This is a genomic window from Pirellulales bacterium, assembly GCA_019636335.1.
Lineage (GTDB): Bacteria > Planctomycetota > Planctomycetia > Pirellulales > JAEUIK01 > JAHBXR01.
This window is the reverse complement of the sequence record JAHBXR010000019.1, coordinates 1-57,671: the sequence shown is the minus strand read 5'-3', so window position 1 is coordinate 57,671 and position 57,671 is coordinate 1. Positions and strand designations below refer to the sequence as shown.

Here is a 57,671-nt window from a genome sequence, read left to right as displayed (position 1 = left end):
GTCGGGCTCTCGGAGCGCATGGACCACTATCCGCGGCAGCTCTCGGGGGGCCAGGAGCAACGGGTGGCGATTGCTCGAGCCATCGCCACCGATCCCTTGTTGCTGCTCGCCGACGAGCCGACGGGAAATCTCGACGCCACGGCCGCGCACGACATTCTCAACCTGTTGTGCCAACTTAACGAAGAGTTCGGCAAGACGATCATCATGGTGACGCACGATCCGCGGGCCGCGCGGCGGGCTCATCGCATCCTGGTGCTCGAAAAGGGGCAGTTCGTCCATACGCATGCCGACGCGCTGGAGGTGACAGGATGAAATTCCTGCCCTACGTGCTACGCAACGTGCTGCGCAACAAATTGCGCACGCTGTTCACCTGCATGTCGATCGCCGTCAGCCTGTTTCTGCTGGCGCTGCTCTACGCTTACATCGAAGTGCAAGACGAGCTAGGGGCGAAGAGCGTCAACTACCATCGGATCGGCGTCGTGCATGCCAATGGGCTGACGTTCAACTTGCCCATCTCGCACGTCGACAAGGTACGTTCGTTGCCCGGGGTGAAAGCGGTCATTCCGCTGGCCTGGTTCGGCGGCGTCTACAAGGACGACAAGCTCCCCTTTGCCCAGTTCGCCACCGATCCGCAGTACGTCATGCAGGTTTTCGACGAGTTGACGCTGCCCGACGATCAATTGCGCGCCTGGCAGGGAGATCGCGCGGCGTGCGTCGTCGGTTCGCGGCTCGCCGAAAAGAAAGGCTGGAAGCTCGGCGATCGAATTCCGCTCAAGGGCGCGATCTACGCCGTGGATCTGAACCTGACGCTGGCCGGGATCTACGACGGTCCCGATTCGAGCGATCGCGAGATGCTCTGGTTCCACTGGACCTATCTCGACGAGTTGCTCAAGCAAAGCCGCAGCCAGAACGCCGGCGCCGCGGGAACCATCTGGATCAAAGGCGATTCGGCCGAGGTGTTGCCCGAGGTGATGCGTCGCATCGATGAGCGTTTTGCCAGTTCCGACGCTCCGACGCGTTCGATGACCGAGCAGGCCTTTCAGCAGATGTTCGCCGAGATGGTGGGCAACGTGCAGGCGTTCATTCGCAACACGGCGCTCGCCGTCGTCTTCTCGCTCGTCTGCGTCGCGGCCAACGCCATGGCCATGTCGCTGCGCGAGCGCACGCGCGAGGTGGCCGTGCTGCGGGCGATTGGTTTCAGCCGGCAGTTGGTCATGTCGCTCGTGTTGAGCGAAGCGGTGACGATCGCCTTTCTCGGGGGGGTGCTCGGCGTGCTGGGGGCAAAGGTGCTCTTCGGCATCGAGTCCGTCACCTCGACCTTGCTGCCGATCATGCCGGTGTTTTACATTCCCTGGAGCACGACCATCTTCCTGCTCGTCGTCTCGGCCGCGATCGGGCTCGTGAGCGGCATGGTGCCGGCCTGGCGCGCGGCGCAACTTTCGGTCGTCGATGGCCTGCGGAAAGTCGTCTGACGCCGCGCAACGCAGAAACCCACAAGCCACCGCATGATTCCCGTCAAATACAACCTTCGCAGCCTGCGTGCCCGCTGGGTCGCTTCGCTGATGACCATCATCGGCACCGCACTCGTGGTGTGGGCTTCGGTCCTGGCCTTCGGACTGGCCGCCGGACTCGAATACACGCTGAACGTATCGGGCGAGCCGCTCGATATGATCCTACTGCGCAAGGGGGCCACGGCCGAAACCGGCAGTTCGGTCGATGAGGCCACCGCGCGCCGCGTGACGGCCCTCTCGAACCTGGCCACCGACGACGAAGGCAAGACGCTCGTCTCCCCCGAGCTCGTCGTCATCGACAATACCGCCCGCCGCGGCGACGGAGGCAACGCCAACGTCATCATCCGCGGCGTCACGCCGATTGCCCGCAAACTCCGCTCGGAGTTCAAGCTGGTCGAAGGGCGCGACATGAAGCCGGGCGTTCGCGAGGCCATCACCAGTCGCTCGATGGCCCAGCGTTTCGAAGGAGCCGGCCTGGGCGAGGAACTCGACCTGTTCGGGCAAAAATTCAAGATCGTCGGCTTGTTCGAGGCCGGCGGTGGCGCGGCGGAATCCGAGGTCTGGACCGACGTCGAGGTCCTCTCGCAGACGAGCAAGCGCGAAGGGGGCTTCTCGTCGGTGCAATTGCGCACCACGAGCGAAGAGAACATGACCGCCCTGGTCGATCTGCTCGAGAATGACGAGCAGTTCGCCTTGAAGGCCATTTCCGAGCGCCAGTACTTCGCCGAGCAATCGAGCGCCGGCATCGCCATCAAGATCGTGGGACGCGTGATCTCGGTCTTTCTGACGATCGGTGCGATGTTCGCCGTGGCCAACACCATGTACGGCGCCGTCGCGTCGCGAGCGCGAGAGATCGGCACGCTGCGGGCACTCGGCTTTGCCCGGCGGACGATCGTCGGCTGCTTCCTGCTCGAATCGATCTTGCTGTGCCTGGCAGGAGGACTACTGGGCTGCCTGGGCACGCTCCCCTTCAATGGCCTGTCGACGGGCACCGCCAACTGGGACACGTTCAGCGAGATTACGTTCTCGTTCCGCTTCGGCCCCGACGTTTTGCTGCAGGGGGCCTTGCTGGCCATGTTGATGGGCGTCGTCGGTGGCATGGCGCCGGCCATCCGCGCGGTGCGCATTCCGATCGTCAGCGCCCTGCGAGAAATCTAAGGCCGCGCCCAATCCATACCACTCACACCGCGGTGGGGCCGCTGCCCTCTTCTTCGGTCGCTAGATCTTCTCGCACGGGAGCCTCATCGCCCGCGTTCCCGGGCTGGGGCGATTTGGGCGCCTCTTCTGTGGCCGGCGGCGTGATGCGATGCACCAAAAGCCGGTCGATGCGTTTGCCGTCGAGGTCGATCACCTCGATGCGCAACCCCTCCCACTCGACGCTTTCGCCCACATTGGGAATCCGTTCGAGCTCGGCCAGGACCAGGCCCGCCATGGTCGTGTAGCCGCGTGTCTTCGAAGTCTCGGCTGGCTTGATCTTCAGGATCTCGAGCACGTCGTCGACATTGGCCCCGCCGTCGACGAGCCAGGAACCATCCTCGCGCTCGACGATCTGATCGTGGATGTCGTCGTCGCCGTGCTCCTCGCGAATCTCGCCGACGAGCTCTTCCAGCAGATTTTCGAGCGTTACCATGCCCTCGGTGCCGCCGAACTCGTCGAGCACGATCGCCAACTGGCTCTTCTGCTCCTGGAACATGACGAGCATGCGATCCAAGGGCAACGTCTCGGGCACGAAGAGCACTGGATTGACCAACCGGCGCAGATCGATCCGCATCTGCAAGTAAGTGCAGCGCAACACGTCCTTCATGTGGACGAAGCCGACAATGTGATCGAGGTCTCCCTCGTAGACCGGCAGACGCGAAAAGCCCGCCATGGCCATCGCTCCCAGCACTTCTTCGGCGGGGGTATGCACGTCGAGGGCATCGATATCGAGCCGCGGTCGCATGATGTCGCGGGCAGAGCGTTCGCCCAGATGCAGGGCCTCGATGGCCAGTCGTTCCTCGGTCGGTTCGAGCAGCCCGCTCTCCGTGCCCGAGCGAATCATGTGGGCGATGTCGTCGATCGAGACCTGCGGCCCCGTATCCTCGCGGCTTCCCAAGACGCGCAGCACGAGATCGGTGGCGCGCCCCATGAGCCAGACAATAGGGCGCCCTAAGGTCGCCAGCAAGTTCATGGGGACCGCGGCCTGCCGAGCAAGGCTGGTCGAGTGGAGCAGGGCGAACCGCTTGGGGACCAACTCGCCCAGCAACACTGAGAAGAACGTGATGAGCACCGTGACGGCGCCCAGCGCAAAGGCCTGCGGATGCTGGGCCACGAACGCCAGGCGAGACGTCATGAACCAATCGGCCAGGTGGTCCCCCAACGTCGCACCGCTGAAGGCGGCCGCGAGGGTGCCGATCAGCGTAATGCCGATCTGCACCGTGGGGAGAAACCGATTGGGATCCTGGGCCAGATCGAGTGCCAGGCGCGAGCGGCGGTCACCGGCTTCCGCTTGCTCTTTGAGCCGGCCGCGCTGGGCGGCAATGATGGCGATCTCAGAACCAGCGAAGAATCCGTTCGCCAGGATGAGCACCAGGATCGCCAGTGTCTCCCAGACGTACGCAGGTATCGCGCTGAACATTTCCTTGGTCTGAGTTCCACCGCCCGAATCTGCCCGTCTCGGGGGTCGGCACCAACGCCAACCGCCGCCAACGGGCCACCATGCCTGGGGGCTAAGTCTAACCGAACGCCGGGCGAGACGTTAGGTCTGGACGAAAACTGCGGCAGCCTACCATTCGCCCGTCGATTCCTTACCGGAGCGGGTCGAAATGGCCTGCCAGATGGCCGGATCGATGTTGTCCGCCGCGAAGCGGGCCGAGCCATCGGTCATGGTCACATTGACACCGCCAGGGTGGCGGCTGCGGGCAGACCGCCAGCCGTAGACCGAATATCGTCTGTCGGCCGCGCCGATCACCTGATTGGCCACACAGTCGATTTGCGGTGTGTTGGGGGTGCGGTAGTGGTTGTACAGGGCGCAGCGGTATTCGCCGTTCGCCCAAGCGAACCCTTTGCGATTCGAGACGTTCCACTGAAACGGGTTGGCGCAGGCCGCCTCGGTCAAGGGAGCCGTGAACACGAAAGCATAATCGGTTTCCAAGTCGATGAGATCGCGCCGGCTGGTCCCCTCGGGACCAGTACCGAGCAAACTCTCGGAGAAAGCCACTGTATGGCTGGTTCCGTCGCCGATGTCGCGAAAGCGGGTGCGAGAATTGACGTAGAAGACCCCGTCGGTGTCGTGCGACGTGCCCCCCCCCGCCCCCGACCCGGCACAGGCGGCGTAGTTGGTCGCCCCAAACCCGGCCGCCACCGGCGTGCGCAGATCGCTGGGGCAGAGAAACAGCGGCACATCGAGTGCCACGCCTCGCTCGTTCTGCGTGGTCACCTTGTAGTTGGTGTCGTACAGCGGCACGGACAGATCAAGGGAGTTGTAGGCCGCTGTCTGTTCGAGGTAGGGCGTCAGGTGTGCGAGCGACGACCAGCGGTAGAACGTGTGGGGATGAGCCGGCTTGGCCGGGTAAGGCTTGGCCTCGGCCCCGACGGGAAAGTGCCCCCAGTCCTGCTCGAAGTTGTGCAGCGCGATCGTCAGTTGCCGCAGGTTATTCAGACACTGCGAACGGCGTCCGCTCTCGCGCGCCGCCTGGACCGCAGGCAGGAGCAACGCGATCAGAATGCCGATGATCGCAACGACCACCAGCAATTCGACCAGAGTGAACGCACGCCGCATCGCTAAATCCAAGAGGTGCGGTTCTGCCAACCAGTAGGGGCCGGCGTCGTCGGTTTCGATCGGCCGGCAGTATGTCTGCAACGGTACGGGTACAGCCAGGGAGCCGTACCCGTACCGCCGTCCAAGACACAATTCTAAGCCGAGCGACGGCGGCGACGCCAGACGCCCACCCCCGTCAGAGCGGTACCCATGAGGGCCAGAGCCACCGAGGAAGGTTCCGGCACCGCCGCAAAGGTCATCGCGGCCGGACCGTTCAAAAAGCCTTGAGCATAGATACCGACGAAAGCGCCCGTGTCGATGTCGTACTCGAGAATCTGTCCGGCCTGAGTCGGGTCGCTGAAGTCGTTGCCCAAGCTCGCCACGAGCAAATTGCCGTTCGGGGCGATGGCCATATCGCCTGGGAATGCCAGGTGGACACCGCCGACATCCGTGATGAAGGCCGTCGACAAGCTGGGATCGGTAATGTCGTATCGCATGATCACATGGCTGGCCGAGGCGGGAGGTGCTTGCGAAGCATTCGAGGCGTACAGGTAACCATCGTGATAGAGCAGACCTGCTCCCCAGGCGCCATCCAAGACCTGTGCCACCCAAGGCTCAGTACCGATCTGGGCACCTGTCGTGGCGTTGTACCGGTAGATCTGGTTACCGAAAAACGTGGAGACGAACAGATCGTTGCTGGGACCAAGAGCGATGGCGACGGCCCCCATCGGAAATGGCAACTGAGCAAAGGTGCCCGTCGGCGTGCCATCGGCCTCGAACTTCACGACATTGTCGTGGAAGGCATCGAACAGATTCGAAAAGTTCGAGACCAGTGCATTGCCACTCGCATCGAAGACCAGATCGGACGAATTGTTGAGATCGTCGGTGGCATAGGACCCGACGAAGGCCCCCGTCTTCAGATCGTATTGCAAAACGCTGCTCACACCGGTCGAAAAGCCCGTCTGCGTAATTCCGGAACTGACCACATAGAGGTGATCGTCGTCCCCCGGCTTGGTCGCAATCCCGATCGGCCCGACCAGTCCGCCATTCATAGCGGTATTGTTCGCCGCATTGGTGGGATCGCCCTGAATGAGAACTCCAATGAACTGGCCGGAGTCGGTGAAGCGCACGACGCTATTGCTCTCGCGGCTCGTCACGAGTAGATCGGCTTGAGCCGGCATGACCTGGTTCAGTACGACGGCGAGCACGATCAGGGGGGCAAAGAAATTTACGAATCGTGAAAGGACGTGGTGTTGTTTCATCGTGGCACCAAAGGAAGGTGTTTGTGCGAGATTGTAAGGTGGGAGACGTCCATGCCCGTCAAATCGGGTCCTGCTCGCATGCAAGGGCCTGGAGAGATCGCCTGCAATGCGAAATGCGAGACGGAACGGTGACGTCGAGACAAACGTGCGGATTCGACGCGCGTCTGAGAACTGGAGAAAGAGCCGAGATCACTCAGCTCGAGCGCCGCAGCAAGCGGTCGCTACGATCCAATGCCCGGGAACGCAAATCCGTCACCATGTGATGCCTTTGGTTGAAGGCATCGCGTTTGGCGCCAGTAGCGTTCCTCCCAGTTAACGTTCGTGCTTGTTGGATCGCAAAATAAGGGGCGGCCCCGCTAGGGTTCGCCGCCAACCCACGACACTCTAACGTTTGTCAGAATGAAATGCAAACTTTACCTTCGCGAATTCTAGCCGCTCGACCGAACCGTGCCAGAGATTCGGATCAAGCGAAAAGGCATTCGCGGCTTACCTTTAGCACGCTATCCTGCGCTACGATGGCTCGCCATAATCGCCCCATGGCTCGGCCCTCAAAAAGTACAAGCAGTGTTGCCCCTCTCGCCGAAGCGGATTTCCTCTTCGTCACCTGCCAGGTGGGGGCCGAGGCAGCCGTCAAAGGGGAACTGGCCCGGCTGTGGCCCGACTTTCGCTTCGCCTATTCCAGGCCCGGGTTTCTCACGTTCAAGCTGCCGGCCGGCCATCGGCTCAACGAAGACTTCGCACTCGGCTCGGTCTTTGCCCGGGCGTGGGGCTTTTCGCTCGGCAAGGCCACGGGCGATACGGACGACGAGCGTGCCGCCCAGGCCTGGCAACTACTCGCCTCGCGTGACGTTGCCGCCGTACACGTCTGGCCCCGCGACCGGTTTGCCGCCGGATCGCGCGGCTATACGCCCGGTCTAAGCGATGCCTCGCAGGCCGCGGTGCAAACCATCCTGCAGGGGGCGCCTGCCACGTTTCGGCCCAACCGCGAGTTGAGCGCCGGCGATCGCGTGCTCGACGTCGTGCTCGTCGACGAGGGGGTCTGGTGGATCGGCTTTCATCGCGTGCAGGGCATCGAAACCACCTGGCCAGGCGGCTTCTCCCCCCTCGAGCTACCGGCGGACGCCGTCTCGCGGGCCTATCTCAAGCTCGAAGAAGGCTTGCTCTGGTCCGGTCTCCCCTTGAAGGCGGGCGAACGCTGCGCCGAGATCGGCGCAGCGCCAGGGGGGGCATCGCAAGCGCTGCTCGCGCGCGGGCTGCACGTCTTGGGAATCGATCCCGCCGAGATCGATCCACGCGTCGCCGAGCATCCACACTTCACGCACGTTCGCAAGCGCGGCGCCGATGTCCGCCGCCGCGAGTTCCGCAAGACGCGCTGGTTGCTGGCCGACATGAACGTCGCACCGCAGTACACGCTCGACACCATCGAGGCGATCGTGCTGCATCCGGAAATCGACGTGCGCGGGCTGCTCCTCACGCTGAAACTGCTCGAATGGTCGCTCGCGGACGAGGTGCCCGACTATCTCGAGCGGATCAGGGTCTGGGACTTTGAAGTCCGTGCCCGGCAGTTGCAGCACAACCGCCAGGAGATCTGCGTGGCCGCACTACGTTCGGGCGGCCGTCGACCAGGCTAAGCGGGCGCCAAAGAGCACCCGAAATCTCTCCCTCGCCGCGGCAGAAGCTCATCGCCTGCTTGCATCGCGCGCCGCACGCTTTACGATGGGTCGCGTACCCGTGAGGTAGTTCATTCGGTTGGGAGCTTCGATTCGATGGCCAAATTGTTCTACGCGTTGATGCTGGTGTGCGGGCTTGCCTGCGGCGGTCTCGCCACCGCCGGGGACTTTCGTGCCACCGCTCAGGAGAAGATTGTGCCGCAGGGGGCGCAGCTCGAGTTGCTGTGGGGCGAAGGGGAGTTCACCGAAGGCCCCGCCGCCGCGGCGGACGGCGCCATTCTCTTCTCGGACATCGGCAATCGCATCCTGCGTTACGATCCGCGCTCGCACAAGACCACCGTATTTCGCGAACCAAGCGGCCGGGCGAACGGTCTGTTCTTCGACACCCAGGGACGACTCGTCGCTTGCGAAGGAGCCAACACAGGGGGCACGCGACGTATCTCGATCACCGACACGAAAGGGAACGTGCGCACGCTCGCCGAGCGCTACGATGGCAAACGCTTCAACAGCCCGAACGATCTGGCCGTCGACGAGCATGACCGCGTCTATTTCACCGACCCGCGCTACGTGGGCGACGAACCGCGCGAGCTCGATTTCCAGGCGGTGTTTCTCATCGAACCGGACGGCGCCGTGAGGATCGCCACGCGCGACGTCGAGCAGCCGAACGGTATTCTCGTCTCCCCCGATGGCAAGCACGTCTACGTGGCGGACAACAGTGGCCGCCCCGAAGGGAATCACCACCTGCTGTCGTTCGTCGTGCAGCAGGATGGCACGCTCGCCGAGAAGAAAGTGCTGTTCGACTTCGGGCCGAATCGGCGCGGTATCGACGGCATGACCCTCGACGCCGAGGGTAACCTCTACGCGACGGCGGGAGACGGAGCCGAGGCCGGCATTTACGTCTTCGATCCCCAGGGCACGCCGCTGGCTTTTATCGCCACTCCAGGCGGTCCGACGAACTGCGTCTTCGGCGTCGGAACGGAGACGCGCGTGCTCTACGTCACCGCCCCCGTCGCCAAGCAATCCGACGACGACACGGCGAAATACGGGCTCTACCGCATCACGCTCGAAAAGCCGGGCTATCACCTGTTTCCGACGAGCGCAAAGTAACGCAGATGCGGCACTGCTGAATCTTGTAGGTCAGGTACCCCGTACCTGACAACATGACTCAATAAGCATCGTCGAGTAGGGGGTCGTCGATCGAACGTTGCCACTCGGTCAATCGCTGCTGCAATTCGGCGAGCCTGGCCTGGATCGCTGTCGCCTCGCCTCCACGGCGGTCGAGCAGGTTGTGCTTCTCGTCCGGATCATGGCGCAGATCGTAAAGCTCGTCCATGAAGCGCGTGTGGAAGTGCCGTACGTACTTGTAGTCGCGCGTGCGAATCATCCGCAAGTAGGCCAGCCCGCCGTTGTGCAAATCGTACTGACCGAAGAGGGCGTCGCGCTCGGGCAAGTCCTCGCCGCGCAGCAGCGGTGAATAGTCGATGCCAGCTGCCTGGCAGTCGGCAGGCACCGCCACGCCAAGTCCCCCGAGCACCGTGCGGTACATATCGATATTCGACACCGGAGCGTCGATCGTCGTGCCGGGTTCGATCACCGCGGGCCAGCGCATCAGCAGCGGCACGCAAATCGACGTTTCCCACATGTTGGGAACCTTCGGTCCGGCCATACCCCCGATGATCCACTGGGCGTTCCCCTTGGTGTCGACGCCGTGCCGGCCCTCGTTGTAGCCGTGGTCGCTGGTGAAGACGACCCAGGTGTTCTCGGTCAATTCGAGTTCATCGAGCGCGTCGAGCAACCGCCCGACGTTGCGATCGACCGAGGAAATGCTGGCGTAGTAGTTGCGCGTCGAGCGTTTGACCTGCTGGACGTCGAGCCCGCGCACGTCGGGAATCTGTGGATCGAGCGACTCGTAATGCGCGGCATCCTCCGCCGGCACCGGACCATAAGGTCGGTGCGGCGCGCGGAAGTGCAGCGAGAGGGCAAAAGGCCGCTCGCGGTTGTCGCGCAGAAACTGCAGCGCGTCGTCGACCAGAAGATCGGGCAAGGAACCTTTGAGCTTGCGAACCTCTCCGGCGACTTCGAGCGTGGGATCCATCGGCGTGTTGCCGCCGCCAAGAAAGCCCATGAAATGGTCGAAGCCCAGCCGGGTGGGATGAAACGGCGGCTGTGTTCCGAGGTGCCATTTGCCGATCAGCCCGGTGCGATAGCCGGCCTGCTGCAGCGAGGCGGGCCAGAGGGACGCCCGAATGCCCGCCCCGGCGTCGGTTTCCTCGACGGCGAAATAGTCGGTGATGCCGACCTGGGTAGGCCATCGCCCCGAGAAGTAGATCGCCCGGCTCGGCGAGCAGACCGGTGTGGCGGTGATGGCATTGGTAAAGATCGCCCCTTCGCGCGCGAGGCGATCGAGATGAGGCGTATGGATGTCTCGATTACCGTACGCCCCGCATGCCCAACGACCTTGATCGTCGGTAACGATGGCGATCAGGTTGGGGCGCGAAACGTCTGCCGCATCGGCAAAACCTGTCTTGACCGACGGCAGGAACAAAGCAACCAGGGCGAGAAACAGAAGACGCATACGATGCTCACTCGCCCTGGCTGCTTCTGATCCAGAAACAGGGAGACCGCCCTTATCGGGCAGCCATCGAATTGATGCGATGCAACTCGGCGCCCATCCGGCCGGTGAGCATCAGGAACCACATCTTCCAATCGCCGATGAACGACCAGACGGGATACTTGAACGTGGCGGGCCGGTTCTTTTCGATGCCAAAATGTCCGACCCAGGCAAAACCGTAGCCCACAAACGGCAGGGCCAACAGCCACCAGGGTGAGATGACGGCGGTGACGATCAGCGCCAGCATCACGAGCACCAACGTCGAACCGATGAAGTGCAGAGCGCGGCAGCCGGGATGGCTATGCTCGCGGGCGTAATAAGGCCAGAATTCGGCAAACGATTGATAACGCTGCTCGGACATGGTTCGCTTCCTCCAGAGAGGCGTTCGAAGTGAATGGCAGCAGGCAAGTGCAAGGCGCCAGCGAACGCTGGCCCGTGCTTCGGCTCCCCCACCCTATTATACCTGCTGGCGGGGCGCGGCGAACCTGGCCACATGGCTTCAGCGTTGGCGTTTGGGCTTGGCCATCATTCTTCCTACCATCCACGTGACGAGGCCACGCGGGGCAATCCGCACCGATTGCCGCATCAGTCGATTCATCAGGCCGGGGATGACGATCCGTTTGCCGCGCATCGCTCCGCGATAGCCCACGCGCGCCACGCGCTCGGCCGACATGATCGGTCCTCGCAGAATGCGTGCTCCCTCCAGGTGCGAACGCTCGGCGAAGCTCGACACCGTGACGCCGGGACAAAGTGCCGTGGCGGTTACCCGGGTCCCGTGCAGCTCCTCGGCCAGGGCCTCGGTAAAACTCAACACATAGGCCTTGCTGGCGTAGTAGGTGTTCAACCAGGGACCAGGCTGAAAAGCACCCGTCGAGGCAACATTCACGATGCGTCCGTGCCGTCGGGCGATCATCCCCGGCAGGAACAACTTGGTCAGCATCGTCAGTGCGAAGACGTTCACCGCAAGCAGTTCGCGGTCCTCACTGGCGGGCGTCTCCGCAAACTTGCCATAAACGCCAAAGCCTGCGTTGTTGATCAACACGTCGACGACGTGCCCTGCCGCGGCAATGGCGTCGAACAGTTCTTGCGGAGCCTCGCTGCGCACCAGGTCCGCCGGAAAGACGTGGGCATGCACGCCGTGCGTGCGCCGGATCAACGCCGCGAGGTCGTTCAACTCGGCTTCGTTGCGGGCCGTCAGAAGAAGATCGTGTCCCCGTACCGCAAACTCGAGCGCCAAGGCTCGACCGATGCCGCGCGATGCACCAGTCACGAGCACGTTCTCGCGCAGACGAGCGGATTCGGCAGACGACATCGAACCTTCCTCTCATGAAACGAGACGCACATTCTGACCGGGGAGGAGGGCCGAAACAATCGATCCGTCACCAAGCGCACTATTCGACCAACTCGACCTGAAGCGGGAACACCAATCCGGAATATCGCGATCGTGTGGATTAGTGTTCCCTCGCCACGGCGGCCAAGCCATTTGGGTGGTTCGTTCCCGGCGACGTCCTCGAACGGTGCGCAGTAACCTTTTACGAGCGGAACCGCTTTCGAGGGTCGCTCCGCACAACATTTTTCTCGCCACCGTGGGACGAATTATATGCTATACGCTCTCTAGGGATTGCACGAATGTGCAAGCCACTGCCCTACGGCTACGCGCCCGGTGCCAGTTTCACGCGCCATTTCGGCTGAATGGTGCGCGAGTCATGTTTCCCCTCGAGCTTCATTGATGCCACACCCTGAATCGAACATGACGAACCAGGCGTCTCCCGAGACTGCACGGTTGAAATCGGCCGAGGCACGCATTGCCGAGCTCGAACACGAGCTTGCCAACCGATCGCGTCTGGAAGAGCTGTACGCTTTCATGCAGGCGAGCATCGATCATGCGCCCGATATGGTTCTGTGGACCGGTCGCGATGGGCGAATCATCTGGGCCAACCAGACGGCGGCGCAAGGCCTGGGATTCAGCCGGCCACAACTCGTGGCACGCTTGCTCAGCGAGGTGGCCCCCGAGTTTCCGGCCAGCTTGTGGAACGGCTTCTGGGACGAGAGGTCCCCCGGCGAAGCGATCGCCACCGAGACGCGCGTGCGGCGTCAGGACGGGGTCCTCGTACCGGTCGAGGCGCGCGTCACGCGTATGGTCGTCCACCAGACCCATTACTGCTGTCTCATTGCGCGCGATGTCAGCTCGCGCAAGCATGCGGAAGCGGAACTGAGCGAATATACGGCCGAGCTCTACGAGGCCCGGGCCCGGCTCGAGCAGCAGACGATCGAACTGGAGATGCAGGCCTGGGATCTCCGCGAGGCCCGCGTCCACGCCGAACAGGCCAGCCAGGCGAAGAGCGAATTCCTGGCCAACATGAGCCACGAGATTCGCACGCCGATGACCGCCATTCTCGGCTTTACGAATGTCCTGCTCGAAGACAACTGGGACCTGGCCACGGTCGAATCGCTGCGCACGATCAAACGCAATGGCGAATATCTGCTCGAGCTGATCAACGACATTCTCGACTTGTCGAAAATCGAGGCGGGCAAGCTCTCGGTCGAGCACCTCCGCTGCTCACCGCTGCAGATCATCTCTGAAGTACAAGCTCTGATGCAGGTGCGTGCGGATGCGGCCAACCTGCCGCTACGGATCGAGTATGACGGCGAGATCCCGCAGACGATCATCACCGATCCGACCCGGCTCCGACAGGTTCTCATCAACCTGGTGGCCAATGCGATCAAGTTCACCAAGCGTGGCCAGATCCGTCTCGTGACGCGGCTGGTGCAATCGGAGCAGGGGCGGCCGAGGCTCGAATTCGAGGTGATCGATACCGGCATCGGCATGAGCGAAGCGCAGCTCGCCAAGCTGTTCCGGCCCTTCACCCAGGCCGATATGTCCACCTCGCGAAAATTCGGCGGCACGGGACTGGGCCTGACCATCAGCAAGCGACTCATGGAGATGCTCGGTGGCAGTCTCACCGTGAACAGCCGATTGGGCTCTGGCAGCACCTTTCGCATCCGCATTCCGACCGGCAAGCTGACTGACGTCACGATGGTCAAGCCCCCCACCGAAACGCGCACCGGACGGGGCGGGGCGGTCGACACGCTGCTCGCGCCATCCGAGGTTCGCTCCGTGGCACAACGCCTCGACGGCGTACGCATCCTGTTGGCCGAGGATGGCATCGACAATCAGCGATTGATCACGCACGTGTTGTGCAAAGCGGGAGCGCAGGTTGAAGTCGTCGAGAATGGAAAGCTCGCGACCGAACTGGTGCTGGCAACGATGCCGATCGCGGCCAAAGGCGCCGCGACTTTACCCCCCGCCTTCGACGTCGTGCTCATGGACATTCAGATGCCGGAGATGGACGGCTACGCGGCCACGCAACTGCTGCGCGATGCCGGCTATGAAGCGCCGATCATCGCCCTGACGGCCCACGCCATGGCCAGCGACCGCGAGAAATGCTTGTCCGCGGGCTTCGATGACTACGCGACGAAGCCGATCGATCGAGATCGCCTGCTGCAGACGATTGCCGAACACGCACAAGGACGCGCCGGCATCATGCTCTCCCCCCTCGCGGCCGACACGACGGCCGTGCATTCGGCCGGCGCCAACCACTAGCTGCCCAGACGATTGGTCTGGCGCGCCGCAGGCGGTATGCTCGAAGCGCACGAACATCCAGTTGCGTGCATCGAGTCCTTGGCGTCATTCCTGCGGCGGCCCCATGCAAAGCCTGCGCGATAAACGTGTCTTGATAACTGGTGCGGCCGGAGGCATTGGCAGCGCCATCGCCAAATGCCTGGCACGCGCCGGGGCCAGCCTGCTGCTGGCCGATCTGCAAGAGGAGCGTCTGGCGGCGCTCGCCGACGAGATTCGCACCGCGGGCGCAGATTGCCGGACCTTTGCACTCGACGTCACGCGGCACGAATCGATCGTCGCCTTGCGCGAACGCGTGCTCGCCGAAGGTGGGCCGATCGACGTGCTGGTGAACAACGCCGGCGTCGTTTTTGGCGGCGCCTTTCAAGACGTGCCACTCGATCGGCACCTGCTGACGTATCAGGTCAACACGCTGGGGGTGGTGGCGGTAGCTCACGTCTTTTTGCCCGATCTGATCTCGCGTTCGGAATCGCACCTCGTGAATATCGCCAGCGCCAGCGGCTTCATCGGCCTGCCTTTTGGCGCAACCTATGCCTCGAGCAAATGGGCCGTCATCGGGTTTAGCGATTCTTTACGTCTCGAGCTCGCCGAGCTCGGGCATCGCCAGGTGGGCGTTACGGCGGTCTGTCCGAGCTATGTCGACACCGGCATGTTTGCCGGCGTAAAGCCCCCGCGCACGACGAAAATGCTGCGTCCCGAACGCCTGGCCGCCCTGATCGAAGCGGCCGTCCGGCATCGTCGCGCCTATGTGGTGGCGCCGCGGGTAGCGTACCTCTCCCCCGCACTTAAAGGCCTGCTGCCGACCGGCCTCTTCGATCGCGTCGGCGAATGGTTCGGTGTGAACGACAGCATGCGAAAATGGCGCGGCCACGGACGGTAGTTGGCACAGACGTGTCGTTCGCGCGATCAGGGCTTCTGGCGATCGTTCGACGATGGATGTGCCGAACGTAGGCGCAACAGAGAAACAAACGCCCAAAGGACGAAGACGCCGAGCAAGCCCAGCAGCACCGCCCACGTCGCACGCATCGCAGGATTATCGGGAGTGGGGGGAGCAGCATCGACCGACGGGCGCACATCCCACGCCAGCGCCACTTCCACGGGTGCGTCGGTCGATAACTCGACGGCATAGCGCCCCGGCGGGACATCGGCCAGATAGATGTGTTCGATGTTGTCCTCGTCGGCCGCCGATACGCCGCGATCGTCCGTCCCCGCGCCAAACACCTTGAGCAGCACGAAGTTTCGATCGGCGTCGTACAGCTTCAGATCGACGTTGGCAAGTCGCGCTTCGAGCGACCGTGGATCGATCTCGCGATTCCAGGTGGCAATGATCGACAAGTCCTGATCTTCGTCGCGGCGAGCGATGTCGAAGTAATAACGCGGGCGATCGTCGGGCACGAGCGGACGCAAGTCCCAGCCTGTCGACGGCACGGTCGTCGTGCGCCCGGGCTCATACCTGCCGGCCGAGTAGATGCGATGCGCATGGTCGATCTGCAACTCGCCGGCGCCGAAGACGGGGCTCAACGGTTCCGCTGCGGTGCGTTGCCAGGGCGTGTCCCCCCCGGTGAATTCGATCTCGTGCTTGGTCGCGCCTGCCAGGATCGCGGCGCGAATCACCTCGATGCGTTGCGCCGCCTGCATCATGTCGGGCACGCCTTGCCACTGCTGGCTGATCTCGATGAGCATCGCTGCCGTGGCACTGACCCAGGTAGTCGCCACGCTGGGAGAAGTGGCCGGGGCGACGAGATCGGGCCGTGCCGCACCGCTGAGCGATCGCCCGACCGCCAGGCAATTCATGGCCCGCCCGAGTAGCGGCTGCGCCGTATCGTGCGTGATGCCCACCGCGGCGAGCACATTATCGCGTGCCAGCAAGAGGTCGAACCGGGCCAGAATCTCGGGATCAAAGTTGCGGTAGGTGTCTCCCGCGCCGACTTCCACCGAGCCGATCCAACTGTGGTTCTGCACGCGGTTGCGTTCGATCAGCGGCGGCTCTTCGCTGCCGGTGCGCAATACGCTGCGAAACATCCACTGACCCGAAAAGAAGCAGTCGATGTGCGTGATGCCCGGGGCCAGCCCCTTGTCGCCATAGAAATTGAGCCCCATGTTCGTGGCATGATCGGAGACGGCCCCCGGGGGATTCGAGACCAGGCTGCGGTCGACGATTCGTTTCGCCTGAAAATCGCGCAAGGTTCCGTCCGGCAGGTAGCGAATCTCGGGCGCGCCCGCCACGTTCGGCTGGCGGTGCGGAGCGATCCAGTTCGTTTCGACCTGCGTCACGGGAACGTCGCGTCCCGTGGGAATAAGAATGCCGGCGGCCGACAGTCGCTGCTGCAGGGTCGTATAACCGAGATCGTTGCGTTCGGCGAGAGTAGGAGGAGAGGCGCTCGCCGAAGCGGTCAGCGTCGCCGCCGTCAGCCCGACGAAGAACGCCCGGGTGCCACGCTGGGCGAATTCCATGACCGTCCGTGGGTGAAAGCTCGCCTGCATGAAGGTGGCACGCCTGGTGCCGTTCCCTGGATAACGCATCCTATCTACCGCGGTAGACAACGGTATCAAGCAGGGGGCGGCTTGCCTATGCCTGCTTGCCACGTGCTCGTCTGCCGCGAATCGGGCAGGATTGCTATGATACGTGCGGTCCGCGGCGGACAGCGGCCCGAATGCCCCACGTGTTGCCCATTGCCCATGCTCCCCGAACAGCTAGCGGATTGGCCCGATTCGGTCGATCGTGCCGCGGTGCTGCTCTTTCTGGCTTTGGCCTTCGGGCTGCCGTTGGCCGGGTATGCGTTTTTTGCACTCGATGTCCGGTCCTACCTGCGTTCGTTGCGTCGGCAATTGATTCGGTTGTCTGGGGCGGCTCCGCTCCCCGATTGGGCGGCCCCCAAGGTTCCCCGCTGTTTCGAGGCGTTCGGACTGAGCCCCCCCTGCACCGAGGAAGAACTGAAGGCGGCCTACCGCGAGCGTGTCAAGCAGATGCATCCCGATCTGGGGGGTGACCGGACACGTTTTCTCAAGCTGCAAAAGCACTTCGAGGAATCGCTGGCGATTCTGCACGAAACAAATCCGCCCCGCGAACGCTCGGAGAAGAAGCCCACCACAAAGTCGCCGGCAGATCCGTCGCGAAGTTGATCGCAACGGTCCTGCCCTGTCCCGCTGCCCTTGCACGAAAGACAGTACTTTGAGCAAGTTGAAACCGTTCTACAAAGACGTTCAAGCGCACTACGATCTCTCGGACGATTTCTATCGATTGTTTCTCGACCCGACGCTGACCTATAGCTGCGCCTACTTCGAGCGGGACGACATGACGCTCGAAGAGGCCCAACTCGCCAAGGTCGATCTTTCGCTCGGCAAGTGCGAATTGCGGCCGGGCATGCGATTGCTCGACGTCGGGTGCGGGTGGGGCACGACGGCGATCCGCGCCGCCGAGAAATACGGCGCGCGGGTCGTGGGGCTCACGCTCAGCAAGAATCAGCACGCCACGGCGAGCGAGCGCGTCGCGGATCGCGACGACATCGAATTCCGCCTGCGGGGCTGGGAAGAATTCAACGAACCGGTCGACCGCATCGTCAGCATCGGCGCGCTCGAGCACTTTCGCGTGGAACGTTTTGCCTCGTTCTTCGCGCGCTGCCGCGAGGTGCTGCCGGCCGACGGCAAGATGATGATCCATTCGATCGTCCACGGCGATCCGTCGACGATCGAGCCCGGCCATCCCGAGTGGGACGAAGACTTTCTCTTCTACACCCGCTTCATGCGGCGCGAGATCTTTCCGAACGGCCAGGTGCCGGCCCGCGGCATGGTACAAATGCACGCCGAGGCCGCCGGTTTCAAACTGACGAAGACCCAGTCGCTGCGCTTGCACTACGCACGGACGCTGCAATGCTGGTCGGATAATCTCGCCCGCGAGAAGGACCGCGCGATCGCGCTGACCTCGCAGGAGATTTACGACAAGTATCAGTTCTATCTCACGCGCTCGTCGCACTACTTCCGCACCGGTCATATCGACGTGGTGCAGTTCAGCTTCGCGGTGAAGTAGTCGTCGCCTCGAACTATCCGCTGGTGGCATTCGCCGCCGGCCTGGCGGATGGCGCCTGGACGAAGGGTCTACCCGCACGATAGAGCGACAGGCGACTCAGAATCGCCTGGCGCAAGGCGGTTTCGCGACGTTGTTCGGCCAGACGTTGAGCCCGTTCGGCGGTGGAGATCGCCCTCGGATAATCGCCGTTGGCTGCCTGGGCCGCTGCCAGGATGTCCAGCACCGAGGCCTGCTCGTCGGACAGGCCTTGCAATGCCTGTTGCGCGTAGCCCAGGGCGCGCCCGGGATTTCGCAGCGTGGCATCACCATCGGTCGCCAAAAGCCAGGCGATCCCCTGCAAGGCATCGCTGCGCTGCGGGTTGAGCTCGAGGGCGCGTTCGTACCACTGCAAGGCTCCGCGCGAGTCCCCCGCCGCGTTCAAGGCGAGCGCATACTTGGTGGCTACTTCGGGGTTTGCCAGAAACGTTTGCGAGACAAGTTGTAATAGCGGCAGTGCTTCGGCAACTCGTCCTTGCGCCAGGTACAACTGGGCCAGATGGTAAGCGGGTTCGTGGTACTCGGGCGCCACCCGGAGCGACTCTTTCAATTTACGCTCGGCTTCGAGCAGATTGCCTTGCCTGGCGTAGGTGACCCCCAGGTGCGCCAGCGCCAGCGGCAAGTCGGGCGCTAGTCGCAATGCGTCCTGCATCGCAGCGATGGCCACCTCCGTCTCGCCGTGTCCCAGGGCCAGCTCGCCCAAATCGCGCATCATCAACGCTTCGGTCAGCGACGAGGGTTGATGAAACTCATCGCGTGGGAAGAGATCGAAATTGCTCGCCATCGCTTCCGCCGAAATCGATTGAGGCGCCGCCGGCGAAATGGTCTCCAGCGTGCGCAGCGAGTATTGCACGATCCGATCTCCCAGATACTCGGCGACCTCCGGTTGCGTAAGATGCTGGCGCCACTGCGGCATGTCGATCGGCAGCGGCTCGTTGCTGCCGATCAACTGCACCGTTCCGAGTGCCAGGACATGGGGAAACACGCGACAAAACGTGGCGTAGACCCGCGGCGTCGGGCTCCAGGTTACCATCAGGCCCCCCGGCTTCAGGCGTGCGGAGCACTCGCGGAAGAACTCTTCGGAAAAGAGGTTTCCGCCGTAGGCCGAATCGGGACGCGAGGCGTCGGCCTCGATGATGTCGTACCGCTCTTCGCCGGAACGGAGCGCGTTGCGACCGTCGGCCGGAATGACGCGAATGCGGCTGTCGGCCAGCAAGCGACGCAATTGCGGCAAGGCGACCGTCTCGTTGAGCTGTTCGAGCAAATCCTGCTCGGGCGCGCAGATCTCGAACACATCGACACGTTTCGTTTCCGGCCGGCACGCCACGGCCCAAGGGGTATCGCCCGAGCCCAGCCCGATGATCGCCACATCGGCCGGAGAAGGATGAATAACCGCGGGCAAGGTTCCCAGATTCGAGTGGAGCGCACCGTACGGCAAGACGGAATGCCCTTTGCCATTCACACTGACGCGCCAATCAGCGTACCCGCCGAGCTCCGGGGTGATGGCAGCCAACCCCGAGGCGTCTTCGCCGAACCAGGCCGGCTCATCGCGGAGCCCATGCAATCGCCGCCAGAGCCGGTCCTGATCGGGGAGCATGGCCAGCAGGATCACGAGTGCTACGCCGCCAAGCACAAATGGCAGGCGCACGCGCCCGAACAGTCCGACGATCGCGAATACCAGTGCCATGCCCACGAGCAGGCGTAGGGTGCCGGCCGAGCCCCACAACTCGATCGCGATCAGACCCACAAAGAGACTGCCCAGCACCCCCCCGACGATATTCGCCGCTTGCAGCAGCCCAACTTTGCGACCGGTGGTCTGCGGATCGTCGTGTACGGCACGCTGCACCAGCGTAAACGACAATCCCATCAGAGTGGTGGGAACGAACAGCAGAAAGACAGGCAGGACGACATAGAGCAGCACCGGCAAGTAATAACCCGCATGCCGCGCCGCTATGGTACGAGGCGTGTACGGTTCGTAGTTCCGCCAGTAATCGAACAAGGTCGAAAAGATTGGCGTCTCCGTCGGCAGCCACACGAGCGTCAATACCACGAGCGCCGTATAGCCGGCGATCAACATCTGCACGATCAGAAAAAGTTGCCGGGGGCGCTGCCAGCGCGACTCGAAGCGGGCCCCCACAAAGCTGCCCAGAGATAACCCCGTGAGAAAAATGAACAACACCGTGCCGAACGTGAAGGCGGTCGACTTGACCCCCACGTCGATGAGGCGGAACCAGACCATCTCGAGTCCCAAGGCACAAAAACCGCTCGTGGCGTACAGCAGGGCCCAGGTGGCGAGCGAGGCGGGGGGCTCGGCCATGGAGGCACGGGCTTGCCCCGCTTCGGCGGCAAAACCTTGGACGATTTTCTTGGAACTGCCGGCTGCTTGGATCGTCTGGCGCGCGAAGAGGTAGTAGACGACAAAAGCCCCTAGCCCCGCGGCGAGATTGAGCATCACCGCGGCATAGATGGCTCCGGCGATGCCCCACCGGGGGATGAGCACCCAGGGGGTGAGGAGCGCGCCGACGGCGGCCCCCAGGCCGTTCACCGCGTACAGATAGCCGATCGTCCGGCAGGCGTGCGCCGAGTCGAGCACCATCGCCCGCACCAGCATCGGCAGCGACATCCCCATCAGGCCCGTCGGCAGCAGCAAGGCCCCAAAGTGGCAAACCCCCGCCAGCCAAGGACGCTCGTACAGCCAGCCGAAACGCTCGTACAGCACGTCGTAGTACAGCCAGGGGCTCAGCAACGCGAAGCCACCGATCGAAAGCTCGATCAACGCGAAGCCCCACAACGCCCCGCTCGGACCGAAACGCTGGCTCAGGCGCCCACCCAACTCGCTTCCGATACCCAGCCCCGCCATGAACGCGGCCACGATCATCGCCACCGAGTAGATGCCCACCCCGCTGTGCAACGCCAGGATCCGCTGCCACGTGATCTGGTACACCAGCGCAGGAACGCCGCTCGTGAAGAAAATCAACGCCGCAAAAAGAAACAAAAGGCGCGCCGTCCCACCCCGCGAAGAATCCGCGACAAACTCGGCTTCCGAGATACGTGCTCGCCCGCGCTTGGACACCAGCTACTTCAACCAACGAGGAGACTGAACACTGAAACACCCGGACGGCGTTTCAAATAATCCAGGATAACCTCACGCGGTGGAGAAGCCAACTTTACGCAGGCGGTGCATCGCGATCCCGGCAGCGAGATCGTCGCCCGAGTACGGCGACTTGCGCGGGTCGACACTGCCGAGTTCAGCTAACCTGCCGCCGGCTTCTCTCGAGCGGGCTGCACGAAGGATTTTTCGGCACGGTAGAGTTCCAGTCGAGCCGGAATGTCCTCGACGAGCGTCTGTTCGCGCTGCTGCTTCGCGCGGTTCAGGGCTCGCTCGGCCAGGTCGGCCGCGGAAGCGAAATCGCCAGTGGCGGCATAGGCGGCCGCCAGCGTATCGAGGGCCAGTGCCTCGCGCTCTCGACTATCGCGCACGGCCTGCTGGGCCAGGGCGAGCGCTGCCTGGGGATCGCGTGCGTTCGGATCGGCATCGGTGGCCAACAGCCAGGCCAACTCTTGCGCCGTCTCCCAGCGGTTGGGATCGCGTTCGAGAGACGTGCGATACCACTCGATCGCGCCGCGTGCATCACCCATGCGAGACAGCGCCTGCGCAAGGTAAGCGGCCATTGCGGCGTTGGTCGATTGATGCTCCGCCGCGCGTCGCAAGAGCGGCACCGCCGCCTGCGCCGCGCCTCGCGTCAGTAGCAGCCGACCCAGGTAATACGCCGGCTCGGTATTGTCCGGCGCCAACCGCAGGGCTTCGTTCAACTCGACCTGCGCGGGTCCGTCGAATCCTGGCCGGAGATAGCAGAACGCCAATTGCGTGTGAGCCAGCGATAACTCGGGCGCAAGACGAATCGCCTCTTGCAACCACTGGATGGCCTCGGCGACCTGGCCACGTCGCAGATAAATCTCGCCGATCGCCTGCACCTGCAGCGCCCGATTCACGCGCGAGTCATGATGGAATTCGTCGCGGGGAAATAAATCGTGGTTGCTGGCCAGTTCGTCGGCAAGCACCGTGGCGGGCACCGCCGGCGCCAGATACTGGCAATCTTGTGCCACCTGCTCGGCAAGCTCCTGGCCCAGGTATTCCGCCACCCGGGCATCGTTCAGTCGCGCACGCAACGTAGGCATGTCGACCTCGAGTGGCGTATGGCTACCGATCAACAGATCGCTGCCCGTCCACAGATTCGTTCCCCCATCGAGCACATAGGGGAATACTCGACAGAAGGTAGCATACGTGCGCGGCGTGGGGCACCAAGTACACATCAGGCCGCCGGGCTTCAGACGTGCGGAGCACTCGCGGAAGAACTCTTCTGAATAGAGATTGCCACCATAGGCCGAATCGGGGCGTGAGGCGTCGGCCTCGATGACATCGTAAAGCTGGTCGCTGGCGCGGAGCGATATTCTTCCATCGGCATGGTGGAGATGCACTCGTTCGTCTTGAAGTAGTCGCTGCAACTGTGGCAACGACTCGTGGCGATCGAGTTGCTCGAGCACATTCCGCTCAGGCGCGCAGATCTCGAAGACATCCACGCGTTGCGTTTCCGGACGACAGGCCGCGGCCCAGGCCGTGTCGCCCGACCCCAGCCCGATAATCGCCACATCGATCGGCACCGGATGCACAATCGCCGACAACACCCCCAGCCCCGTGTGCAGGTGCCCATACGGCAACAGGCTATGCCCTTTTCCATTGACGCTGATGCGCCAGTAGTCGGGCTGGGTGTTGTCCTTCGCGATAGCTACGACCCCCGAGGCATCTTCGCCAAACCAGGCGGAGGTCTCGCGCAAACCGTGCAGTCGCCGCCAGAGTCGATCCTGGCCGGGCAGCACGAACATCATCGCCACCAGCAGGAGTCCGCCGATCACGAACGGACGACGCTGCTGCTCGAACAGCCCCAGGATGGTAAACGCCAAACCCAGACCGACGAGCAGGCGCAGCGTTCCTGCCGTGCCCAGCCACTCGATGGCCACCAGACCGATGACCAAACTGCCCAAGACACCGCCCGCGATGTTGGCCGCTTGCAGCAGCCCGACCTTGCGTCCCGCGGTCCGCGGCTCATCGTGGACGGCGCGTTGCAAGACGGCAAACGACAGCCCCATCAACACCGTGGGTACGAACAACAACGCGGCCGGAAAGACGAGATAGAGTGCCCACAGTCGCGGCTTCTCGAACTGCTGCGACGTCAGCGCGCGTGGCGTGAAGGGGTCGTATTGCTGCCAGTACTCGAAGTACGAGGAAACGATCGGCGTGCCTTCCGGCAACCACACGAGCAGCCCGATCGAAAGCGCCGCGTAGCAAGCGATCAGCATCTGCAGCAAGAGAAACAGCCGGCGCGGTTGTTGCCAACGTTGTTCCCAATGGGCCCCCACCGCACTGCCGAAGGCGAGTCCGGTCAGAAAGATCGCCAACACCGTGCCGAACGTGAAGGCGGTCGACTTAACCCCCACGTCGATCAGACGGAACCAGACGATCTCGAGCCCCAAGGCACAAAAACCGCTCGTGGCGTAGAGCAGGGCCCAGACACCTAAACGGCTCTTCGCCGGGGCAAGTCCTTCGGGGAGTGGAGCTGCCTCGACCGGGGAGACGGGGAGCGCCGACGTCGGTTCGACGACCGCTCTGCCGCGCGAGAAGAGAGCCAGCACAAGCGTGGCGCAGCCCGCGGCGAGATTGAGCATCACCGCGGCATAGATGGCTCCGGCGATGCCCCACCGGGGGATGAGCACCCAGGGGGTGAGGAGCGCGCCGACGGCGGCCCCCAGGCCGTTCACCGCGTACAGATAGCCGATCGTCCGGCAGGCGTGCGCCGAGTCGAGCACCATCGCCCGCACCAGCATCGGCAGCGACATCCCCATCAGGCCCGTCGGCAGCAGCAAGGCCCCAAAGTGGCAAACCCCCGCCAGCCAAGGACGCTCGTACAGCCAGCCGAAACGCTCGTACAGCACGTCGTAGTACAGCCAGGGGCTCAGCAACGCGAAGCCACCGATCGAAAGCTCGATCAACGCGAAGCCCCACAACGCCCCGCTCGGACCGAAACGCTGGCTCAGGCGCCCACCCAACTCGCTTCCGATACCCAGCCCCGCCATGAACGCGGCCACGATCATCGCCACCGAGTAGATGCCCACCCCGCTGTGCAACGCCAGGATCCGCTGCCACGTGATCTGGTACACCAGCGCAGGAACGCCGCTCGTGAAGAAAATCAACGCCGCAAAAAGAAACAAAAGGCGCGCCGTCCCACCCCGCGAAGAATCCGCGACAAACTCGGCTTCCGAGATACGTGCTCGCCCGCGCTTGGACACCAGCTACTTCAACCAACGAGGAGACTGAACACTGAAACACCCGGACGGCGTTTCAAATAATCCAGGATAACCTCGTCCGACGGGCAGGCAAAATCCTGGCTCCGGGATGGGAACCTGGATACCGCAAGACTATTCGGTCACTTCGCGCCGCATCGCCTCGTGCAACATGCGCAGGTGGCGTTCGACGTTCGGCAAAGCTTCTTCTGGGCAGCCCTCGTTGCAGATGGGTTCCACGACCGGAACCGCGTGGCGACGGGCATGCACGACGCGGCCACCCGACTTCAAACGCCGCGCATCGTGCCGCAGGGCCTGAGCCAGAGCCCGAACCTGATCGGCACGCTCGTACAGCTCGAGCGCTTCGAGTTGCGAGGCCGCGTCGTCCAAGGCCATGCTCGATTCGCGCAGCGCATCCACCGTATCGGCCGGCGACGATTCTGCCGGCGTAGTCATCTCACTGACGACGATCGGCTGGTCGCTGATATTCACGGTCGCGGAAGTTTCCCGCACCCCGGCAGTGCGTTCAGACTCGAGAGCGCGAATGTACTTGACAAGTGCCGCGCGAATATCGGCCGGCTCGGTCAGGGGAGAAGGCAATTCCTCGGGAGTCGGCGTGGCTGTCGGCTCGAACTCGGTGCCGGCGATGACGCTGTGCCCCAAGGTGTCCATGATCTCGAGCACCGCCCGCGCGGTCTCACTGGCAGGATCGCGCGGCGACGCCGTCGACTTGTTCCGCTCGAACGATAAGGGGCAGTTCCCGTCCTTACAGCGTTTGCATTCCTTGTGGGCCAGCTTCTTATGCTTCACGCATTCGCCGCCGGCTTTACACTCGCCGGCAGGACAGCCCGCACACTCGTCCGTCTTGCGAGCGCAGGATTTTTCGCAGCAAGAATCATTCTCGCAGCAGGGGTACACCGATTCGCCGTGCGCCACGGGCGCGACGAAGACGTCGTTGATCAGGATGCCGTGGTGCGGATTTCCGCTCGGTCGCGCGATCCGCTTGGGCCAGCCGTTGACCAAACTCTGATCGAGGCGTTGGAATCCGCCCGTGATGTCACTTTGGGCGACAGCCCCTTCGGTCAGTGGCCCCACCAACAGCAAGGTAGCAATGAGGGGGACGACAGTGATCTTCCTGATCATGGAGTATCCTCCGGGCAGATGAGCGGGTTCGCATGGCAGGGGCGAGGCAGTGCTTCCCCCTTGAGGGCAAGGTGAGGTCGTACGACCGATGGCGGTCGCTTCGCCTGGCCTGGGCTCGTTCCGTCGAGCGGGGCGGCATTATAGGGATGGGCCGTCGGACGATCCTAGGCCAGTCGCGCCACTCGGCGCGTCTCTGGCCGCCCCTGTTGCTGCCAACGCTGTCGTGCTAGTGCAGCATTCCGCTAGCAGGTGTGGTTGGCCGGCAGCCAGGTGCTAGCGTGCGGCGCGCACTTCAATTGACGGTGAAGCCGGAGATCGCCATAATCCCGCCCCATTTCTGCACCTAGCGCGATTCCGCGTAGCGGCCGAGTTCGAGATCCGCACCCTTTGGTCTGGCCGACCGTGTCGTCGCCAAGTCGGGCGAAGTGGACTAGCGCGCTCGCGCATGAACGACGAGAGCGACGCTCGAAACGCAAGACGACTCCTCCAGGTCAGGGCCGGTGAATGCGCACATGAAGCACGAGCGCCGAATCTGGTGTTCGCTCGCACGCCGCGCGGCGTGGATGCTCGCGTTTGCGCCTTGCTTCGCATTATGCGTTCCGGCTGCCGCGCACGCGGAAGAATCTGCCACGGCATCGCTCGCCGAGCGGTTCATCGCCAACGCGTCGGGACACGCGAGTCGTCCAGCGACCACGCCATCCGCGCAGCAAGCCGCGGTATCGAGCCCAGCCCCCCGCGCTCCGGCGCCCGCGGGTGGCTCGTTTTTCAACGGCACCTCGACTTACGACGGCGCGGGTTGCGCACACTGTGGCGGGGCCCATTCCGCCGACCTGCATGGGCCAACCTACGGACCAGCGGGGCCAGAAGAATACGAATCGCTCGTCGCGCCGGGCACGGGATTCATGGACCAGGGTGCGGCCGGTGGCACGTATCACTTTCTGCCGCGCGACTGGAACGAGCTGGTCAACGGCTCGGTGCGCCACAAGGGACTCGGCGTGCCGCTCCTGCGCGAAAGCTGGAACTACCGTCCCTGGCACGTCGACTGGTTTGTCGGCGTCATGTGGGGCGACGACATGGGGAAGTATCAGGCCGAGCGAGGGGGGGGCGCCATCGGCGGATTCCGTCTCGGCGAAGACTGGGGCAACTATCTCGGCTGGGAGACACGTCTCGCCTTCGCCAGTCTCGACATGAATAATTTCGGGAGCGACTACTGGCTCGACGACACCGAGGATTTTTATTGGGACACCAGCGTGGTGTATTACCCGTGGGGCGATTCACTCTGGCGTCCCTACTTCTCGATCGGGCTGGGACTCGCGAGATTCCAGTTCTACAAGAACGAAGGCGCCCGCGCCGACGAAACTTCATTCAGCCTTCCGCTGGGGATGGGGCTCAAGTATCGCTATTCGAGCTGGCTCGCGTTTCGACTCGACTTTACGGACAACGCCAGCTTCGCCGGCGGTCTCCCCTGGATGAACAGCTACTCGTTGACCGCCGGCATGGAATTCCACTTCGGCGGTCGGCGGCGCAGCTATCAGGCCTGGAACCCGGGCCGGCACCATTGGTGAGCGTTGCCGCTAAGGCAGCTACCTCTTGAGCTTGACGGGCAACTGATCGATCTTGGCGGCCAAAATAAAATCGTTCTCCGAGAGGCCGCCGATGGCGTGGGTCCAGATCTCGATCCAGACGTTGCGATACCCTTCGAGGTGCAGATCGGGGTGATGCTGCTCGGCCTCGGCCACTTCGGACACGGCCTGAAAGAACTCCATGCCGGCGACGAAGTTCTTCACGACCCAATCCTTGCGGATGCGCTGGCCCTCGTGCGTCAGGCGCCAACCGGCGAGCCTTTCGAGTTGTGACCTGGCCTGCGGCAGACTACACGCCTCGACGCCCCCTTCGCACGGCACGCACTTCTTCGTGGCGAGTTGTTCACTGGTCATGGCTTGCATGGCGTGGCTCCTTGATCAGAGATTCAGATTTGTCTGTTAGGCATACTACTCAGTTTTCCGGTTCTTTCTCTGGCTTGTGCTGCATTAGTGCGCGAGCTAGAAGATCGCGGCCTTTTTGCAAGTATCCGACGACGGTTTCATCGCGGCTCTCCGCCGATTCTTCTCGAAATTGAAAGTCGGCCACCTGCTTGGCAAGTCCCGGTCCCGGACGAAGCTGTTCAAAAAATTTGTCCCATTCCGCGCGCTGTTCGGCATTCAGCACGGTATACCACTCGACGTACTGAGCCAGTTGATCGTCGGCCAGAATCACCGCGCCGAAGAGTCGCGATTGCACTTCTTCGTTGGGCACGGCCCACTGCGCGTAGACCAGGGTCGGCACGCCTTTGTCACCTGCAATCCCCAGATCCCAATTCGCCGTCTTCTTTGTTTCATTCCAAGTCGCATTCGTAAGAAACGGACGCACGGGTGTGTGCAGCGTCAGGTTCAGGTGGTCGCTGCGCCCGAACAACTCAAAGCCGACCAACTCGGAAACCAGGTTCATCAGTGGCTCTTGTGGGTCAGGAGCGGAAAGTTCCGGATCCGATTGCTTCGCGATTTCCCAGGCGTCCAATTGCGCGCGGAAACTGGGAGTCGTTTGCATATAGCGCGCCCAGGATTCTTTCGTCCGCTTGCCGCCGCGAAGAAAGTCGAGCCGCGGATCCTCCGCGTGAGAGTCGAGCAACCCAGACTTGCACAACACGGCACGCCCGGCCAACTCTTCGAAGCCCAGGTTCATGCTGCGTTGCATGGCGGGCAACTCATCGGGCGTCAGATAGCCTCGCTCGATGAAATACTGCACAGCGCCTACAAAGAAGGTCTCAACGCCATTCGTTTCTTCCTTGGAAGACCAATGGCCAGGGACCGACATCGACGCCCAGGTGTAGGTACCAAAATTCTTCAGGTCGTGCCGAAGATCGACATCGACGATCTTGATGGCACTGGCAAACTCGGGCTCATTCCCCAGTTCGGCGGTAAACCATCCCTTGAGCAAGTCGGCAAGCTGGTCGGCCGAAGCCGCACGCTCCTCGAGTTGCACGACCAGGTCGTCTCGCCCACGAAAGCGTTCCGTGTACCAGAAGGAATCGCCCAGCGGCGATTGGAAACGCCGAAACCAGCCAGCGCCGCCGATGTCCTGTGGAGTCGTACCGCCGAAGGCGCCTTCGAAGACGTATTTGCGCTGCAACGGCTGGGCGATTTCGGACTGATAGATCTCGGTGATCGCCTTGAGTTCGTCGGCAGGAAAGTCTTCTCGCGCCGAGTCTTTGTCCCCGGCCGTGGTCTTCCAGCAGGTGAGGCGGCGGACCATCTGGTCGCCGTCCGGGCATAGTTCAAGCTCGTAGTGGAAATAGCTGCAACCGGAAACGACCAACAAGAGTGTGGCGACCGGCCACGGTAACCAGGAACGCATGGCTCCCCCCTTGCTCAAAAGAGAACGTCCCGGCGGTTTGTCGCCCCAAGTGTTAGATTAGCGGACTTCATACCCCTTGGCGAATTCTCGACCTGCGAAGGAGTAACATGCCTGACGAATCGAAGTTGCACGAGCGGGTTACGAAACTCGAGATGGTCTTCATGCACCTCGAAGAGACGGTCCATGCGCTCGATGAAGTCGTGCGTGCTCAGCAAAAAGCACTCGATGCGATCGATGCACGCTTGGCGCGTCTTGCTTGCTGGAGGGATGCGGACAACAACTCGCCACATTCTCCAGGGGAGGAGAGCTTCGAGGGGGGGTAATCACCCCAGTTTCTGCCATGCTGCACATCGGTCGCGCTGGATCGCGGGAAACCTACCCGGGCGCACGATCGTACTGCGGCGATCTGCGACCATGCTCGGCGGTGTCGTTAGCAGGCAGTCGTGGCGCGGCCGCCGATCAGGTGCGGCATCCACAGCGCCTTCTCGACCAGGTCGATCAGCACTTCGGGATCGAACGGCTTGCGCACGTAATATGTTCCTCCCACGGCGTGCGCCCGGCGAATCACGTCGGGAATCGGCGCGCCCGAGAGAAAGATCACCGGCACGTCGTGCAGCATGGCGTGCTCTTTGAGCTCTTCGCACAATTCGAGGCCGTTCTGCTCGCCGAGATTGATGTCGGAGAGGATCAAATCGGGCACCGTGCGCAGGGCCGTGGACAGGGCCGCATCGGCCGAATCGCACCCGCAGAAGCCGTAGCCGGCCGGCCGGAGCGTCCGCTCCAATTCATCGAGGATCGAGTGCTCGTCGTCGATGGCGAGAATCATCGCGCGAATGTCAGAGATACCATCCATCGTGCGCTCCTTGGTCGGCAGGCGTGGCCATTCGGCAACAGGGGCCGAAGTTCCTCACTGCAAACCTAGGTTGCACCATGAATTGCGGCGTGCGATCCGGGCACCGATCACTCCCGCCCCCCGCCCGAGGCTGCAACGCATCGTTACAACCGTCAAAACCAGAAGCACACAACACGACGGCCCCCTGACCCCTGACCACTGACCACTACCTTACCGCCAGGCGAAATCGCCCGCGTTCAGGCTCGGCAGCATTGTCGCGCCCATCAGATAGCGATCGACGGCGCGTGCCGCCTCGCGACCTTCATGAATGGCCCAGACTACGAGCGACTGCCCACGTCGGGCATCGCCGGCGGCGAAGACCCCTTCGACGCTCGACATGTAATTTTCGTCGCACTTGATGTTACCGCGGGGATCGAGCTCGAGCCCCAGCTCGTCGACCGCACCACGTTTCTCGGGGCCAAGGAAGCCCATCGCCAACAGCACCAACTGGCAGGGCCATTCCTGTCGCGTCTCGGGCAACTCGCGAAACTGATGCCGGCCTTGTTCGTCCGTGTACCACTCGATGGTCACCGTCACCAGGCTGCGAACGTGGCCCTGGTCGTCGGAGAGGAATTCCTTGGTGAGAATGCTCCAGTGGCGATCGCACCCTTCTTCGTGCGACGAGCTCGTGCGGAGCATCATCGTCCAATAGGGCCAAGGCGATTGCGCGGGGCGCTGCACGGCGCGGGGATACTTGCCCAGATCGGGAGGTTGCGGCAGCAACTCGAACTGCGTGACGCTCTTCGCTCCCTGGCGATTCGACGTGCCGGTGCAGTCGCTGCCAGTGTCGCCGCCGCCGATGATGATCACATCCTTGCCCGTGGCCGAAAGGGCCACGTCGCTCGGAATCTCATCCCCCTGGTTGCGCTTGTTCTGCTGCGGCAGGAAATCCATCGCAAAATGGACTCCCTGGAACTCGCGACCCGGGATCGGCAGATCGCGCGGATGGGTCGAACCGGCGCAGATCACGATGGCGTCGAAGTCCTCGCGCAATTGGGCGGCCGAGATGTCGACGCCGATATTCGTATTGCAGCGGAACTCGATCCCCTCGGCCTTCATCTGCTCGACGCGGCGCCAGACGCGGCTCTTTTCGAGCTTGAAGTCGGGAATGCCATACATGAGCAGACCGCCGGGGCGATCGGCGCGCTCGAAGACCGTCACGCGGTGCCCGGCCCGATTGAGCTGTTGCGCGGCGGCGAGCCCCGCCGGACCGCTGCCGATGACCGCCACGTGCTTGCCGGTGCGCTTGGCCGGGGGCTCGGCGGCGATCCAACCCTCGTCGAAGCCGCGATCGGCGATCGTCATTTCGATCTGCTTGATCGTGACCGGATCTTCATTGATGCCCAGCACGCAGGCCGTTTCGCACGGCGCGGGACAGACGCGCCCCGTAAACTCGGGAAAGTTGTTCGTCGCGTGCAGACGATCGAGCGCCTCGCGCCACTGGCCGCGATACACGAGATCGTTCCAGTCGGGAATGATGTTCCCCAGCGGGCAGCCCGTGTGGCAAAACGGCACGCCACAGTCCATGCAGCGTGCCCCCTGCGTGGTCACCTCTTCGGGCGAGAGCACCTTGAGGAACTCGTTGTAGTGCCGCACGCGATCTTCGGCCGGTTCGTTGCCGTAGATCTTGCGGCCGTACTTGATGAATCCACGTACATCACCCATGAGTAACCTCTTCGAGCATACCTGCGCTGGCGGTGGTGGTTTTCTGCTCCTTGGCGAGCTCGGCCAAGGCACGCTTGTAATCGATCGGCATCACCTTGACGAACTTGCCACGAAGCTCGTCCCAGTTGTCGAGCACATATTGCCCGCGGGTGCTGCCGGTGTATTCGACGTGCCGCTTGACGAGCTGCAGCACGCACTGCTGGTCGTCGAGATCCGTAAGATCCTCGAGCTCGACCATTTCCATGTTCACATGGTTGGGGAAGCTGCCATCCTCGTCGAGCACGTAGGCGATGCCCCCGCTCATGCCGGCGGCGAAGTTGCGCCCGGTTTGGCCGAGAATCACGGCGCGGCCGCCGGTCATGTATTCGCAACCGTGGTCCCCTACTCCTTCGACGACGGCCGAGGCGCCGCTGTTGCGCACGCAGAAGCGCTCGCCGGCGATGCCGCGGAGATACAACTCGCCCGAGGTGGCGCCGTACAGGCAGACGTTGCCGGCGATGACGTTGTCTTCCGGCACGAAGCTACTCTCGCGCGGCGGGTAGACGATCATCTTGCCCCCGGAGAGCCCCTTGCCGCAGTAGTCGTTCACATCTCCCTCGACGCGGAAGGTCACGCCCGGCACGCCAAAAGCGAGTATGCTCTGTCCGGCCGTGCCGCGGAAGTTGAGCTGGATCGTGTCCTCGGGCAAGCCGCGCTTGCCGTAGCGGCGCGTCACCTCGCTCGAGAGGATCGTGCCCACCGTGCGGTTGATATTGCGGATGCGCACGTCCGCCTTGACCTTTTCGCCACGTTCGAGCGCGGGCCGGCAGAGCTCGAGCAGCGTGGTCACGTCGAGCGAGCTGTCGAGGCCATGATCCTGCGACTGGCTGCAATACGTGCCGACGTGTGCCGGCGCCTGCGGCTTGTGCAGAATCGTCGAGAAGTCGAGTCCCTTGGCCTTCCAATGGGCGATCGCCTGGGCGGTGTCGAGCATGTCGACCCGGCCGACCATCTCGTTGATCGTGCGGAAGCCGAGCGAGGCCATGATCTCGCGCAGCCCCTCGGCCAGTAGGAAAAAGTAGTTCACCACGTGCTCCGGCTCGCCGGAGAACTTCTTGCGCAACGCCTGATCCTGCGTCGCGATGCCGACAGGGCAGGTGTTGAGATGACACTTCCGCATCATGATGCAGCCGATGACCACGAGCGACGCCGTGGCGATGCCCCACTCTTCGGCGCCGAGCATCGTGGCAATCGCCACGTCGCGCGGGGTGCGCAACTGGCCGTCGGTCTGGACGATGATGCGGCTACGCAGGTCGTTCATCACCAGCACCTGGTGGGTCTCGGCCAGGCCGAGCTCCCAGGGAATGCCGGCGTGCTTGATCGAGGTCTGCGGGCTGGCGCCGGTGCCACCGTCATAACCACTGATGAGAACGACGTCCGACTTCCCCTTCGAGACGCCCGCCGCCACGGTGCCGACCCCCACCTCCGCCACGAGCTTCACGCTGATGCGGGCAGCGCGGTTCGAGTTCTTCAGATCGTGGATCAACTGGGCGAGATCCTCGATCGAGTAGATATCGTGGTGCGGCGGGGGAGAAATGAGCCCCACGCCCGGCGTGCTGTGACGAATGCGGCCGATTTCCTGGTCGACTTTATGGCCGGGTAGCTGGCCCCCTTCGCCCGGCTTGGCGCCTTGCGCCATCTTGATCTGCAATTCCTTGGCGCTGACGAGATACTCGCTCGTCACGCCGAAACGGCCGCTGGCCACCTGCTTGATGGCGCTCGACCGGCTGTCGCCATTCGGATCGGGCGTATAGCGGGCCGGATCCTCGCCTCCTTCGCCCGTGTTGCTCTTGGCGCCCAGGCGATTCATGGCAATGGCCAGCGTCTCGTGCGCTTCGCGCGAGATCGAACCATACGACATGGCGCCCGTCGCAAAGCGCTTGACGATCTCGGTCGCCGGCTCGACCTCTTCGAGCGGCACCGGCTTGGCGGCCTGCTTCAAGTCGATCAATCCACGGAGCGTCAGCAGGCGTTTCTCCTGCTTGTCGATCAGCTCGCAGAACTTCTTGAACTCGCCCTTGCTGTTGATCCGCGTGCTGTGCTGCAGCCGCGCGATGACATCGGGATTGAAGAGGTGCGCCTCACCCTTGCGACGCCACTGGTATTGGCCGCCTACGTCGAGTTGCAACACCTCGGGCACTTCGGCCGTCGGATAGGCATGCTCGTGTCGGCGAATTGACTCTTCGGCAATGTCTTCGATGCCGATCCCCTGGATGCGGCTGGCCGTCCACGAGAAATACTCGTCGATGAACGGGCGATTCAAGCCGATCGCCTCGAAGATCTGCGCGCCGCGGTAGCTTTGCTGCGTGGAGATGCCCATCTTCGACATCACCTTCAACACGCCCTTGGCCACCGCCTTGATGAACTTCTTCTCGAGCACCTCGGGCTGGTAGTCGACCGGAAGGTACCCGTCGACCTGCATCTGGTGAATCGTGGCGAAGGCCAGGTACGGGTTGACGGCGCCGGCGCCATAGCCCGTGAGCAGGGCGAAGTGTTGTACCTCGCGGGCTTCGCCCGTCTCGACCACCAGGCCGCAGCGCGTGCGGGTTTCTTCGCGGATCAGGTGGTGATGGATGCCGCTCGTGGCGAGCAGAGCCGGAATCGGCACCCAATCGGCGTTCACGCCCCGATCGGACAGGATGAGAATGGTAGCCCCCTTGGCGATCGCCTGCGAGGCCTCGCGACGTAATTCTTCCAGGCGCTTGGCCAGGCCCGCCACTCCTTCGCTGCGGCGGAAGAGGATCGACAGCGTATGGCTGCGCAGCCGGCCACTGTTGAGCGACTTGATCTTTTCCAACTCGTGATTCGTGAGAAACGGCTGTTCCAGGCGCAACAGCCCGCATTGCTCGGGCGTTTCGTCGATCAGGTTCCCTTCCGAACCGATCGTGGTGATCATCGAGGTGATGATCTCCTCGCGGATCGCGTCGAGCGGCGGATTCGTCACCTGGGCGAAGAGCTGCTTGAAGTAGTTGTAAAGCAACTGCGGACGATCGGAGAGTACCGCCAGCGGCGCGTCGTTCCCCATCGAGCCGATCGGCTCGAGACCGTCGGTCGCCATGGGAGCCAGGATGATGCGCAGATCTTCGAGCGTGTAGCCGAAGGTGCGTTGCAACTTGAGCAGCGGTTCGTGCATCTCGCCATTGGTGGACGTGGGCTCGGGGATCGTATCGAGCGTGCGCTGGTTCTGACGCAGCCAGTCCCGATAGGGATGCTTCGACGCGAGCTCGTGCTTGATCTCGTCGTCGGCAATGATCCGCTTCTGCGCGGTATCGACCAGGAACATGCGTCCCGGTCGCAGGCGTCCCTTGAACTCGACCTCTTCGGGCGGAATGTCGAGCACGCCCGCCTCGGAAGCCATGATGACCATACCTTGCTTGGTGACCCAGTAGCGGCTGGGGCGCAGGCCGTTGCGGTCGAGCAGGGCCCCCATCAGGGTGCCGTCGGTAAACGCCATCGAGGCGGGACCGTCCCACGGTTCCATGAGACAGGCCTGGTACTCGTAGTAGGCCTTCTTTTCGTCCGACATACTCTCGTGGCCTGCCCAGGGCTCGGGAATGAGCATCGACATTGCCTCGGGCAACGAGCGGCCGGTCATCACCAGCAGCTCGAGCGCGTTGTCGAAGATGGCCGAATCGCTGGCGTTCGGCGTACAGATCGGCAAGATCTTGCGCAGGTCGTCGCCATATTCCTGGCTGGCCAGCATGCTCTGCCGGGCATGCATCCAGTTCACGTTGCCGCGCAACGTGTTGATCTCGCCGTTGTGCGCCATGTAGCGGAACGGCTGGGCCAAGTCCCACGTCGGAAAGGTGTTCGTGCTGTAGCGTTGATGCACGAGCGCCAGGGCCGAGACGAAGCGTTCGTCCGCCAGGTCGGCATAAAAACCCTCGACCTGCTCGGCCAGCATGAGCCCCTTGTAAATCACGACGCGCGACGACAGGCTCGGCAGATAGAAGTACTTCACCTGTTCGAGCTGGCTCTCGCGAATTTCGTTCTCGATGCGCTTGCGAATGACATAGAGCTTCCACTCCAGACGCTCGCGCGGAGTCTCGCTGCCGCGAGCGATGAAGATCTGTCGAATGACGGGCTCGACGTCGCGGGCCGTCTGCCCGATCAGGCGGTTGTCGATCGGCACGTCGCGCCAACCCAGCACGCGTTGCCCTTCTTCGACGACGATCTCTTCCAGCCGGTTGGAGCAGAAGTCGCGCTCGCGGTCCTCGCTGGGCAGAAACACGATGCCGATGCCGTAGTCGCCGGCGGCGGGCAGCCTGGCCCCCACTTCTCCCGCCTTGGCGGCGAAGAAGTCGTGCGGAATCTGCGTGAGAATGCCCGCCCCGTCACCTGTCAACGGATCGCAACCGCACGCGCCGCGGTGCGTCAGGTTCACGAGAATCTCGAGACCGCGCCGCACGATCTGATGCGTGCGCTCGCCGTGGATGTTCACCACGAAGCCGACACCGCACGCATCGTGCTCGTTCGCCGGATCGTAAAGACCCTGGGCCTGGGGAAGTCCTTGGTTCCGTTGCAATTCTGACATGGGTCCTACCGTGTGCTGGCGGTGTGGGCGGTGGCCGATTCTGTCGCTCGGCCGTTGGCTTTCACAGCTCTCGTGGGGGCGGGCGCCGGGCGTGTGGCCGCGGCGCCATGGCCATTCGTCGGGGAGGGGGAATGCGCGCGTCCCACGTGCGACGCCGCGTGACCGTTGCGCAAAGGCACGTCGGCCTGCTCGCGCAATAATTCGAGGAAGCGGCCGATCGTGCCGTCGAGCTCGCGACCGCGCCGAAAGATGATGCCCAGCGGACGAACCAACTCGTCCGTGTCGAGCGGCACGGCCACCAGCGTGCCGGCCGTCACCTCGGGCTGTACCGTCGGCTCGGGCAACAGCGCTACGCCGGCGTCGATCTCGACGGCACGTTTGATCGTTTCGATGTTGTCGAACTCCATCGCCACGTCGACCATCACGCCATCGAGCGAGAGCACGCGATCGATCTCGCGACGGATCGTCAGGTCGCGGTCGAAGCTCACCAGCTTCTCGCCCGCCAGTTCGATCAGGGCGATGCGCGGACGCGACGCCAGTCGATGCCCGGGGGCACAGACCAGCACCATCGGCTCCTCGCGCCAGGGGATGGCCTGGATCGTGCGCGACGACTTGGGATAGCTGACCAATCCCAGGTCGGCCTTGTCGTGCTCGATGCTCTGATAGACGCGGTGCGGGTGGAGGTACTCGAGCCGCACATTGGCCTTGGGATAACGACTCAGGAAGTCCTGAATCGAACGGCTCATGTGGTGCAGCCCGACCGAGTAGATCGAGGCCACGCGCACGCGGCCGACGACCTCCTGGTGCAACGTGCGGACTTTGTCTTCCAGCGCGAAGTAGCGCTCGACGATGCCGCGGCAGCCGTCGTAGTAGACCTCCCCCTCGGCCGTGAGCACAAAGGGACGCTTCGAGCGATCGATGAGCTTGACGCCCAGGCGATCCTCGAGCTGATGCACGACCTGGCTGGCCCCCGACTGGGAAATGCCATTCTCGCGAGCCGCACGCGAAAAGCTGCGTTGGCGCACGACATCGCAGAAGATTTTCAGGGACTTGACGTGCATCGATGAGAAAGACGTGACGGGCCGCGATTAGCGTTTCAGATAGAAAGCGCTTCCAGCATTCTTAGTGAACATATCAAACTAGGGAGTGCGACACCCCGCGTCAAGCAAATTCTCAGACATGGTCCCTCCCGCTTACCGCTGCTAGCATCAGGAAAGCCAACGACCACAACAAAGACCATAAATCAATGTAATAAAATAACTTACATCGAAACGCCAGGTGATCCCTATCATCACAAGCCTGAATAGAGAGGGATCTGATCTGCAGAAAGTTCGCTTCTGGCGGAACTCTCCTGGCCAACTCCGCCCCAGGAACCGGCGGACAAGTCAGTATCACCTTGCCCAGATCTCCAGCGGCATTGCCACGATCAGCCGGGTAAACGCCGAGCCGATGCAGTATTACGCGGCAGCGAATACCCGAGGAACGAGATTCTCGGCAGGGCTGCCTGGAACGCTTCACTCCCGCTCGAACGTGCAAACAGGAAGAGATACTGAAATGCCTTGTCCAGCGCGAGCATTCTCGAAAGGACGATCCACGCGCGTTGCAGGCGTACGCGCGTAAAAAGACCCGGTCGCCTGCGGGCCAGGTGACCGGGTTCTGTGGTTTCCATCGTTCGTCCGCTGGAGTTAATCGGCCTTCTTCTGCGGCGTGTAATCGTGATCGCGTTTGCGCAGCACGGTGGCCGAAAGAATCTTGTCCGGTTCGCCGACGGGACGCTGAGGATCGCGTTCGTGCAACTTCGGCAGCACGTCCATCCCTTCGATCACGCGACCGAACGCCGTGTGGCGACCGTCGAGATGGGTCGTTGGCCGGAACGTGATGAAGAATTGCGAGCCGCCGGTGTCCTTGCCGGCGTGAGCCATGCTCAAGGTTCCGCGGAAGTGCTCGCGATGATTGTCGGTGTAGCACTCGCAGGGAATCGTGTAACCGGGTCCACCCGTGCCATCCCCCTTCGGATCGCCTCCTTGCGCCATGAAGCCGTGCAAGACGCGGTGAAACGAAAGCCCGTCGTAGAACTTTCGCTCGACGAGATTGATGAAGTTGGCCACGGTGTTCGGGGCTTCGTTCTCGAATAACTCGATGACGATGTCGCCTTGATTCGTCTTCATCAGCACGCGCGGCAGATCGTCGGCGGCCGCTTCTTTCTCACGAATTGCCTGCTCTTTTTCCCATGCTTCACGATGCTTGTCGAACTGCGACAGGGTCAGTTGCCCCTGATCGTCGAGCATGTTGTTTTCTTGCGCGAGCTTGAGGTACTTCGCGGCGTTGTCGTAGTCCCCCATGGCCCAGGCCGACATGCCGGCCCACAACATCGGCTGCTTGTACTTGAATTCGGTATCGCTGAGCAGCTTCGAAATGCGATAGGCATTCTCGTAATCGTCGTTCGTGTAATTGTCGCGGGCGTCGACGAGCAGCAGGTTATTGACGTCGTCCTTGCCATGCTCGCCGGCGACGTACTCGGCCTCGGCCGCCGCGATCATCGCCCGGTACTGCTTGTCCCCCTCGGAAATCAGTTGCTTGAACTGCTCCTCCATGGCCGGCCGTTCTTCGGGCTTGACCAGCTTGAAGTTGAGCTGCATCTCCTTGATCTTGGCCAAGGTATCGCGGAAGACCGCCACGGCCTTTTCAAAATCACCCTCGGCCGCGGAGGCCGCCGGTTCAGTGGCGGCGGGCTCTTCCGGCTTCGATTCAGGTTCGGGGGCATCTTGCGCCACGGCTACCAGGGGAGACACGAGCAAGAGAGGCAAGCAGAGCGCGCGGCGAGCGTATCGCAACATGACGAGTTTCCTGTCCGCAAAACGTGTGCTTCAATAGGGTTCGCGCAGACTACTCGCGCCGCGCTGGCCCAGATTTTTCAAGGTCGTAGCCTACCATAGAGCGCTCGCTGCCGCCTAGTATGACAGCGACTTCGTGTAGCCCGACTTCGTTACGTGAGCCGTTTGACGGGAGTTCAACTTGGCACGCCGTGGCAAACCGACCGCACGCTCCGTTCGTCCCACCCCCTCTGATCCGGTGGCGGCGCCGTTGCGGATCGTGGGGGGAAACCTGCGTGGACGGAAGCTGCTTTACTCGGGCGATCCACGCACCCGGCCCATGAAAGACCGCGTGCGCGAGGCGGTTTTCAACCTCGTGGGACCGAGCGTCGTGGGGGCACAGGTCTTCGATCTGTTCGCCGGCACGGGCGCCATGGGCCTCGAGGCGGTCAGCCGGGGCGCTGCCCAGGCGACGCTCGTCGAGCGGCACTTTCCCACCGCCAAACTGATCGAACAGACCGTCGCCGACCTGGGCATCGAAGCTCAGGCGCAGGTCGCCGCGGGAGACGTCTTCCATTGGGTACGTCACCTTCCCGAGCCCGCCACCGGCCAGCGCTGGGCCGTCTTCATTTGCCCACCTTATCGCCTGTTTCAGGAACAAAGGGACGAAATGCTCCAACTCGTGGATCGGGTCATCGCCGCGGCGCCCCTGGACAGCATCGTCTTGGTCGAGGCCGACGCGAACTTCGACTTTGCCACGCTGCCCGACGCCGATCGCTGGAATGTCCGCGCGTATTTACCGGCGGTCATCGGCACCTGGCGACCACAAAGCGTAACGAACAACTAGCTCAACCCTTGTCCCTGCGGGGTCGGAGACCATTCCACGATGGATGTGCGTCATATCGATGAAGTGTCTGCCTTCACGACGAAAGACGGCTCGGAGATTCGCGAGTTGCTGGCCTATCGCAACTCGGTGATCCGCCAGCAAAGCCTTGCCGAGGCGCGTCTCGCTCCCGGCGCTAAGACCCAGGCGCACTACCATCCCCAAACCGAGGAGATTTACTACATCCTCGTCGGCCAGGCCCGGATGCGTCTGGGTGACGAGGTGCGCGAAGTAGGGCCGGGCGATTCGATCGCCATCCCGCCGGGCGAACCCCACCAGATCACGAACATCGGCGACGTGCCGCTCAAGTTTCTCTGCTGCTGTGCCCCAGCCTACGAGCACGAGGACACCGTCATAATCGAGGGCTGGGACTAATACATCACCTGCTGTCGCTTGACATAGCAGCCATGCAGGCAAACGCACTTTGCGTTGCAACTCGTGACGAGTCTTCGAGATAGCCTTGGTGGCCTCAGGCCCGGCACACTTTTCTCACAAACCCCTGTTTATCCAGACGGTGTATTTTACCGATCTCACTTAGGCGCGGAGTGCGCGAGCGCGCCAAACGTGCGCTACATCGGTGTCAGGCACGGAGCCGGGAGATCGTTTCCATGCGTCATCAAGGCGGTGGGCTCAATGCCCCCTTCCTGGGGCTTCTGGTTTGTTTGTTCGTGTTGAGCCTCTTGGCCCCGCGCAGTTGGGAGCGCGTCGCCAGGCGACAACCGGTTGAGAAAGCCGCCGCTGCGCCCGTTCGCCCCGCGCCCGAGTCGTACGCATCGCGACAGCAGGCAATCCGCGTGTTCAGTGCCCAGCGGGGCGAACCGACGCTGGCCAGGCCCCGCGTTCATGGTCCCCAGCTTTCGTGTGCGTGGAATGCCGAGCGCGACACGCTCGAACTGGTGCCCGCCCAGCAAGCCGTGACCGAACTGCGCAATCCACGGCTCGCTGCCCAGATCGACGCCGCAGAGCTCGCCCCGTCCGACGCACTGGTTGTGGATGAGACGCCCGTGGAGCTCGGACCGAGCTTGTCGGTCGCCTCGCGTCCGTCCCCCGTTGCCGACGAGGACCATCTTCGCTTCGACGGCAGCTTCGGCGAGCTCGAAGCAGCCTGGGAACTGCCCGCCACCACGGCCAAACGTCGCGCCGGCTTGGCAGGACCGGAGTCACTTTACGTGCAACTCTGGCGGTTGTCGGCCCGGCCTGGCTGTGACTTCTGGTCGCTGCGCACGGCGGCGCTGGTGCGGATGCTGCACGAGCCGGCGACGCTGAGCAGCTTCGCGCGGCAACAGACGGTGCTCGAGCAACTGGCGGTCGCCTCGCGCGACGCGGACGAGTTGGCTCGCCTGGTCGGAGAGGGGACCGGCGCGACGGAGGTGCGTCGCGCGCAACATGCGCTCGACCGGCGTCTGAAGTTGTGGCAGTCGGCCGCCACGGTCCGCCGCACGACGCCCTCGCTGGTGATCATGCCCCGCCTCCAGAACGACCGCCTGGGCAGGCGAGTCAGCGAAGTCGCGGCCTTGACGCATGGCGCGCTGCATGGCGCCGAGTGGCGCGAGTTCCTGCTGCTCGACTCGCTGGCGGTGGCCGAGTCGGGCGTTACCGAGACGGCCGACGAGCGCGAAGTGGCTCGCCGCATTTTGCAACGCCTGACCGAGTCGCGTCTGACGCGCTCGCAACGTTCGTTCGTTTCGCAAGGGCCCGTGGCGGCATTGACCGAAAGCCTGCGCGGTCGCGCCGCCGAGCCCGTCGATCTCGAACGAACACTCGCGCGCCTGGAACAGTATGAGAGGAGCGGCCTGTCCCAGGATGCGCAGTTGGTGGCCGCGGACCGCCGGCAATTGGAATGGATGAACACGGACGAAGCACGGCAATTGGCCGACCTGATCGACACGCACTATCGGAACTGTAATCTGCGTGTCGCGGTCGCCCGAGAGTTGATCGAGCGGTTGCTGCCCGCCCGCGATCCTCAGCACGAAGCCGTCCGCGAAACCATTCTCGGCGTGCCGGTCCGCGGCCAGGGTACCACGACGACGAACCTGTCGGTCCGTCTGGTTCCTGATGACGCCCGTCTGCGGATGGCGATCGAGGCCGCGGGCCTGATCGATTCGCGCACCACGTCGCGTAGCGGCCCGGCCCGTTTCTGGAACGACGGGCATGGGCAGTATTTCGTCCGTGCCCTGCTCAACATCACGCCCGAGGGCATCCAACTGGGTGACATCGACGGCCACGCGACGGTCGCCTCGCGGCTGCGCAACTTCGAAACCGACTACGACGGCATCCCGCTCGTCGGTTCGCTCGTGCGAGGAGTGGTCGAGCGCGAATACAGCGAGCGCCGGGGGGCCGCGCGACGCGAAAGCGAACGTAAGGTGACCCATCGCGTCGAACAGCGCATCGCCGCCGAGGCTGGCAAGATGGTGGCCAACGCCAACCGCCAGCTCGACGAACGCGTCGGCAGTCTCTTGCGCGAGTTGGGCTTCGACACGCCGGCCAGCGTCCTGCAAACGACCGACCAGCGGCTCATCGCCCGGCTGCGTCTGGCCACCGAAGAACAACTCGGTGCGCACACGCCCCGGCCGCGAGCCCCCTCCGACAGCGTGCTGAGCCTGCAAGTTCACGAATCGGCCCTGAACAACCTGGTCGAGCAGCTCGATCTCGATGGTCGCCAGTTCAGCGTGCCCGATCTGCACCAGTGGCTCGCCACGAAGCTGCACCTCAAGAACTCTCCCGCCGTCGATCCGAGCCGCGAAGAGGTCTTCGTCACGTTCGCCGAGAACGACGCCGTGCGCGTCCGTTGCCGCGAGGATCGCATCGAGGTGACTTTGTCGCTGGCCGACGTCGAAAACCCGGAGAATCACTGGCGCAACTTCCAGGTGAAGGTGTTCTATCGTCCGCAGGTCGAGGGCTTGAGCGCGCAGCTCGTGCGCGACGGAACAATACAGCTCATCGGCCAACGACTCGGCGCCAAGGGCCAGGTTGGCCTGCGTGGCGTCTTCAGCCGCATCTTCTCGCGCGAGAAACCGCTCCTGCTGCTGCCCGAGCAACTGGTGACCGACCAGCGATTGGAAAACCTCGCCGTGACACAGATGGTGATCGACGACGGCTGGATCGGCCTGGCCGTGGGCCCGCAACGCAGCAGCGTGACGCTGCCCGTGGCGCTGGCGCCGCAGCATCAGCAGTAAACACCCCCATTAGGAACGTACGACGCGCGCCGTCACGCAGACGTCGCCGTCGATGTCGCACACCACGGGATCGACCAATGCCAGCGACTGCGAAATTGCCGCGATCCCCAGCCCGCCGATGGCGTCCGGTGCATCCGCGCCCCCGATGATCTTCGGCGCGATGTAGACCTGTACCTCGTCGAGCAAACGTTCGTCGACGAGCGTGCCCAAAACCTGAGTTCCCCCTTCGACGAGGACATTCGTCATCTCGCGGCGTCCCAACTCGCCGAGCAATGCATGCAGGCGCTCGGCAGGTGACTCGCCCGGGCAACGGAACACTTCACAACCTTGCGCAGTCAGCCGTTCGATGTCCGCGGCCGGGGCATCGTGCGCTGCGGCAACGAGCACGGGCAGCTCGCGCGCGGTACGCACGAGCTGCGAACCGCTCGCCAACTGCGCGCGGCTATCGAGCACGACGCGCGTGGCAATCCTTGGGCCTGCCGGGCGCGCCGTGAGGAGAGGATCGTCGGCCGTGGCGGTGCCGCGCCCGACGATAATCGCATCGACGCGGCCGCGCAGCTCGTGGACCAGCCGGCGCGACGATTCGTTCGAGATCCAGCGGCTGTCGCCCGTTCGCGTGGCCAGTTTGCCATCGAGCGACATGGCCCACTTGGCAATGACCCAGGGCAGGCCCGTTTCCACTCGCTTCAAGTAGGGGGCGTTCAGAGCGCGCGCCGCTTCCTCGCCCGTGCCTACGACCACTTCGATGCCGGCAGCGATTAATTCTTGCAGCCCGCCGCCGGCCACTTGGGGAAAGGGATCGCTCATGGCCATGACGACGCGTCGTACTCCCGCGGCAATCACGGCGCGGCTGCACGGGGGGGTTTTCCCCTGGTGGCAGCAAGGCTCCAGCGTGACGTAGAGTGTCGCGCCGGCGGCACGCGCACCGGCGAGCGAAAGGGCTTCGATCTCGGCATGGGGACCACCAAAGCGGCGGTGCCAACCTTCGCCCACGATTTCGGCCCCGTGCGCAACCACGCAACCGACCAGCGGATTCGGCTCGACGCGTCCCTGACCTTGTCGTGCCAACTCGATCGCGCGGGCCATGTGCCAGGCATCGAGAGCAGACTGTTGCATGGGACGTGCGTCGGCGATTAGCAGGGGGAAGTGGAGTTGCGAACCGTTTAATCCATGCCGGGCAGCCATAAGCCCGACTTGCTCGACTGTTGCGCCTCGGCACCTGGGGTCCAGATACCTTCTTCGGCGGGTGCAGCCGCGGGAGGCGCGCCGGCGACGGCCATCTCCTGCGTGGGACGGCCATCGGGGCCAATCAACCCCAGCGAATACATGATCCGCATCAGCGCCTCGCGCACGCCCGGTTCCGCGGCATGCTTGGTTGTCAGCACGCGGATCAGATGCTCGAACTGGGCGGCGTCCCCGCGCATGAGTCGCAGCGGAACTTCGGCCAGATAATACTGCGCCGGCGACGTGCCCATGCGAATCGCTTCTTGCGCCGCCTGGCCGTAGTACTCGAGCGCCTCGTCGGGCGTCGCGGCGTTGTCGGCCAGCACGCCGTAGGCTTCGGCCTTGTCGATCTTGCCGTCGAGCGAAACGCGCCCGACCACCTCGCGCGTCGCCTGCGGCAAGGCGGGACGATACCGCGTCAGCATCAGATGCGTGTAGGCCGCCAGGAGTTCGTCGTCCGAGAGCTTGCCGTAGTCGAGACGTGCGTGCCGCACCAGGGGTAGCGTCCGCACGCTCACCGTTGCCGGATCGATCGTCGCCGACGGGGGAAGCCCCAGCGCCTCGCGCAGCTCGTTGAAATCGAAGCCGCGCATGTGACGTGCCGAGACATCCTCGAGCAGCAGGATCGCCGCCAGCAAGGGAATGCGATACTGCGGATCGGACGCGGCCTCCCGCGGTGTCTTGCCGCCCAGCAGCTTCTGCGGATAGCTGGTCCATCTTTCCATCACCGCGGCGCGGGCGAAGTTCACAGCCAGCTTCATTTGAATGTCGGCGGGAGTTCCCGGAGGCAGGTAATGCTTCGAACTGAGAATCGCCGAAACAGGCGACTCGCCGTCGATCACCTGCTCTTCTCCGGCAGGGCCAATCGCGTCTCCCGCGACCTGCTCGACTACCTGGCGGGCACGGGTGAGATCTTCACCGCGCAATCCCTCGACCTCGAGTCGCGCCTCGCGATCGGTCTGCTTGCCGAAGACATAGAGCTCACCGACCACCTTCGGCACGTCGGCAATGTTGAGCTCGGTTGCTTGCTGCAACTCGGGTCGATCGAGCAGCAGGTAGCGTGCCCGCGGCGGCGGCTCATCCGATTTCGGCAACTGTTCGACCGGCGCCTGCGCCGTATGGCGATCGGCCGTGAGCGATATTAACAGCCGCTCGAGATCGACGATCGGATAGGTCACCAGCACCACGTCGATCGACGGTTCCGCCCCTTCGACGTCCAAGAGTTGGGCCAGGGCCTCGGCCTCGACGGCATCGTCGAGCGGAATATCGAGTGCGGCCAGCTTGCGCAGCGCCTCGGCCGCGCCGGCCGAATCGGCGGTCCAGGCCCGCGTCGTGGCCAGATTCGTCCAGACCGCCGGCGAATCCTTGCCAGGGCCGGCCGCCAACTCGCTCCACGACTTTTCAGCGTCGATCCAATCGGCTTCCTGCGTTTCGGCGTACGCCTTGGCAAACTGATCTTTCCACGCGACGCCGTCGGGGCAGGGGGCCAATCGATTCACGTCGCGCATCATGGCCGGCAGCGATTCGGCGCTGCTGAGCTGCATCACCATCGACACCGGGAACTCGTCGTCCTGGGCGATGGTCATCATCAGCGAGAAGTGCGCTTTGGCCGCCACCGGCTGACCGGCCGAGAGCAACATCCGCGCCAGCGTGCCTAGCGCCGTGTAGACCTGATTCGGAATCGACTCGCGGCAGGCCCGCAACGCCTGCTGCATCTGGGCGACCCCCGCGCGCGGACTCTCCACGGCGGCCTTGAGCGTGGCGCTTTCGGCCAGCGCAATCGGATTCTCGGGATGCTTCTCGACAAACCGGCGAATGGCCTCGCGCATCTCGTCGTAGCGGTGAAGCTCGCCCAGCACGCCGATCTTGATGGCCATCAGCGCCGGCCGGTCGGGCTTCGTGGCCTCGAGCTTGGCGATATGGTCGAGGCAGGCCAGCCGCTGGTCGCCGGCAATCATCCGCTCGATCTTGTTCAGATCGTCGAGCAGTTCGGAGCAACAAAACTTCACCTTCTTGCCCGATCCACAGGGGCAAGGAGAGTAACCGTCGAGAGGCATGCAAACAGTCCGTTCGCTGGAGAAGAAGGGCAAGGCTTGCGGCGGCGCCGGCCTGGCGCGCAGCGACGACCGCGGTCGTCGCCCCTGATCGTAGCAAATTGCCCGCGGGCGGACGAGGATCTAGCCGCCCTGGCCGCGGGGCAATTTGGCAGAAAAGAAGGCCTTGCGGGCCAAGGAAGCCGGGCGATTACTTCGCGGCGCTCAGTTCCTCGCGCTTCCGCACGATGAGCTGCAGCAGGGCCTTTTGGGGATCGGCGAATTTCTTGATCCCCTCGGACATGAGGGTCTCTTCGAGGTGCTGCATATCCACCCCGCGGTTGATCTCGGCCAACACGTCGGCGGGGGGTAATTCATCGATGCGGCGCGTCGCCGTGCGGCCGCTCTTTTCGTAGGCCTCGTTCGTCTCGGGGGGATTCGTCTCGATGTCCGAGCCGGCGAACGCTTCGACGTACTTCCAGGGAGCGTCCTCGGGCTTCTTGGTCCCGGTGCTGGCGAAGATCATCTCTTGCTTGTGCCTGGTATTCTTGGCCCCCCAGTACTGGTTGTTGTCCCCCCAGATCTGCTTCGCGTTGACGATACCAACCATGCCCTGGGCAGCGGCCGAAAGCTTGGGCAAGTGCTGCTCGGTGTACACGTCGACGCGCGAAACGAAGATGCTGTAGACGCTTTTGAACTGATCGAGACTGGCCCGGCGCTGCGCGCCGCGCCAAACCGCCTCGCAAGCGGCCTTGTGCTGCCGGGGCGAGAAGATGAGCGTGACGTTCAGCGTGATACCGGCCGCGCAGAGCTCCTCGAGGGCGTCGATGCCGGCCGGGGTGGCGGGCACCTTGATCATGCGGTTCTTGTGTCCGGCCGACCAGCGCTTGCCGAGTTCGATATAGCGCTTGACGCGTTCGGCATGCGGCGGCCCCGTTTGGGGATCTTCGAGCAACGGATCGAGCTCGAAGCTCACGTAACCATCGTTACCGCCGGTCTGCTCCCACACGGGCAAGAAGACTTTTTGTGCCTCCCGCACCAGGCGATCGGTCGTGCTCCACGCAATCTCGTCGTCGCTCAGTCCGTCGCGAATGAAACCTTCGATCTCGTCGTCGAAGCGGCCGGTCTTAATCAGGTTCGAGACGATCACCGGGTTCGACGTGGCGCCGGTCGCCCCGAGGGCTCGGTTGGCCACGACGAGATCGGGGTCGATCGAGTCGAGCCACAACTTGGTGCCGGATGCCACGAGCGAGCGAAGGGGTGAAGACATCGGTTCGATTCCCCGTACGGAGTTGAGTTAGTTTCCAGCACTGCCAGCATGCACTGCCCGGCTGGCACAGCAGCCACGCGCTCGAGGCGTGCCCTGTCAATCGAATCTTACGACTCGAAGCGGTGCCCTGACCGGGTTGCGGTGCCGAGCGCGCGCCCCGGTGGCACTCTCCATCGTTAGACGATCCTGTCGTCCGAATGTCAAGTCCGGAAGGAAGTTGCGATTTGCACCACGCGAAGGTCCGAGCGCCGTCGAACCACTTTGCACCGTCCCGAATTCGTTCTCGCGCGGCTGGACCAACCTTTTCACGCAGTCACCCATGTAAAAACAGGCAAGCTCTAACGATTTCGCGGAATCTAACGATTATTCCTGCTTTTTGCGAGCCGCTCGGTCGATCTAGGGTACGACGAGCCGTGCGCCTCGGGGGCACGGCTCACACCGTAAGTACCAGACTCGAGCGGAGACGTTGCCCTTGAAGGGGCCTATTCACTACTGGCTGCTTTGCCTGACGGCAATCGCCCTCGCCGCCGGCACGGAAGGTGCCGCGGCACAGGCACCCCGTTCGCGCGGGGCGAGACCCGCGACGCGCCAGGTGGCGCCACCGCGGTCGGTCTCAGGCTCGTCGTTCCAGGATGCGCTGCGCAAGACGGCCTACCAAGACACCCCCTATTACGAAGAGGAGCCTTCCGCAGACCTGCGTCCCGTTCCTGCCGAAACGGCCGAGGAATATTCCGCCCTTGAAGAGGGATACGGGGAGGAAACCTGGTACGAAAGTCCTCCCGGCGAGGGTTGGTACGAGCCCCACTGCCTGGGCTGCGGCGCCGCCGATGAGTGCTGCACTTGCGAATGGGACCAGTTCAGCGGTTGCCCTTCTCCCTGGTTTGCCACGGCTGAAGCCATCTTTACCCAACGACAACGGTCGCGCAACCGCATCGTGTCGCGCGACCGCGCCGATCCGATTCAAGTCATTTCGGGCGGTCAGATCATCACGGTCGCCAATGCGACGGCCGTGATGGGAACCAAGTCGGTCGGCAGCTTTGATTTCGAGCCGGGATTTCGCTTCACGTTGGGGCGCTATCTCGGACGCGATATGTTGAATCGCGACCACACGCTCGAGTTCACCTACTTCGGCCTGCTCGATTGGTCGGGTAGCGCCCGCGTACACAACCAGGGGGGGCAGCTTATTGCCCTCAGGGGCAACGACACGATCCCAGCCGCGGTCGGTGGCTCCCTGGTCACCGACTTCCCGACGAGCTTTCCGAATGGCAACCCTTCGGTCGGCGGTTTCAACTTCGCGACAACGCACTACATCGAATATGGGTCGCACGTCAACAATTTCGAACTCAACTATCGCCTGCGACGCGCCCTGGGGCGAGACAGCCTCGTGGGCCAATCGGACGGAAGCTGGCATCGCCAGTTAACGCCGGGACATACCCCTTCGATCTTTGGCGGCGTGCGCTACTTCGAACTCGACGAGCGGTTCTACTTCTTCAGCGAAGCTTTGTACATTCCGCCGCCACCGCCGCTGAACCAACCCGTGCGGGTGCAATCGCCCCAAGGCGGTGAATACACGATTCACACGCGCAACCGGCTGATCGGCGCCCAATTGGGAGGCGACTTGATCGACGAGCACGTACGTTGGAATTGGGGAGCGCGCGGGAAAGTCGGGCTTTACGCCAACTTCGCCGAGCAAGACAGCGTCGTGTGGATCCAGGCCCAGGAAGCCATGTTCACGACGGGCAATCAGGCGTCGGGCGGCAGCGACCAACGGCTGGCCTTCATCGGCGAACTAGGTTTCGTGGCCAATTACCGCTGGACGCCGAATCTCAGCTTTCGCGCCGCCTGGGACATGATGTGGGTCTCGCGATTGGCGCTCGCCCCCGAGCAACTAAACTTCACCTTCCCCCAGACCGATTCGATCGTCACGACCGGGGGACTCTTCTTCAACACCTTCTCGGTCGGTGCGGACTTCAGTTGGTAGTCGGCGGGACATGCCTCCCTATCAACGATAACCGTAGGCCGGGTTCTGCGTGTCGAAATCGAGGTCGCTGATCCCCTGGTTGAATTGCACGTTCTGATACGTGTACTCCTCGAGCAACACTGGCTTGCCGCCAGGCGTGGTCGGCCAGAGGTATCCCTCGAAGCGGATCGGCAAGCCGGTCGCGTGATCGTAATACGTGCGCGACAGGTGGAACTTGAAGTTCTCGCGCTCGACGGGATGTACCACCTGCACGCAGGTACACTCGCGACCATCCACCTTGGCTCCCGGATAGGTGTTCACCTCGCACTCGCCGAAGTTCAATTCGTAGCGATGCAGGTTGGCCAACTTGGACGCGAGATTCTTGATGCCGATGCTCGTGAGCGGGTAGAGATTGCCCTCCATCATTCGCGATCCGGCGGGATCGAGCGACATCGTGCCGGCGATGCGATCGCGAATGCCGGTGGTGTGCCCGAGCACCTTGCCCTCGTTCTGCCCTTCGACGTAGATCGCCTCTTGTCCCTTGGGTTTCACGGGGCCCAGGCAGTAGAGATAGATGCTGAAGGGCGCGTGCCGCACCTTGAGGAACATGTAGTCGTAGTTGCTCAGTCGACCGTCGATCCGCTCGCGCTTGATGAACGTCGCTGAATAATCGTGCAGTTCATCCGCGCGCTGCACGGCGCGATCGGCCAGTTCGAGCACCGCTTCGAGCGGATGCGGCGGCGCCGTCTCGGGCGTCAGCGGCCGGACTGCCACACGATCGCCCGATCGAACCGCCGCGGCGTTCGCCGTTGCGGGCGCACGCGCCGCATCGCCGGGCGCTTGAGCACCCACGAGGCCCGCGCCCCCAAGTATCGCGCTGCCCGTAATGAACAGCAGAGTTCCGCTCCGCCTGGTGCGTTGGAACATACGCGTCTCCCAAACTTCCTGTTTTGGGGATCGGTTACGAGGGTAAGCGAACGCGCACGCCTGGCGCGCTGCTCCCAGCGTTCCGCCGTGCTGCTTGTTAGATGCCGCGAGGATGTCGCCGGGGTAAGGGAGTAAAACGAGCGGGTATTGGTACTTATCGCCGCGCCGCGCCGGGAATCTTACGCAAATCGGGCCGGCGCGGGGGGCGTATGCTACCAGCGTCGCGCCGTCGGTGTAACGTGAATTCAACCATCCATCGACGTGGATCGCAGGAGAACCTCGTATAAGCGATGTTCTCGATGTCAGCTTGGCCGTCGTAGCACCAGGGCCGCAGCCTGCCCCGTCGCAGCATGATTGAGCACGAGTGCGGCCGGGGCATCGGTTTTCATCGTTCGGCGGTGAATCACGTTGAGCGGACAAGCCGGATCGGGCTGCTCGTAGTTCAAGGTCGCCGGCACTTCGCCAGCGGCCATCGCTAGCACGCTGGCTGCTAGCTCGACCGCGCCGCTTCCCGCCCCCAGGTTGCCGAAGTAGCTCTTTGGCGCCGTTACCGGCGTATCGGGCAAGACCGCTGCGATGGCGCGGGCTTCGAGACAGTCATCCTCGGCCGTGCTCAAGCCGTGGGCGTTGATGTGACCGATGTCCTGCTGCTCGACACCGGCCGAGCGCATCGCCCCTTCGATGGCGTGGCGAATGGCGACCCCTTCGCGCGGCGTCTGGCCCCGGCGGGGCTCGAAGCGCATCGCCGAGCCAGCCACGGTGGCCAGGATCTTGGCCCGGCGGGCCTCGGCATGTTCGCGCGATTCGACCACGAAGACCGCCGCTCCTTCACCATTTACCGCGCCGTCGCGGTGGGCGTCGAAGGGACGGCACGCCCCTTGCGGATCGTCGTTGCGCCGCGACCAGGGAGTCAGCGAGCTACGGACCCAGAGCGTGGGATGGATCCGCGAGCTCGCGCCGCCACAGAACATGACGTCGGCTTCGTCCCGTTCGACGACGCTTGCCGCTTCGGCCACCGCACACAGGCTCGAGACGTCCCCCATCGTGATCGAGTTGCTGGGGCCACGCGCATCGCAAGCAATGGCCACATGGCAGGCCGGCATATTGGGCAAATATTTGAGCATCCACAAGGGATAGATCTTCTCGAGCGCCGCGGTGCCCCAACGGCTGAAATCGAATTGCCCGTCGACCAGGCACTGGGCAAAGGCCGGCGCCGCTTCGGCCAACTCGCAATGCATCAGGTCGGCGCCGAACACGACCCCCAGACGCTCGGGGGTCAGCTTCGCCGTATCGAGCGCGGCGTGCTGTTGGGCCAGGCTGGCCGCGGCCACGCCTAGTTGAATATCGTGCGACATCACCTTGAGACTCTTCCGCTGGGCGATGAACTGCTTGGGATCGAAATCGCTGATCTCGCCTCCAAAATGCGCCGCCGTGGCACTCGTATCGAAGCGGGTAATCGGCCGCACACCGCTGCGGCCCCCGAGCAGCGAGGCCCAGAACGCGTCGCACCCGTTCCCGATCGGACTGACCACCCCCACACCAGTAATGACCACCTCGCGTCGCGTCGGCAGCCGGCGATTGCTGCGCGGCGCGTGCTTCGGGCCAATGCGTGGTAAACAACGCATGTCGATCGCACGAACAGCGCCCGGCAGGATGCTTGTTGCGACTCCGCGCTCGACAACAGGGAACGCAGGACGGGACGCCGGTCTGGGACGGCAGGCGGGCGCCGGGTTGCGGGCCGAAGGGCTTGCCGTAAGATGACGCGACATTGAACGGTCCATGTTTCGTTCGTTCCCTTCTGGCGGGCCCGCCCAGCATCAGATCAAGCGATCTGAACAGCGGCGAGGCCTGAAAGCTGAGGTTGTCGGGTGGATTCGGTCGTACTCAAGCCGCGAAAAGCGGCCCCTTTTTTCGGCCGTCACCCCTGGGTGCTCGACTCGGCCATCGCCCGCCTCGACGGCACTCCGGCCGACGGCGACGCCGTTGACCTGGTGACCGATCAAGGCAAGTGGATTGCCCGCGGGCTGTTTAATTCGCGGAGTCGGATCCGCGTCCGTTTGTACACCTGGGATGTACAAGAATCGCTCGACGAGTCGTTCTGGCGTCGTCGTCTCTCGACGGCCATCGCCTGGCGACGTCGACTCGGCTACGACGCCCCCGAGGGGGCCGCGCGGCTTGTATTCAGTGAAGCCGATGGGCTGAGCGGCCTGGTGGTCGATCGCTTTGCCAACTACCTCTCGATTCAGGTCACGTCGCTGGGCATCGCCTCGCGACTCGACACGCTGGCGCCCATCCTCGCCGAACTGACGGGGGCGCAGGCCGCCGTCGTCCGCTCGGAGAAAGGGGTGGCGAAGCTCGAAGGGCTCGAATACATGGACCGCACCCTGTTCGGCACGACGCCCAGCGGTCCGATCTTCATCACCGAAAACGGCCTGCGTTACGGCGTCGATCTCACCGAGGGGCAGAAGACCGGCTTCTACGTCGATCAGCGCGAAAACCGGCTCGCGGCGGCGCGGTACCTGAGCGGCAGGCGCGTGCTCGATGCCTTCTGCTACAGCGGCGGATTCAGTCTGGCGGCTGTCGTGCATGGCGGTGCGACCGAAACGTTGGGCATCGATGCCAGTGAGAAGGCCATTGCGCTCGCTCGTGCGAACGCGGAATTGAACGGTGTCTCGAAGTCGCAGTTTCTCGCCGGCGACGGTTTCGACACGCTCGCCAATCTATGTGCCGAGGGTCGGCGTTTCGGCGGCGTGATCCTCGATCCTCCCAAGTTCGCCCGCAGCCGCGGCACGGTGAATGACGCCCTGAGGGCCTATCACCGTCTGAACCGTCTGGCCGTCGGCATGCTCGAACCGGGAGGAATCCTCGTTACCTGCAGTTGTTCGGGGCACGTCACGCGCGAAGACTTTCTTTACATGCTCGCGGGGGTGGCGCAAAAATCGGAACGCGACATTCAGATACTCGAACAACGAGGCGCCGCACCCGATCACCCGACGAGCGCGACTTGCCTCGAGACCGAGTATCTGAAGTGCTTTATCTGCCGCGTCGTTTGACGCGGAGACGGGCGTTTAATTCTGCAGGGCGGATTCGATGGAAGCCGGATCGGCCTGCGCGGTCGAGTTGGCGGCGGCACGATTGCGCGTCTCGGCCTGTTCCGCGCGCCAGGCCTGTTCGAGGGCGGCTTGTTGCCGCTGCTGCCGTGCCTGCGCCTCGGCCACATTGCTTGCGGCCAGATCGATCGTGAAGGGATTCTCGATCTGCTCGGCGCCGACCGGCGGCTTGGATTCCACGGGCGTAGCACTGGCAGGCGTCTGGTTCGACGCCAGTTGAATATCGCGGGTAGCCATCTGCGCCGGAGGAGCCGGGGGTGGCGGCAAGTGCCGTCGATTTTTCGCGTAGAGCGAGTTGCTCGACATGGGGCCGCTCTGGGGCGAGCTCGCATAGAGTCCACCACCCGAGCGACGCTTGCCCCCCGAGGGAGGACATGCCGACGCGATCTCAACCGCGGCAGCCAATACCGATCCCAGCACGAAGGTGACGATGAGAATTTTGCGTTGTCGAATAGTCATGGCGTATTCCTTTTCCCGGTTGAATCCGACGCCGGTTGTTGAACGGTGCAGGGGGCGAGCTCGATCGAGGGGCTTACCGGCGGCTTGTCGCCAAGCTCTTTTTCCGGCCTCGTTCGACCTCGCCCGTTCTAGCTAGGCGTAGGTCGGGAGCGGATGTTTCACCCCTGCGCCGGAAAAATGGCGCAAACCTTCCCGCGACGCTTCTTGCGAAGACTCAATCGAGCAGGAATTCACCCGCGTCGGCGGCCTCGAGAAAGGCAAGATTGCTCGACAGCAAGCCTGCCAGGGCACGCATTTCGGCCGTGGTATACCAATGGAACGATTCGACTTCGGCCGGATTGGGCGTAGGAATGCCGGCCAGATCGAACTCGGCCTGCCACCACGAGAGTTCCACCCGCCAGGGTGTCACACTCTGCCAGAGGCGTTTTTTGGGTCGTACTTCGAGGGCCAGTTCCTCGCGCAATTCCCGCACCAGAGCCTGCTCTTCGGACTCGCCAGACTCGATGGCTCCCCCGGGAAAACAAAACGCCCCCGGCGCCACCACGGTCTGAGAGCGGCGAATCACGAGGAATCGCGTCTCCCGAACCACGACGGCGATCACTCCTCGACGGACTGGCGGGGGGGGGTCCATGGAACGATTCAACGTAAGTGACTGCCACGACGTACAGAAAAGAGCAAGTCTCGCGTGGCGAGGTAATCGAAAAACCGAACTATCAGCGGTAGAATGCAGCTACCTGTCCGCGGTCGTGCCCGTCCGGTGTAACCTGCGGCAGCGCAACCCGTCAACGAGGCGGCGTGGCCCCCACTCGAAACTTCGGCTAGTTCCACCCCTCACTGCCGCCGGCCGGGCGATGCGAGACGCCCAAGAGAAGGACCCTGGATGGAGTATCAACCGGAGAAAAACGACGACACCCCTCGGAAACCGGTGTCGCCGTCGCGGATTGGCAATCCCGCCACCTGGCTGATCGTCTTGATCCTGGTGCTGTTTGTCGCGCTCTATCTGCGCCGTCAGGCCGAGAGCGCGTCGGAGATCAGCTATAACTTCTTCCGTCAGCAACTTGCGGAAGGGAATATCCAGGAAGTCACGATCGACGGCCAGGAAATCACCGGCCGGTTCAAAGACCCTCCGCTCGAGCCGATCCCCCCCGTCGTCGTCGAGCCAGCGAAGTCGAGCGATGAGAAGCCGGGGGAAGCCAAGCCCGCCGAGCCCAAGAAACCGGCGGAGCGGAAGCGCCTCAAGCCCAGCTTCACCACGGTCCTCTCGCCTCTGGTTGCGCTCGATGGCTCGGCACTCGATCAAGAGCTGCTCGACAAAGGAGTACTCGTCCGGGCCAAGCAGCCCACCGACAACACTGGTTTCGTGCTGCTCGCCTACCTGGGCATCAGCGTGCTTTTTCTCGGCGCCGCCTGGATGATGTTCCGCCGTTCGCGCGATCAGATCATGGGGGGGGGCATCTTAGGGGGGTTTGCCAAGAGCCCGGCCAAGCGCTACGAGCGATCGAACCTGCGGGTCACCTTCGCCGACGTCGCCGGGCTCGAAGGGGCAAAGAACGATCTGACCGAAGTGGTCGAGTTCTTGAAGAACCCCGAGAAGTTTCAGCGGCTCGGCGGGAGGATTCCCAAGGGCACTCTCTTGATGGGTCCCCCCGGCACGGGCAAGACCCTGCTCGCCAAGGCGGTCGCCGGCGAGGCGGGCGTGCCGTTCTACTCGATCAACGGCTCGGAATTCATCCAGATGTTCGTCGGCGTCGGCGCCAGCCGCGTCCGCGACATGTTCAAGACCGCCAAAGAAAACGCCCCCTGCATTCTCTTTATCGATGAGATCGATGCCGTGGGACGCGTGCGCGGAGCGGGGCTCGGCGGCGGCCACGACGAACGCGAACAAACGCTGAATCAAATCCTGAGCGAGATGGATGGCTTCACGCCCAGCACGTCGGTCATCGTGCTGGCGGCGACAAATCGCCCCGACGTGCTCGATCCGGCCCTACTGCGGCCGGGACGATTCGATCGGCACATCACCGTCGATCGGCCGAACTTGAAGGGACGGATCGCCATCTTCAAGGTGCATTTGCGCGACGTGCCCATCGCCCCCGACGTCGATGTCGAACGGTTGGCAGGCGGTACCGTGGGGCTCACCGGCGCGGACATCCGCAACTTGGTGAACGAAGCGGCCCTGTGGGCCACGCGCCTGGGCAAAGACAAAGTCGACATGAGCGACTTCGAGCAGGCACGCGACAAGGTGCTGATGGGCCCCAAGCGCGAAGAGGTGCTCGTCGGCAAGGAAAAGCGCATGACCGCCTACCACGAAGCGGGGCACGCCCTGCTGGCCTGGCGCTTGCCCGGGATCGATCGCGTCCACAAGGTGACGATCATTCCGCGCGGACGTGCCCTGGGCGTCACGCAATTGCTGCCGGAAGAAGACCGCATGAACATCAGCGAGAGCGAGCTGCACTCGCGGCTCGTGTTCATGATGGGAGGACGTGCCGCCGAGAAGCTGGTCTACAACGAATACAGCGCCGGGGCCGAAGACGACCTCAAGCGCGCCACCCAGCTCGCACGGCGGATGGTCACCCACTGGGGCATGAGCGAACGCGTCGGCCCGGTGGCTTACCGCACGAGCGAAGAGCATCCCTTCCTGGGCAAGGAATTCCACGAGCAGCGCGAGTTCAGCGAACACACGGCGCAGGTCATTGATGAAGAGGTAGCCCGTATCCTGCACGAGGCCGCCGATCAGGCGCGGAGCATGCTCGCCGAGCAACGCGAAGCGCTCGATAAGCTGGCCCTCACGCTGGAAGATCGCGAGATTCTCGACGAGCGCGAAATCGCCGAGTTGATCGGTCCGGCGCTGGCGCGCACGCCCAGCCACAATGGCGAGGTCAATGGAACGCCCGAGACGAGCGAGGCGTCGCCCAGTGCCACAGCCCAGAAAAACGCTTAGCAGGCGTTCCTACCCCAAGACGTCGGATTACGCCGAGTGCGTTACCCAATGCTCTTCGGCGTCTGTGATCTTGTCATCGGCCGCATACGCCACGGCGGCACGTGGCGTCCGAGGGCCAGCAGGACCCGGATGGCCACGATGGCGATAAACCAGCCCAACAGGGCACCGCTGGCGGGCGCTACAAAATCGTTGTCGAAAGCAACGCCCCAGCGTGGCACGACGAACTGCTCGACGAGTGGTCGCCCGAGAAAGTATATCCCCACTACGCAACCGAAATAGGCCGCGCCGACCAAGTGCCAGTTGCCTCGTCGAGCCAACAAGGCCACGGCGGCAAAGGCCAGGGCGGTCGGAATGCGAAATAGGGGCACGGTCATCAT

42 protein-coding genes (1 of these 42 running past the window's edge) are annotated in these 57,671 nt (G+C 63.4%); 17 read left to right on the top strand and 25 right to left on the bottom strand.

The genetic code is table 11. The annotated features are described in order from the left end of the window. The 3 genes in view from KF708_17730 to KF708_17720 are tightly spaced (at most 33 nt apart) and all read left to right on the top strand, a layout consistent with a single transcriptional unit that may run on beyond the window. A protein-coding gene (locus KF708_17730; protein ID MBX3414532.1) for an ABC transporter ATP-binding protein crosses the window boundary here: on the top strand, window positions 1-312 show its end. Its footprint begins 408 nt before the window's first position; only the last 312 of its 720 coding nucleotides appear in the window; its start codon lies beyond the left edge, outside the window; its stop codon occupies window positions 310-312. Beyond that, complete coding sequence (locus KF708_17725; protein ID MBX3414531.1) at window positions 309-1,472, top strand: FtsX-like permease family protein; 1,164 nt, start codon at window positions 309-311, stop codon at window positions 1,470-1,472. The genes KF708_17730 and KF708_17725 overlap by 4 nt, the downstream gene beginning before the upstream one ends. A 33-nt stretch (window positions 1,473-1,505) precedes the next feature. Next, on the top strand, window positions 1,506-2,669 hold the full coding sequence (locus KF708_17720) for an ABC transporter permease (protein ID MBX3414530.1): 1,164 nt from the start codon (window positions 1,506-1,508) through the stop codon (window positions 2,667-2,669). Window positions 2,670-2,691: 22 nt separating this feature from the next. Here KF708_17720 and KF708_17715 read toward each other — a convergent pair whose 3' ends face one another. The 3 genes from KF708_17715 to KF708_17705 form a co-directional block, all read right to left on the bottom strand. Further along, entirely contained in the window at window positions 2,692-4,128 is a 1,437-nt protein-coding gene (locus tag KF708_17715) for an HlyC/CorC family transporter (GenBank protein MBX3414529.1), read from the bottom strand. A gap of 147 nt (window positions 4,129-4,275) precedes the next feature. Next, a complete protein-coding gene (locus KF708_17710; protein MBX3414528.1) occupies window positions 4,276-5,271 on the bottom strand; it encodes a DUF1559 domain-containing protein in 996 nt (331 codons plus the stop codon). A 134-nt stretch (window positions 5,272-5,405) separates the two neighbouring features. Beyond that, window positions 5,406-6,512, bottom strand: a complete 1,107-nt coding sequence (locus tag KF708_17705; GenBank protein MBX3414527.1) for a PEP-CTERM sorting domain-containing protein — start codon at window positions 6,510-6,512, stop codon at window positions 5,406-5,408. 536 nt (window positions 6,513-7,048) lie between these two features. Between KF708_17705 and KF708_17700 the strand changes: the two genes are divergently transcribed. Continuing rightward, the gene (locus tag KF708_17700; protein MBX3414526.1) at window positions 7,049-8,143 is read left to right on the top strand and encodes a hypothetical protein; all 1,095 of its coding nucleotides are present in this window, start codon (window positions 7,049-7,051) and stop codon (window positions 8,141-8,143) included. A 135-nt stretch (window positions 8,144-8,278) separates the two neighbouring features. After that, window positions 8,279-9,289 carry an SMP-30/gluconolactonase/LRE family protein gene (locus tag KF708_17695; GenBank protein MBX3414525.1) on the top strand — a complete coding sequence of 337 codons (1,011 nt, stop codon included), beginning with the start codon at window positions 8,279-8,281 and terminating at the stop codon, window positions 9,287-9,289. Between the two features lie 58 nt (window positions 9,290-9,347). On the opposite strand, the gene KF708_17690 is transcribed toward KF708_17695, so the two are convergent. The 3 genes from KF708_17690 to KF708_17680 form a co-directional block, all read right to left on the bottom strand. After that, a complete protein-coding gene (locus KF708_17690; protein ID MBX3414524.1) occupies window positions 9,348-10,757 on the bottom strand; it encodes a sulfatase-like hydrolase/transferase in 1,410 nt (469 codons plus the stop codon). 52 nt (window positions 10,758-10,809) lie between these two features. Further along, the gene (locus KF708_17685) at window positions 10,810-11,154 is read right to left on the bottom strand and encodes a DUF962 domain-containing protein (GenBank protein ID MBX3414523.1); all 345 of its coding nucleotides are present in this window, start codon (window positions 11,152-11,154) and stop codon (window positions 10,810-10,812) included. Between the two features lie 138 nt (window positions 11,155-11,292). After that, window positions 11,293-12,105, bottom strand: coding sequence for an SDR family oxidoreductase (locus tag KF708_17680; GenBank protein MBX3414522.1), 813 nt, complete (start codon window positions 12,103-12,105; stop codon window positions 11,293-11,295). Between the two features lie 417 nt (window positions 12,106-12,522). Between KF708_17680 and KF708_17675 the strand changes: the two genes are divergently transcribed. Continuing rightward, window positions 12,523-14,397, top strand: coding sequence for a response regulator (locus tag KF708_17675; GenBank protein ID MBX3414521.1), 1,875 nt, complete (start codon window positions 12,523-12,525; stop codon window positions 14,395-14,397). Between the two features lie 103 nt (window positions 14,398-14,500). Then, window positions 14,501-15,313, top strand: a complete 813-nt coding sequence (locus KF708_17670) for an SDR family NAD(P)-dependent oxidoreductase (protein MBX3414520.1) — start codon at window positions 14,501-14,503, stop codon at window positions 15,311-15,313. A gap of 26 nt (window positions 15,314-15,339) precedes the next feature. On the opposite strand, the gene KF708_17665 is transcribed toward KF708_17670, so the two are convergent. After that, window positions 15,340-16,956 (bottom strand): hypothetical protein, encoded by a 1,617-nt coding sequence (locus tag KF708_17665; GenBank protein ID MBX3414519.1) that lies wholly within the window; start codon window positions 16,954-16,956, stop codon window positions 15,340-15,342. A gap of 96 nt (window positions 16,957-17,052) precedes the next feature. Between KF708_17665 and KF708_17660 the strand changes: the two genes are divergently transcribed. Continuing rightward, a complete protein-coding gene (locus KF708_17660; GenBank protein ID MBX3414518.1) occupies window positions 17,053-17,556 on the top strand; it encodes a J domain-containing protein in 504 nt (167 codons plus the stop codon). Between the two features lie 49 nt (window positions 17,557-17,605). Then, window positions 17,606-18,460, top strand: coding sequence for a class I SAM-dependent methyltransferase (locus KF708_17655; protein MBX3414517.1), 855 nt, complete (start codon window positions 17,606-17,608; stop codon window positions 18,458-18,460). Between the two features lie 13 nt (window positions 18,461-18,473). On the opposite strand, the gene KF708_17650 is transcribed toward KF708_17655, so the two are convergent. From KF708_17650 to KF708_17640, 3 genes are all read right to left on the bottom strand, one after another. Beyond that, window positions 18,474-21,491, bottom strand: coding sequence for a fused MFS/spermidine synthase (locus KF708_17650; protein MBX3414516.1), 3,018 nt, complete (start codon window positions 21,489-21,491; stop codon window positions 18,474-18,476). A gap of 257 nt (window positions 21,492-21,748) precedes the next feature. Next, window positions 21,749-24,763 (bottom strand): fused MFS/spermidine synthase, encoded by a 3,015-nt coding sequence (locus KF708_17645; GenBank protein MBX3414515.1) that lies wholly within the window; start codon window positions 24,761-24,763, stop codon window positions 21,749-21,751. A 207-nt stretch (window positions 24,764-24,970) separates the two neighbouring features. Then, entirely contained in the window at window positions 24,971-25,978 is a 1,008-nt protein-coding gene (locus KF708_17640) for a hypothetical protein (GenBank protein MBX3414514.1), read from the bottom strand. Window positions 25,979-26,490: 512 nt separating this feature from the next. Between KF708_17640 and KF708_17635 the strand changes: the two genes are divergently transcribed. After that, window positions 26,491-27,543: a hypothetical protein gene (locus KF708_17635; GenBank protein MBX3414513.1), complete on the top strand. Its 1,053-nt coding sequence runs from the start codon at window positions 26,491-26,493 to the stop codon at window positions 27,541-27,543. Window positions 27,544-27,561: 18 nt separating this feature from the next. Here the strand turns inward: KF708_17635 and KF708_17630 are convergent, their stop codons facing one another. Together KF708_17630 and KF708_17625 are read right to left on the bottom strand one after the other, a co-directional pair. Further along, window positions 27,562-27,924: a 4a-hydroxytetrahydrobiopterin dehydratase gene (locus tag KF708_17630; GenBank protein ID MBX3414512.1), complete on the bottom strand. Its 363-nt coding sequence runs from the start codon at window positions 27,922-27,924 to the stop codon at window positions 27,562-27,564. 49 nt (window positions 27,925-27,973) lie between these two features. After that, entirely contained in the window at window positions 27,974-29,371 is a 1,398-nt protein-coding gene (locus KF708_17625) for a hypothetical protein (GenBank protein MBX3414511.1), read from the bottom strand. Between the two features lie 107 nt (window positions 29,372-29,478). Between KF708_17625 and KF708_17620 the strand changes: the two genes are divergently transcribed. Then, complete coding sequence (locus tag KF708_17620) at window positions 29,479-29,694, top strand: SlyX family protein (protein MBX3414510.1); 216 nt, start codon at window positions 29,479-29,481, stop codon at window positions 29,692-29,694. 107 nt (window positions 29,695-29,801) lie between these two features. Here KF708_17620 and KF708_17615 read toward each other — a convergent pair whose 3' ends face one another. From KF708_17615 to KF708_17595, 5 genes are all read right to left on the bottom strand, one after another. Then, window positions 29,802-30,224 carry a response regulator gene (locus KF708_17615; GenBank protein MBX3414509.1) on the bottom strand — a complete coding sequence of 141 codons (423 nt, stop codon included), beginning with the start codon at window positions 30,222-30,224 and terminating at the stop codon, window positions 29,802-29,804. Window positions 30,225-30,434: 210 nt separating this feature from the next. Further along, window positions 30,435-31,928 carry a glutamate synthase subunit beta gene (locus KF708_17610; protein MBX3414508.1) on the bottom strand — a complete coding sequence of 498 codons (1,494 nt, stop codon included), beginning with the start codon at window positions 31,926-31,928 and terminating at the stop codon, window positions 30,435-30,437. Then, on the bottom strand, window positions 31,921-36,501 hold the full coding sequence (gene gltB, locus KF708_17605) for a glutamate synthase large subunit (protein ID MBX3414507.1): 4,581 nt from the start codon (window positions 36,499-36,501) through the stop codon (window positions 31,921-31,923). The genes KF708_17610 and gltB overlap by 8 nt, the downstream gene beginning before the upstream one ends. Window positions 36,502-36,506: 5 nt before the next feature. After that, window positions 36,507-37,562 (bottom strand): LysR family transcriptional regulator, encoded by a 1,056-nt coding sequence (locus KF708_17600; protein MBX3414506.1) that lies wholly within the window; start codon window positions 37,560-37,562, stop codon window positions 36,507-36,509. A 624-nt stretch (window positions 37,563-38,186) separates the two neighbouring features. Beyond that, window positions 38,187-38,669 (bottom strand): peptidylprolyl isomerase, encoded by a 483-nt coding sequence (locus KF708_17595; protein ID MBX3414505.1) that lies wholly within the window; start codon window positions 38,667-38,669, stop codon window positions 38,187-38,189. A gap of 847 nt (window positions 38,670-39,516) precedes the next feature. Between KF708_17595 and KF708_17590 the strand changes: the two genes are divergently transcribed. The 3 genes from KF708_17590 to KF708_17580 all read left to right on the top strand — a co-directional run bounded on the left by KF708_17590 (window position 39,517) and on the right by KF708_17580 (window position 43,373). Then, window positions 39,517-40,161 carry an RsmD family RNA methyltransferase gene (locus tag KF708_17590; GenBank protein ID MBX3414504.1) on the top strand — a complete coding sequence of 215 codons (645 nt, stop codon included), beginning with the start codon at window positions 39,517-39,519 and terminating at the stop codon, window positions 40,159-40,161. A gap of 39 nt (window positions 40,162-40,200) precedes the next feature. Beyond that, window positions 40,201-40,572, top strand: coding sequence for a cupin domain-containing protein (locus KF708_17585; GenBank protein MBX3414503.1), 372 nt, complete (start codon window positions 40,201-40,203; stop codon window positions 40,570-40,572). Between the two features lie 233 nt (window positions 40,573-40,805). After that, window positions 40,806-43,373 (top strand): hypothetical protein, encoded by a 2,568-nt coding sequence (locus KF708_17580; GenBank protein ID MBX3414502.1) that lies wholly within the window; start codon window positions 40,806-40,808, stop codon window positions 43,371-43,373. Window positions 43,374-43,382: 9 nt separating this feature from the next. Here the strand turns inward: KF708_17580 and ribD are convergent, their stop codons facing one another. The 3 genes from ribD to KF708_17565 all read right to left on the bottom strand — a co-directional run bounded on the left by ribD (window position 43,383) and on the right by KF708_17565 (window position 47,900). After that, window positions 43,383-44,489 carry a bifunctional diaminohydroxyphosphoribosylaminopyrimidine deaminase/5-amino-6-(5-phosphoribosylamino)uracil reductase RibD gene (ribD, locus tag KF708_17575; protein MBX3414501.1) on the bottom strand — a complete coding sequence of 369 codons (1,107 nt, stop codon included), beginning with the start codon at window positions 44,487-44,489 and terminating at the stop codon, window positions 43,383-43,385. A 47-nt stretch (window positions 44,490-44,536) separates the two neighbouring features. After that, window positions 44,537-46,654: a hypothetical protein gene (locus KF708_17570; protein MBX3414500.1), complete on the bottom strand. Its 2,118-nt coding sequence runs from the start codon at window positions 46,652-46,654 to the stop codon at window positions 44,537-44,539. Between the two features lie 187 nt (window positions 46,655-46,841). Next, window positions 46,842-47,900 (bottom strand): transaldolase, encoded by a 1,059-nt coding sequence (locus KF708_17565; protein MBX3414499.1) that lies wholly within the window; start codon window positions 47,898-47,900, stop codon window positions 46,842-46,844. Between the two features lie 472 nt (window positions 47,901-48,372). On the opposite strand from KF708_17565, the gene KF708_17560 reads away from it, so the two are divergent. Then, complete coding sequence (locus tag KF708_17560) at window positions 48,373-49,881, top strand: BBP7 family outer membrane beta-barrel protein (protein MBX3414498.1); 1,509 nt, start codon at window positions 48,373-48,375, stop codon at window positions 49,879-49,881. Window positions 49,882-49,902: 21 nt separating this feature from the next. On the opposite strand, the gene KF708_17555 is transcribed toward KF708_17560, so the two are convergent. Both KF708_17555 and KF708_17550 read right to left on the bottom strand, forming a co-directional pair. Further along, window positions 49,903-50,787 (bottom strand): DUF1571 domain-containing protein, encoded by an 885-nt coding sequence (locus tag KF708_17555; protein ID MBX3414497.1) that lies wholly within the window; start codon window positions 50,785-50,787, stop codon window positions 49,903-49,905. Window positions 50,788-51,089: 302 nt separating this feature from the next. Then, window positions 51,090-52,412 (bottom strand): beta-ketoacyl-[acyl-carrier-protein] synthase family protein, encoded by a 1,323-nt coding sequence (locus tag KF708_17550; protein ID MBX3414496.1) that lies wholly within the window; start codon window positions 52,410-52,412, stop codon window positions 51,090-51,092. 243 nt (window positions 52,413-52,655) lie between these two features. Between KF708_17550 and KF708_17545 the strand changes: the two genes are divergently transcribed. Further along, window positions 52,656-53,840, top strand: coding sequence for a class I SAM-dependent rRNA methyltransferase (locus KF708_17545; GenBank protein ID MBX3414495.1), 1,185 nt, complete (start codon window positions 52,656-52,658; stop codon window positions 53,838-53,840). A gap of 15 nt (window positions 53,841-53,855) precedes the next feature. Here KF708_17545 and KF708_17540 read toward each other — a convergent pair whose 3' ends face one another. Beyond that, window positions 53,856-54,356, bottom strand: coding sequence for a hypothetical protein (locus KF708_17540; protein ID MBX3414494.1), 501 nt, complete (start codon window positions 54,354-54,356; stop codon window positions 53,856-53,858). Between the two features lie 214 nt (window positions 54,357-54,570). After that, window positions 54,571-54,945, bottom strand: a complete 375-nt coding sequence (locus tag KF708_17535; GenBank protein MBX3414493.1) for an NUDIX domain-containing protein — start codon at window positions 54,943-54,945, stop codon at window positions 54,571-54,573. Window positions 54,946-55,236: 291 nt separating this feature from the next. On the opposite strand from KF708_17535, the gene ftsH reads away from it, so the two are divergent. Then, window positions 55,237-57,294 (top strand): ATP-dependent zinc metalloprotease FtsH, encoded by a 2,058-nt coding sequence (ftsH, locus tag KF708_17530; GenBank protein MBX3414492.1) that lies wholly within the window; start codon window positions 55,237-55,239, stop codon window positions 57,292-57,294. 41 nt (window positions 57,295-57,335) lie between these two features. Here ftsH and KF708_17525 read toward each other — a convergent pair. Then, on the bottom strand, window positions 57,336-57,671 hold a 336-nt coding region (locus KF708_17525; protein ID MBX3414491.1), incomplete at its 5' end, for a hypothetical protein.

Excerpts from the sequence above, each read along its gene's own strand:
- KF708_17680 (MBX3414522.1), bottom strand. The coding sequence starts at position 12,105 with ATGTCGTCTGCCGAATCCGCTCGTCTGCGCGAGAACGTGCTCGTGACT.
- KF708_17725 (MBX3414531.1), top strand. The coding sequence starts at position 309 with ATGAAATTCCTGCCCTACGTGCTACGCAACGTGCTGCGCAACAAATTG.
- KF708_17675 (MBX3414521.1), top strand. The coding sequence starts at position 12,523 with ATGCCACACCCTGAATCGAACATGACGAACCAGGCGTCTCCCGAGACT.
- KF708_17660 (MBX3414518.1), top strand. The coding sequence starts at position 17,053 with ATGATACGTGCGGTCCGCGGCGGACAGCGGCCCGAATGCCCCACGTGT.
- KF708_17635 (MBX3414513.1), top strand. The coding sequence starts at position 26,491 with ATGAAGCACGAGCGCCGAATCTGGTGTTCGCTCGCACGCCGCGCGGCG.
- KF708_17625 (MBX3414511.1), bottom strand. The coding sequence starts at position 29,371 with ATGCGTTCCTGGTTACCGTGGCCGGTCGCCACACTCTTGTTGGTCGTT.
- KF708_17630 (MBX3414512.1), bottom strand. The coding sequence starts at position 27,924 with ATGCAAGCCATGACCAGTGAACAACTCGCCACGAAGAAGTGCGTGCCG.
- KF708_17710 (MBX3414528.1), bottom strand. The coding sequence starts at position 5,271 with ATGCGGCGTGCGTTCACTCTGGTCGAATTGCTGGTGGTCGTTGCGATC.
- KF708_17685 (MBX3414523.1), bottom strand. The coding sequence starts at position 11,154 with ATGTCCGAGCAGCGTTATCAATCGTTTGCCGAATTCTGGCCTTATTAC.
- KF708_17620 (MBX3414510.1), top strand. The coding sequence starts at position 29,479 with ATGCCTGACGAATCGAAGTTGCACGAGCGGGTTACGAAACTCGAGATG.
- KF708_17570 (MBX3414500.1), bottom strand. The coding sequence starts at position 46,654 with ATGCCTCTCGACGGTTACTCTCCTTGCCCCTGTGGATCGGGCAAGAAG.
- KF708_17690 (MBX3414524.1), bottom strand. The coding sequence starts at position 10,757 with ATGCGTCTTCTGTTTCTCGCCCTGGTTGCTTTGTTCCTGCCGTCGGTC.
- KF708_17540 (MBX3414494.1), bottom strand. The coding sequence starts at position 54,356 with ATGACTATTCGACAACGCAAAATTCTCATCGTCACCTTCGTGCTGGGA.
- KF708_17665 (MBX3414519.1), bottom strand. The coding sequence starts at position 16,956 with ATGCGTTATCCAGGGAACGGCACCAGGCGTGCCACCTTCATGCAGGCG.
- KF708_17610 (MBX3414508.1), bottom strand. The coding sequence starts at position 31,928 with ATGGGTGATGTACGTGGATTCATCAAGTACGGCCGCAAGATCTACGGC.
- KF708_17700 (MBX3414526.1), top strand. The coding sequence starts at position 7,049 with ATGGCTCGGCCCTCAAAAAGTACAAGCAGTGTTGCCCCTCTCGCCGAA.
- ribD (MBX3414501.1), bottom strand. The coding sequence starts at position 44,489 with ATGCAACAGTCTGCTCTCGATGCCTGGCACATGGCCCGCGCGATCGAG.
- KF708_17670 (MBX3414520.1), top strand. The coding sequence starts at position 14,501 with ATGCAAAGCCTGCGCGATAAACGTGTCTTGATAACTGGTGCGGCCGGA.
- KF708_17720 (MBX3414530.1), top strand. The coding sequence starts at position 1,506 with ATGATTCCCGTCAAATACAACCTTCGCAGCCTGCGTGCCCGCTGGGTC.
- ftsH (MBX3414492.1), top strand. The coding sequence starts at position 55,237 with ATGGAGTATCAACCGGAGAAAAACGACGACACCCCTCGGAAACCGGTG.
- KF708_17640 (MBX3414514.1), bottom strand. The coding sequence starts at position 25,978 with ATGATCAGGAAGATCACTGTCGTCCCCCTCATTGCTACCTTGCTGTTG.
- KF708_17595 (MBX3414505.1), bottom strand. The coding sequence starts at position 38,669 with ATGAAGACGAATCAAGGCGACATCGTCATCGAGTTATTCGAGAACGAA.
- KF708_17695 (MBX3414525.1), top strand. The coding sequence starts at position 8,279 with ATGGCCAAATTGTTCTACGCGTTGATGCTGGTGTGCGGGCTTGCCTGC.
- KF708_17585 (MBX3414503.1), top strand. The coding sequence starts at position 40,201 with ATGGATGTGCGTCATATCGATGAAGTGTCTGCCTTCACGACGAAAGAC.
- KF708_17615 (MBX3414509.1), bottom strand. The coding sequence starts at position 30,224 with ATGGATGGTATCTCTGACATTCGCGCGATGATTCTCGCCATCGACGAC.
- KF708_17565 (MBX3414499.1), bottom strand. The coding sequence starts at position 47,900 with ATGTCTTCACCCCTTCGCTCGCTCGTGGCATCCGGCACCAAGTTGTGG.
- KF708_17580 (MBX3414502.1), top strand. The coding sequence starts at position 40,806 with ATGCGTCATCAAGGCGGTGGGCTCAATGCCCCCTTCCTGGGGCTTCTG.
- gltB (MBX3414507.1), bottom strand. The coding sequence starts at position 36,501 with ATGTCAGAATTGCAACGGAACCAAGGACTTCCCCAGGCCCAGGGTCTT.
- KF708_17550 (MBX3414496.1), bottom strand. The coding sequence starts at position 52,412 with ATGCGTTGTTTACCACGCATTGGCCCGAAGCACGCGCCGCGCAGCAAT.
- KF708_17715 (MBX3414529.1), bottom strand. The coding sequence starts at position 4,128 with ATGTTCAGCGCGATACCTGCGTACGTCTGGGAGACACTGGCGATCCTG.
- KF708_17705 (MBX3414527.1), bottom strand. The coding sequence starts at position 6,512 with ATGAAACAACACCACGTCCTTTCACGATTCGTAAATTTCTTTGCCCCC.
- KF708_17555 (MBX3414497.1), bottom strand. The coding sequence starts at position 50,787 with ATGTTCCAACGCACCAGGCGGAGCGGAACTCTGCTGTTCATTACGGGC.
- KF708_17600 (MBX3414506.1), bottom strand. The coding sequence starts at position 37,562 with ATGCACGTCAAGTCCCTGAAAATCTTCTGCGATGTCGTGCGCCAACGC.